General features: G+C 50.6%; 52 protein-coding genes (1 of these 52 running past the window's edge). 20 read left to right on the top strand and 32 right to left on the bottom strand.

Features of this window, described 5'->3' with window-relative positions:
• The 4 genes from pstA to MJ770_RS14070 form a co-directional block, all read right to left on the bottom strand.
• Positions 1 to 557, bottom strand: partial view of a phosphate ABC transporter permease PstA gene (gene pstA, locus MJ770_RS14085; RefSeq protein ID WP_239255687.1) — the 5' portion only. It extends 289 nt beyond the left edge of the window; 557 of the gene's 846 nt are visible here — the first part of the coding sequence; it begins with the start codon at positions 555 to 557; its stop codon lies beyond the left edge, outside the window.
• Positions 558 to 559: 2 nt separating this feature from the next.
• Positions 560 to 1495, bottom strand: coding sequence for a phosphate ABC transporter permease subunit PstC (gene pstC, locus MJ770_RS14080; protein WP_239255685.1), 936 nt, complete (start codon positions 1493 to 1495; stop codon positions 560 to 562).
• A 136-nt stretch (positions 1496 to 1631) separates the two neighbouring features.
• Entirely contained in the window at positions 1632 to 2681 is a 1050-nt protein-coding gene (gene pstS / locus MJ770_RS14075) for a phosphate ABC transporter substrate-binding protein PstS (RefSeq protein WP_239255683.1), read from the bottom strand.
• A gap of 359 nt (positions 2682 to 3040) precedes the next feature.
• Positions 3041 to 3643, bottom strand: coding sequence for a lytic transglycosylase domain-containing protein (locus MJ770_RS14070; protein ID WP_445083166.1), 603 nt, complete (start codon positions 3641 to 3643; stop codon positions 3041 to 3043).
• Between the two features lie 353 nt (positions 3644 to 3996).
• Between MJ770_RS14070 and arsC the strand changes: the two genes are divergently transcribed.
• From arsC to MJ770_RS14040, 6 genes are all read left to right on the top strand, one after another.
• Positions 3997 to 4386 carry an arsenate reductase (glutaredoxin) gene (arsC, locus tag MJ770_RS14065; RefSeq protein WP_239255681.1) on the top strand — a complete coding sequence of 130 codons (390 nt, stop codon included), beginning with the start codon at positions 3997 to 3999 and terminating at the stop codon, positions 4384 to 4386.
• 8 nt (positions 4387 to 4394) lie between these two features.
• Positions 4395 to 4736, top strand: coding sequence for a zinc ribbon domain-containing protein YjdM (locus MJ770_RS14060; RefSeq protein ID WP_239255679.1), 342 nt, complete (start codon positions 4395 to 4397; stop codon positions 4734 to 4736).
• Positions 4737 to 5011: 275 nt separating this feature from the next.
• A complete protein-coding gene (locus tag MJ770_RS14055) occupies positions 5012 to 5686 on the top strand; it encodes a MarR family winged helix-turn-helix transcriptional regulator (protein WP_239255652.1) in 675 nt (224 codons plus the stop codon).
• Positions 5687 to 5818: 132 nt separating this feature from the next.
• A complete protein-coding gene (locus MJ770_RS14050; RefSeq protein WP_239255650.1) occupies positions 5819 to 6499 on the top strand; it encodes a protoglobin domain-containing protein in 681 nt (226 codons plus the stop codon).
• Between the two features lie 96 nt (positions 6500 to 6595).
• The gene (locus MJ770_RS14045) at positions 6596 to 7141 is read left to right on the top strand and encodes a carboxymuconolactone decarboxylase family protein (RefSeq protein WP_239255639.1); all 546 of its coding nucleotides are present in this window, start codon (positions 6596 to 6598) and stop codon (positions 7139 to 7141) included.
• Between the two features lie 63 nt (positions 7142 to 7204).
• The gene (locus tag MJ770_RS14040; protein WP_239255637.1) at positions 7205 to 7762 is read left to right on the top strand and encodes a peroxiredoxin family protein; all 558 of its coding nucleotides are present in this window, start codon (positions 7205 to 7207) and stop codon (positions 7760 to 7762) included.
• Between the two features lie 213 nt (positions 7763 to 7975).
• Here the strand turns inward: MJ770_RS14040 and MJ770_RS14035 are convergent, their stop codons facing one another.
• Positions 7976 to 8413, bottom strand: coding sequence for an EF-hand domain-containing protein (locus tag MJ770_RS14035; RefSeq protein ID WP_239255633.1), 438 nt, complete (start codon positions 8411 to 8413; stop codon positions 7976 to 7978).
• A gap of 297 nt (positions 8414 to 8710) precedes the next feature.
• Positions 8711 to 10309 (bottom strand): ABC-F family ATPase, encoded by a 1599-nt coding sequence (locus MJ770_RS14030; protein WP_239255631.1) that lies wholly within the window; start codon positions 10307 to 10309, stop codon positions 8711 to 8713.
• Positions 10310 to 10430: 121 nt separating this feature from the next.
• Between MJ770_RS14030 and gshA the strand changes: the two genes are divergently transcribed.
• The 5 genes from gshA (at position 10431) to MJ770_RS14005 (ending at position 16126) form a co-directional block, all read left to right on the top strand.
• The gene (gene gshA, locus MJ770_RS14025) at positions 10431 to 11702 is read left to right on the top strand and encodes a glutamate--cysteine ligase (RefSeq protein ID WP_239255629.1); all 1272 of its coding nucleotides are present in this window, start codon (positions 10431 to 10433) and stop codon (positions 11700 to 11702) included.
• 789 nt (positions 11703 to 12491) lie between these two features.
• Positions 12492 to 12917 (top strand): PTS sugar transporter subunit IIA, encoded by a 426-nt coding sequence (locus MJ770_RS14020; protein WP_239255620.1) that lies wholly within the window; start codon positions 12492 to 12494, stop codon positions 12915 to 12917.
• Positions 12889 to 13158 carry an HPr family phosphocarrier protein gene (locus MJ770_RS14015; protein WP_239255618.1) on the top strand — a complete coding sequence of 90 codons (270 nt, stop codon included), beginning with the start codon at positions 12889 to 12891 and terminating at the stop codon, positions 13156 to 13158. The genes MJ770_RS14020 and MJ770_RS14015 overlap by 29 nt, the downstream gene beginning before the upstream one ends.
• A complete protein-coding gene (gene ptsP / locus MJ770_RS14010) occupies positions 13155 to 14882 on the top strand; it encodes a phosphoenolpyruvate--protein phosphotransferase (RefSeq protein ID WP_239255616.1) in 1728 nt (575 codons plus the stop codon). The genes MJ770_RS14015 and ptsP overlap by 4 nt, the downstream gene beginning before the upstream one ends.
• A gap of 404 nt (positions 14883 to 15286) precedes the next feature.
• Positions 15287 to 16126 (top strand): class II glutamine amidotransferase, encoded by an 840-nt coding sequence (locus MJ770_RS14005; RefSeq protein WP_239255614.1) that lies wholly within the window; start codon positions 15287 to 15289, stop codon positions 16124 to 16126.
• Here MJ770_RS14005 and ald read toward each other — a convergent pair.
• The 26 genes from ald to MJ770_RS13875 all read right to left on the bottom strand — a co-directional run bounded on the left by ald (position 16123) and on the right by MJ770_RS13875 (position 48186).
• Positions 16123 to 17238 (bottom strand): alanine dehydrogenase, encoded by a 1116-nt coding sequence (ald, locus tag MJ770_RS14000; protein WP_239255612.1) that lies wholly within the window; start codon positions 17236 to 17238, stop codon positions 16123 to 16125. The two genes, MJ770_RS14005 and ald, sit on opposite strands and share 4 nt — an antisense overlap.
• A 176-nt stretch (positions 17239 to 17414) precedes the next feature.
• On the bottom strand, positions 17415 to 17768 hold the full coding sequence (locus tag MJ770_RS13995; protein ID WP_239255604.1) for a hypothetical protein: 354 nt from the start codon (positions 17766 to 17768) through the stop codon (positions 17415 to 17417).
• Positions 17769 to 17779: 11 nt separating this feature from the next.
• A complete protein-coding gene (locus MJ770_RS13990; RefSeq protein WP_239255603.1) occupies positions 17780 to 21223 on the bottom strand; it encodes a DUF6519 domain-containing protein in 3444 nt (1147 codons plus the stop codon).
• A 33-nt stretch (positions 21224 to 21256) separates the two neighbouring features.
• On the bottom strand, positions 21257 to 23311 hold the full coding sequence (locus tag MJ770_RS13985) for a hypothetical protein (RefSeq protein WP_239255602.1): 2055 nt from the start codon (positions 23309 to 23311) through the stop codon (positions 21257 to 21259).
• On the bottom strand, positions 23308 to 26961 hold the full coding sequence (locus MJ770_RS13980) for a putative baseplate assembly protein (RefSeq protein ID WP_239255601.1): 3654 nt from the start codon (positions 26959 to 26961) through the stop codon (positions 23308 to 23310). Before MJ770_RS13980 ends, MJ770_RS13985 begins: the two co-directional genes overlap by 4 nt.
• Entirely contained in the window at positions 26958 to 29708 is a 2751-nt protein-coding gene (locus MJ770_RS13975; protein WP_239255599.1) for a putative baseplate assembly protein, read from the bottom strand. The genes MJ770_RS13980 and MJ770_RS13975 overlap by 4 nt, the downstream gene beginning before the upstream one ends.
• A complete protein-coding gene (locus MJ770_RS13970; protein WP_239255596.1) occupies positions 29705 to 30073 on the bottom strand; it encodes a GPW/gp25 family protein in 369 nt (122 codons plus the stop codon). Before MJ770_RS13970 ends, MJ770_RS13975 begins: the two co-directional genes overlap by 4 nt.
• 181 nt (positions 30074 to 30254) lie before the next feature.
• On the bottom strand, positions 30255 to 30572 hold the full coding sequence (locus MJ770_RS13965) for a hypothetical protein (protein WP_239255590.1): 318 nt from the start codon (positions 30570 to 30572) through the stop codon (positions 30255 to 30257).
• Positions 30573 to 30585: 13 nt separating this feature from the next.
• Entirely contained in the window at positions 30586 to 31101 is a 516-nt protein-coding gene (locus tag MJ770_RS13960; RefSeq protein WP_239255588.1) for a phage baseplate assembly protein V, read from the bottom strand.
• The gene (locus tag MJ770_RS13955; protein ID WP_239255586.1) at positions 31098 to 32240 is read right to left on the bottom strand and encodes a hypothetical protein; all 1143 of its coding nucleotides are present in this window, start codon (positions 32238 to 32240) and stop codon (positions 31098 to 31100) included. Before MJ770_RS13955 ends, MJ770_RS13960 begins: the two co-directional genes overlap by 4 nt.
• A complete protein-coding gene (locus MJ770_RS13950) occupies positions 32230 to 32595 on the bottom strand; it encodes a LysM domain-containing protein (RefSeq protein ID WP_239255584.1) in 366 nt (121 codons plus the stop codon). The genes MJ770_RS13955 and MJ770_RS13950 overlap by 11 nt, the downstream gene beginning before the upstream one ends.
• The gene (locus tag MJ770_RS13945) at positions 32595 to 33251 is read right to left on the bottom strand and encodes a hypothetical protein (RefSeq protein ID WP_239255582.1); all 657 of its coding nucleotides are present in this window, start codon (positions 33249 to 33251) and stop codon (positions 32595 to 32597) included. The genes MJ770_RS13950 and MJ770_RS13945 overlap by 1 nt, the downstream gene beginning before the upstream one ends.
• 233 nt (positions 33252 to 33484) lie before the next feature.
• Positions 33485 to 34045: an REP-associated tyrosine transposase gene (locus tag MJ770_RS13940; protein ID WP_320412237.1), complete on the bottom strand. Its 561-nt coding sequence runs from the start codon at positions 34043 to 34045 to the stop codon at positions 33485 to 33487.
• A 285-nt stretch (positions 34046 to 34330) separates the two neighbouring features.
• A complete protein-coding gene (locus MJ770_RS13935) occupies positions 34331 to 34750 on the bottom strand; it encodes a hypothetical protein (RefSeq protein WP_239255576.1) in 420 nt (139 codons plus the stop codon).
• 2 nt (positions 34751 to 34752) lie between these two features.
• On the bottom strand, positions 34753 to 36555 hold the full coding sequence (locus MJ770_RS13930; protein WP_239255573.1) for an eCIS core domain-containing protein: 1803 nt from the start codon (positions 36553 to 36555) through the stop codon (positions 34753 to 34755).
• A gap of 186 nt (positions 36556 to 36741) precedes the next feature.
• Positions 36742 to 37269, bottom strand: coding sequence for a DUF6714 family protein (locus MJ770_RS13925; RefSeq protein ID WP_239255570.1), 528 nt, complete (start codon positions 37267 to 37269; stop codon positions 36742 to 36744).
• Complete coding sequence (locus MJ770_RS13920; protein WP_239255567.1) at positions 37266 to 39017, bottom strand: eCIS core domain-containing protein; 1752 nt, start codon at positions 39015 to 39017, stop codon at positions 37266 to 37268. The genes MJ770_RS13925 and MJ770_RS13920 overlap by 4 nt, the downstream gene beginning before the upstream one ends.
• On the bottom strand, positions 39014 to 39268 hold the full coding sequence (locus MJ770_RS13915; RefSeq protein ID WP_239255564.1) for a hypothetical protein: 255 nt from the start codon (positions 39266 to 39268) through the stop codon (positions 39014 to 39016). The genes MJ770_RS13920 and MJ770_RS13915 overlap by 4 nt, the downstream gene beginning before the upstream one ends.
• Complete coding sequence (locus MJ770_RS13910) at positions 39265 to 41190, bottom strand: ATP-binding protein (RefSeq protein WP_239255561.1); 1926 nt, start codon at positions 41188 to 41190, stop codon at positions 39265 to 39267. Before MJ770_RS13910 ends, MJ770_RS13915 begins: the two co-directional genes overlap by 4 nt.
• Complete coding sequence (locus MJ770_RS13905) at positions 41187 to 42527, bottom strand: DUF4255 domain-containing protein (RefSeq protein WP_239255558.1); 1341 nt, start codon at positions 42525 to 42527, stop codon at positions 41187 to 41189. Before MJ770_RS13905 ends, MJ770_RS13910 begins: the two co-directional genes overlap by 4 nt.
• Positions 42524 to 43279 carry a hypothetical protein gene (locus MJ770_RS13900; RefSeq protein WP_239255555.1) on the bottom strand — a complete coding sequence of 252 codons (756 nt, stop codon included), beginning with the start codon at positions 43277 to 43279 and terminating at the stop codon, positions 42524 to 42526. The genes MJ770_RS13905 and MJ770_RS13900 overlap by 4 nt, the downstream gene beginning before the upstream one ends.
• Positions 43276 to 44007 carry a T4 family baseplate hub assembly chaperone gene (locus tag MJ770_RS13895; RefSeq protein WP_239255552.1) on the bottom strand — a complete coding sequence of 244 codons (732 nt, stop codon included), beginning with the start codon at positions 44005 to 44007 and terminating at the stop codon, positions 43276 to 43278. Before MJ770_RS13895 ends, MJ770_RS13900 begins: the two co-directional genes overlap by 4 nt.
• Before the next feature lie 5 nt (positions 44008 to 44012).
• Entirely contained in the window at positions 44013 to 44537 is a 525-nt protein-coding gene (locus tag MJ770_RS13890) for a phage tail protein (protein ID WP_239255549.1), read from the bottom strand.
• Between the two features lie 22 nt (positions 44538 to 44559).
• Positions 44560 to 46143 carry a phage tail sheath family protein gene (locus tag MJ770_RS13885; protein WP_239255546.1) on the bottom strand — a complete coding sequence of 528 codons (1584 nt, stop codon included), beginning with the start codon at positions 46141 to 46143 and terminating at the stop codon, positions 44560 to 44562.
• A gap of 43 nt (positions 46144 to 46186) precedes the next feature.
• Positions 46187 to 46552: a hypothetical protein gene (locus MJ770_RS13880; RefSeq protein ID WP_239255520.1), complete on the bottom strand. Its 366-nt coding sequence runs from the start codon at positions 46550 to 46552 to the stop codon at positions 46187 to 46189.
• A 743-nt stretch (positions 46553 to 47295) separates the two neighbouring features.
• The gene (locus MJ770_RS13875) at positions 47296 to 48186 is read right to left on the bottom strand and encodes a GGDEF domain-containing protein (protein ID WP_239255517.1); all 891 of its coding nucleotides are present in this window, start codon (positions 48184 to 48186) and stop codon (positions 47296 to 47298) included.
• Between the two features lie 788 nt (positions 48187 to 48974).
• Here MJ770_RS13875 and MJ770_RS13870 point away from each other — a divergent pair.
• From MJ770_RS13870 to MJ770_RS13830, 9 genes are all read left to right on the top strand, one after another.
• A complete protein-coding gene (locus tag MJ770_RS13870; RefSeq protein WP_239255515.1) occupies positions 48975 to 49166 on the top strand; it encodes a hypothetical protein in 192 nt (63 codons plus the stop codon).
• A gap of 156 nt (positions 49167 to 49322) precedes the next feature.
• Entirely contained in the window at positions 49323 to 49919 is a 597-nt protein-coding gene (locus MJ770_RS13865; RefSeq protein WP_239255513.1) for a sensor histidine kinase, read from the top strand.
• Between the two features lie 33 nt (positions 49920 to 49952).
• Positions 49953 to 50585 carry a response regulator gene (locus MJ770_RS13860; protein WP_239255511.1) on the top strand — a complete coding sequence of 211 codons (633 nt, stop codon included), beginning with the start codon at positions 49953 to 49955 and terminating at the stop codon, positions 50583 to 50585.
• Positions 50586 to 51084: 499 nt separating this feature from the next.
• Entirely contained in the window at positions 51085 to 52980 is a 1896-nt protein-coding gene (locus MJ770_RS13855) for a PAS domain-containing sensor histidine kinase (RefSeq protein ID WP_239255509.1), read from the top strand.
• Between the two features lie 13 nt (positions 52981 to 52993).
• Positions 52994 to 53437, top strand: coding sequence for a response regulator (locus MJ770_RS13850; RefSeq protein ID WP_239255507.1), 444 nt, complete (start codon positions 52994 to 52996; stop codon positions 53435 to 53437).
• A 4-nt stretch (positions 53438 to 53441) separates the two neighbouring features.
• Complete coding sequence (locus tag MJ770_RS13845) at positions 53442 to 55553, top strand: putative bifunctional diguanylate cyclase/phosphodiesterase (RefSeq protein ID WP_239255505.1); 2112 nt, start codon at positions 53442 to 53444, stop codon at positions 55551 to 55553.
• Between the two features lie 999 nt (positions 55554 to 56552).
• Positions 56553 to 56657, top strand: a complete 105-nt coding sequence (locus MJ770_RS13840; protein ID WP_239255490.1) for a DUF3309 family protein — start codon at positions 56553 to 56555, stop codon at positions 56655 to 56657.
• 192 nt (positions 56658 to 56849) lie between these two features.
• A complete protein-coding gene (locus tag MJ770_RS13835; protein ID WP_239255488.1) occupies positions 56850 to 57161 on the top strand; it encodes a BON domain-containing protein in 312 nt (103 codons plus the stop codon).
• Positions 57161 to 57613 carry a PepSY-like domain-containing protein gene (locus tag MJ770_RS13830; protein ID WP_239255473.1) on the top strand — a complete coding sequence of 151 codons (453 nt, stop codon included), beginning with the start codon at positions 57161 to 57163 and terminating at the stop codon, positions 57611 to 57613. The genes MJ770_RS13835 and MJ770_RS13830 overlap by 1 nt, the downstream gene beginning before the upstream one ends.
• The last annotated feature ends 58 nt before the right edge of the window (positions 57614 to 57671 follow it).

Here is a 57671-nt window from a genome sequence, read left to right as displayed (position 1 = left end):
GTAACCATGTTGATCACTTTCCATTGTGGTGCGCCCAGCGCTGCCGCCGCTTCGCGCAAGGTGTTCGGCACCAGACGCAACATATTTTCGGTGGTGCGGATGACGATAGGGATGACTAAAATGGATAAAGCCAGCGCTCCGGCCCAGCCGGAAAAGTGCCCAATTTTGACGACATACATTTCATATATAAACAGACCGATCACGATAGATGGTGCTGAAAGTAGTACATCGTTAATGAAGCGTGTGGTCGGTGCTAACCAGCCGCGCTGCCCGAATTCTGCCAAATAAGTGCCCGCTAATATGCCGATAGGCGTGCCAATCAGTGCGGCGAGAAAGGTCATAGTCAGGCTGCCGGCAATGGCATTGAGCAAGCCGCCACTACTGTTGGGTGGAGGCGTCATTTGGGTAAATACTGCTGTGGTCAGGTGAGGCAGGCCGTTTGCCAGTAGCGTCCATAAAATCCAGCCTAACCAGAATAGGCCGAACAGCATGGCCAAGGCCGAAATTCCTAAACCCATGGCATTAATCAGACGGCGGCGTGTGTAGAGTGTCAGCATAATCAGGCAGTGGATCCTTCACGTTTCGCCAGAATGTACAACATGTAGCGTGCCAGCGATAACACGATGAAAGTTATTAAGAATAGAATTAGTCCGAGTTCGATCAGCGCTGAGGTATATAACTCACCCACTGCCTCATTAAATTCGTTGGCCAGCGCGGAGGAGATGCTATTACCTGGCATCATCAGCGAGGCACTCAATTCATGTGCATTGCCGATGACAAAAGTGACTGCCATGGTTTCACCTAACGCACGCCCCAAGCCTAGCATAATGCCGCCAGCCACACCGATTTTGGTATAGGGCAACACCACATTCCACATCACTTCCCAAGTTGTCGCGCCCAAGCCATATGCCGATTCTTTGAGCAGGGTGGGCACAACCTCGAATACATCGCGCATTACCGAGGCAATAAAGGGAATTACCATGATGGCCAGAATGATGCCAGCAGTGAGCACGCCTATACCCATAGGGATACCCTGAAACAAAGGCCCAAATATCGGAAGCGGACCAAGTTCTTCAATGAGCCAAGGCTGAACATGGTCAGCAAACAGTGGAGCAAATACGAACAAACCCCACATGCCATAAATAATGCTGGGGATGCCGGCCAACAGTTCGATGGCAATGCCCAGTGGACGACGTAACCAGCGCGGCGATAGCTCAGTGAGAAACAGTGCGATGCCGAAACTGACTGGGATGGCGATTAGCAAGGCGATGGCAGATGTTGCCAGCGTACCGACTATCGGTACGAACGCACCATATTCGTCCGTGACCGGATCCCAGTCTGTACTGGTTAAAAAATTGAAACCGAACGCCTTAATGGAGGGTGCGCTGCCGATTATCAGCGAAACGATGATGGCAACAAGCAATAAGAGCACGGCAAATGCAGATAAACGAGTGATATTGCGGAACAGAGTGTCCAGCAAATTATGTCGCTTCATATGTACGTCACGTAAAAACGTCGGCATTATTTTTTTAAAAGATGTTCAAAATTTGAGGGAGCTGAGCTCCCTTAAATTTTATCCAGCAAGAATTATATCTTGCAAATACACGCTGCCAGTGAACTTAAGCAGCATACTATTTCCAGATCGCATTGCCCTTGTTATCCTTGATCTGTTCTTTCCAGGCGGTACGTACTAATTGCTGAACTTTTTCAGGCATGGGTACATAATCTAGAGCCTCAGCCATTTTGTCGCCATTGTTGTAAGCCCAGTCGAAGAACTTTAGTACTTCTTTAGCTGACTCAGGCTCTTTTTGCGTCTTGTGCATCAGAATGAAAGTGGCACCGGTGATGGGCCAACTTTCTTTACCGGGTTCGTTGGTCAGCAGCTCATAAAAGCCTGACGTTTTTTTCCAGTCAGCGTTGGCAGCTGCTGACTTGAACGAGGTGTCATTTGGTTTAACAAACTGACCGTCATGATTCTTGAGTTGTACGTAAGCCATTTTGTTCTGTAGTGCATATGCATATTCCACATAACCGATAGAATTTTTTATGCGCTGCACATAAGATGCCACGCCTTCATTGCCTTTGCCGCCAGTGCCCGTTTTCCAGGAGACGGCAGTGCCTTCACCGATCGCAGATTTCCATCCCGGACTAACTTTGGATAGGTAGTTGGTGAAGATGAAGGTGGTGCCTGAACCATCGGAGCGATGCACTACGATGATGGTTTTATTGGGCAGCTTGGCACCCGGATTCAATGCTTTTATCGTTGGGTGATTCCACTTGGTAATCTTGCCTTGGAAAATATCGGCCAGCGCTTTGCCGTTCAGTTTGAGCTGTCCGGCTGCAATTCCAGGTATGTTTATGACAGGCACTACACCACCCATCACTGCCGGGAATTGCATCAGGCCATTCTTTTTCAGATATTCGGGTTTCAACGGCATATCTGAAGCACCAAAATCTACTGTTTTAGCGATAATTTGTTTGATGCCACCGCCAGAACCGATTGATTGATAGTTCACGCTGATATCAGTTTGAGATTTATAAGTGTCTGCCCATTTGGCGTAAATTGGATAGGGGAAGGTGGCGCCTGCGCCAGTGATGCTGACATCAGCGAATGCGTTACCTGCGGCAAACAGCGAGGCAAACAGGCTGATGCAGCAGAAGAGGAGGGTTGATTTGTTCATGGTCTCTCCAAAAATTGAATAGGTGTCGCTGAAAACCTGTCGGACTTTGCTTGTAAGCAATCAGTTGTATTAATGCGTCAGTTACTTGTGAATATTAATGTGTTATGTAGTATGAGTACCCAAAACAGACAGGCTGTTTGTCAGCGCGAATCATTATGCCTGCGCATTGTTACATAATTATTACACAAGGTAGGGGGGTGGTGGTTTCGGATAACTCAGACAATTCATGAACAGAATTTACGCAGGCGAAATTTTTGGAGCGGATGGTTTCTACCCTGGCAGGGTGCATTATTCCGTATTTTTTCGTTTTACATCAAAAAATACATCACGATAATTTCATACTGTTTCTGAGTGTAAACTCAGCGTTTGTGCCATGCGGCATTGACTAAATTGGGGTATTTCGATTTGCCTAGACTGCCGTTATAGCGTCCCAAAGCGCGGTACAGGTCTCCCTTTTCTATGTCGAGGTAGTGGCGCAAGATGGTGCAACCATATCGCAGGTTGGTTCGCAGGTGGAACAAGTTGCCTTTACTTTGGCCGAGGAGGTTCAACCAAAACGGCATTATTTGCATATATCCTCTCGCGCCTGCGCTGGAAACGGCATATTTCTTAAAACCACTTTCTACTTGAATTAGTCCTAATACCAATTGTGGATCTAACCCGGCGCGCGTAGCTTCGTAATAAACGGTCTTGAGGAAGTCCGCACGATAGTCCGCGTTTGGAATGTGTTTCTCCAAGCGGCGCGATGTGTCTTTCAACCAAGTGTCGTACTCCGGTTTAGATGCAAATGTCAGTTTGGGTGACGCTTGGTCCGAAACGGATTGGTTTAGAGATATTTGTACACTGGCGGATAGCGGTTTATAGATTTGTGCGCCACCATGTGTTGCATGGGAGAATAACAATCCCGCTGCCAGCAAGGGCAGCAAAATATAATTTGAATAACCTTCTTGAATTGGTCGCATAGTTTTAAGGGTGATTATAAAAATCCACCTTCCACATCTTTCGTTCACTAAGATAGATTTTTTACGGCAAATTACAGACATACTTTAAGACGATGTTTGCGTTGCAGCGACTATCCTGAATGTACGAAATTTCCTGCCAGTGCAATTTCTTCTCGGTCAGATTGCTGATTGCGAATGAGAGTAGTGGTATCGACAAGCGGAATAATGAGTGATGGGGTAAGGTGCCTTAATAATTTTAATAAAGTAATTTGACCCGTTATTTGGATATGCTATTTCGACATTTGGTGATTGGTGTCGTCAACAACTCCATGTCTTGGTATGATCGGGTCTGAACTTTTAAGTAAGGCAGACTCATGTCCAACATCACCATCTATCACAACACTGGCTGTGGCACTTCGCGCAACACGCTGGAGATAATCCGCAATAGTGGCATTGAGCCGCAAATAATCGAATACCTGAAAACACCGCCCAGCCGCGCCGAACTGGTTACCTTGATTGCAGCTATTGGTAAGCCAGTGCGCGATGTGCTGCGCCGTAAAGAATCGTTGTATGAAAAGCTTGATCTGGATAATCCTAAATGGAGCGATGACGAATTGATCGACTTTATGATCGCGAACCCGATTCTGATCAATCGACCGATTGTCGTAACGCCCTTGGGAACACGTCTGTGCCGACCATCTGAATCTGTACAAGACATCCTGCCGCAGTCTAAGCAGGGTGTATCTAAGTCTTCCAAAATCTAAAGAAATTTATGTCCACTATCCCAGCTTGCACTCAATGCAGTATGGAGAACACTTACCCAGACGGCGATAACTATATCTGTGCCGATTGCGGCCATGAGTGGCCGATGGAGAAGGCCGCACACGCAGATGTCAACGCAGAGCCGGAGATTAAAGATGCCATTGGCAACGTATTGAAAAATGGCGACTCGGTGGTGCTGATCAAAGATCTGAAAGTCAAAGGATCGTCTACCACACTTAAAATGGGCACCAAGGTGAAGAGTATTCGACTGGTTGCAGGAAATCACGAGGTGGATTGTAAAATGGACTCCGGCAGTTTTATGCTCAAGGCATGCTATCTGAGAAAAGTTTAAACCCAGATAATCCATTAGGCCTGATTCGTGCGATGACTTCGCATTCCCCCCTTTAAAAAAGGGGGGCTAGGGGGGATTTGAGCGTTGCAGGGACATAAAAATCCCCCTCAATCCCCCTTTTTCAAAGGGGGGGAGGCTGGTTAAATTGCCTAATGGATTATCCGGGTTAAATCTGGTGGGATGGCGTCAATCTCAATTAGAAATGTCCGCTCACAAATACATGTCTGCAAGACCTCATTAATTAATTAGGACTCCTTGACAATAATGTTGATTTCATGAATACTGCGAGTATGGAAACGAACCCTCCCTCTCCTTGGCAAGATACACCTGCGAAAAGCGAACGTATTGTCTGCGCGATTACGCGGATTGCTTCGGTGTTGCGTAGTGGTGCATGGCAGTTTGCGACAACTGAAGGGCTCAACCCGACGCAAGTGGATATCTTAGAAGCACTTCGGTCAAGGAAAGACGGTGTGCGTCTATCTTGGATAGCCCAATATTTGGGTGTAACGGCCGCCAGCGCGAGTGACTCTATCACTTCGCTCACTGCTAAAGGGCTAATTGAGAAGGGACGTGACTCTGCTGATGGTCGCGCTGTGGCATTGAGGCTGACGGGATCAGGGCATGATCTGGCTGCAAGGATTTCCAACTCGGTCAGTTTTGCGCACGATGCTGTTTCTGAACTTCCTCCGTCCACTCAAGAAGCTTTGTTCGAGTCTCTGCTGGCATTGATAGGCAAGCTACAGCAGTCCGAGCGATTCCCTGAGATTCGCGCTTGCGTTACATGCAAGTACTTTGCTATTAACAGGCATCCTGGTACTGAAGCGCCGCACCACTGCACATTGGTTAACGCGCCGCTTTCTGTCAGTTTATTACGGCTTGATTGTCCTGAACATGATCCGGCCCAAACTGCTGTTGCAGTTCAAAACTGGCAGGAGCTTGAAAGTGTCTGATTGCTGCACTGCTTTTTTTTAACTATCATATTTAGGAGTCCTATATGAAATAGCCGTCTTGAACTAACAAACACGATCACATAACCCATCTTTAACAAATGTTGTTGTTAACCATATTTAAAGGATTTATTCATGAAAAAGCGTTTATTTTCTCTAGCTGCATCTGTTTGCCTGAGTGCAGTCGTTCCTGTTGCATCTGCACACAGCGGATCAGCACATAGCCCGCAGAGTCAAATCCCCGGATACACCTATGGCCAGAAATCAGTTGCGACTGCACCCTATACGCTTAAAGATTTAGAGTCTTTAAAGAAGGCTCTCCTCTTTACCGATGACGATGTGCGCAATTTACGTGAGAGCAAAGAAATTTTGGCGGATCAAACAGATGCAATTCTGGATGTTTGGTATGGGTTCGTCGCATCTACGCCGGAACTTGTCGAGTATTTCAAAAATATTAAGACAGGCAAGCCAGATGGCGACTACCTGAATGCGGTTCGTAAACGATTCAAGCAGTGGATCTTAGATACGGCTGATGCGAACTATGATCAAGGATGGCTAGACTATCAATACGAAATTGGACTTCGCCACACCAAAATCAAAAAAAATAAAACGGATCACGTTAAAAGCGTGCCTCAAGTGAATTTCCGCTACCTGCCAGCACTCACGATTCCTGTGACGACAACACTAAAGCCTTTCCTTGAGAAAAAGGGGGCGAGCACGGCTGATGTCGAGAAGATGCACGCCGCTTGGGTTAAATCTGTTTTATTGCAAACCATTCTATGGAGTTATCCGTACGTCCGTGAAGGTCAGTTCTAGCCGTTTAATTGCATTGTTAAAGCGGCATGTGCTCCATCTATTGGAGCCGCGCTGCAAATTTATCTAAAACGATTAATAAATTAAGGAAAGCTCATCATGTCTCGTGTTCAACTCATCAACGCCAACGAAGCCACAGAAGATCGCAAGGCTATTCTGGATCAAATCAACGGAGCCTTTGGCGTTGTGCCAAACATGTTCCGCGCAGTGGCAAATTCAACCGCAGCGCTCAAGAGTATGTGGGGCTCATTTGGCGCACTTGGTTCCGGCGTTTTGGGCGCCAAGCTGGGGGAAAAAATTGCAGTCGCAATTGCTGACAAAAACCGCTGCGAGTACTGCCTTGCAGCTCATACTGTCTTGGGACAAAATGCCGGAGTATCAGAATTAGAGATGGCAGCTGCTCAAGCAGGCCAATCAGATGATGCACAAACCGCCGCCGCTTTGCGTTTCGCTCTTAAGCTTGTTGCCAACCGTGCGCAAATCGCCGATGCCGATATCGCTGAATTGAGGATGGTGGGCTTCAACGACGAACAGATCGTTGAAATCATGGCTCACGTCGCATTGAACATTTTTACCAATTATGTCAACGTAGCTTTTAATGTACCGATTGATTTCCCTAAAGTAAATCTACGCGCAGCTGCCTAGCAGCCCTGCTGGGAGCAGCCCGGGCTCTCCCAGCAATACTTAACCAAACTCAGGAATAATCGTATGACTAACATCAACACAGTAGCCCCTGAACTAGACGTAACCCAATGGATCAATACACTACGCAATATTACGCTTGCGGAATTGCGCGGACGCGTGGTTGTACTGCACGCATTTCAAATGCTATGCCCAGGTTGTGTATCGCATGGTCTGCCTCAGGCTGCGGCTATCCATGAGGCTTTTCCGGCAGCAGATGTTGCTGTGATCGGCATCCACACTGTCTTTGAGCATCACAATGCAATGACCCCCGTCGCGTTAGAAGCGTTCATTCATGAGTACCGTATTCGTTTTCCAGTTGCGATAGATCGCCCATCCACAACAGGCAGTATTCCGCACACGATGGAGGCATTTGGTATGCGAGGCACACCCACGCTGATTCTTCTAGACCGGCAAGGACGCATCCGACTCAATCATTTTGGTCGTATGGATGATTTGCGCGTTGGAGCAACGATTGGCCAACTGATGAGTGAGACTGCAATCGATCCCAATAGCAATCAAAATCAAGAGCAGCACATTACAGGGAAAGGAGATTGTGACGACGAAAAGTGTGCCACTTCTTAAAATAGCGTTATAAAGTTTTAAAGTAAGACTGAGCAATCCTGAGTCATGTTTAATGTTTGGATTGCTACTATAAAACATGAGCGTTACCTTTTTAAGTTTGAAGATGTAGTCGACACCCATATCAAACACGGTAACGCTCATTTTGACAAACGTATTGTCAGATCAGATTGGGACTATTTCAAATTAATGAAATTTTCCAATGGATTAAATTGTTTAATCGTCCCTGTCATTGTCAGTATCATAATAATCAAAATCATCATCGTCGTCATGCTGTGAATTGGATTTGCCCTTTTGAGAATGCGACTTTCCATGGGCATCCATATCATGGCCATCCATTTTTTTGTGTTTCCAACCCTTCATTTTTTGATGGGCTGCTTTCATTTCTTCGGAGCTGATTTTGCCATCACCGTTAGCATCCATTTTTTTAAATTTCTTTTCGCCGAAAGTATTAAATTCATCCCTCGTGACCATACCATCAGAATTAGCGTCCATATAATTGAACATTTTTCCGTGCTTATTTTCGTGGGATGAATCCATATTACCGTGGGGTGAGTTCATTTGGACATGAGGTGAATTAGGGTTGGCGTGAGCTAAAGTGGTGCCCAATACAAAGCAAGACGTGATAGCGAGGTAATTTAAAGTTTTTTTCATTTGTAACTCCATTTAAAGTAAAGTTTTTGGAACGTTTCTTAAGCGACTTAGCGTTAGTGTTATGTCGGCTTAAAGAGTTGCATCCACAAAGTTATTGGTCAACTCTTGAAGCAAGGTTAACAAATGAATATCAGGATGGTCTGTGCACTATCGCACATAAGCTGCTTACCTACTTAAGGGTACCTCTAAAAATTGTATTTTTAGAGGTACCCTTAAGTAATTGGTAGGGTACATCACGAAATTCGCTGTGGCTTTAGATGGAGTTAGAAAATGCTAGGGCAGCTATAGTGTAAATATTTATGTTGTCACGCCTTGATCTCTCAAGTATTCCTCATACGTACCATGGTAATCAGATACACCTTGTGGGGTGATTTCGATAATGCGCGTGGCCAGTGAAGTCACAAATTCGCGGTCATGACTGACAAATATCAGCGTACCTTTGTACTCCGTTAGCGCGGTGTTAAGTGACTCGATAGATTCCATGTCAAGGTGGTTGGTTGGCTCATCCATCAATAATACGTTGGGTCTTTGCAGCATTAGTTTGCCGAACATCATTCGTCCTTTTTCGCCACCGGACAGAACTTTTACGCTTTTTATGACATCGTCGCCGGAGAACAGTAAACGACCGAGAACGCTGCGTACCTTTTGGTCGTCATCTCCTTCACGTCTCCAATAGGTCATCCAATCAGTAAGAATGATATCGTTGGCAAAGTCATGCGCGTGATCTTGTGCGAAGTAGCCAGTGTTCGCTTTGTCTGTCCATTTAATGGTGCCGTGATCAATTTCAAGATCTCGCGCCAGACAGCGGAGAAGCGTAGTTTTTCCAATGCCGTTAGGGCCGATGATGGCGACGCGCTCACCAGCCTCAACACGGAAATTTAGATTGGAAAATAGCGGGCGATCAAAACCCTTGCTCATGTTTTCTACTTCTACTGCAAGGCGATGCAGTTTCTCGCGTTCATCATAGTCAAAGCGGATGAAGGGATACTGGCGGGTAGATGGCTTAATGTCTTCAATTTTTATTTTGTCGATCTGTTTCGCTCTGGATTGCGCCTGGGTTGATTTTGATGCATTTGCCGAAAAGCGAGCCACGAAGGCTTTAAGTTCAGCAACCTTTTCCTTGGCGCGGGCGTTGTCGGTGGCAAGTTGCGTGCGCACCGTCAGAGAGGCAAGCATGTAATTGTCATAATTACCAGGGAAAGTCGTGATTTTGCCGTAGTCCAGATCAGACATATGGGTACATACGCTGTTCAGAAAATGGCGATCATGCGAGATGATTATCATGGTGCTTTTACGGGCATTCAGCAAATTTTCCAGCCAGCGTATGGTGTTGATGTCGAGGTTGTTGGTCGGTTCGTCCAGCAACAAAATGTCAGGATCGGCAAACAGCGCTTGAGCCAATAGCACGCGTAATTTAAAACCCGGTGCTATCGCACGCATTTTTCCACTGTGCAGCTCTTGCGGTATACCCACTCCGTTTAATAATTCACCTGCTCGAGCTTCGGAGGTGTAGCCATCGAATTCAGCGAATTTTGCCTCAAGGTTGGCGGCGTGCATGTAATCTTCTTCGCTGGCATCCGGGTTGGCATAGATTGCATCACGCTCCACCATTACTTCCCACATTTCTGCGTGACCCATCATTACAACTTCTGATACGGTATTGTCCTCGAAAGCGAATTGATCTTGTCGCAGCTTACCAAGGCGTTCGCCCTTGTCCAGCATTACATTGCCGGAAGTTGGCGCCAGATCTCCGCCCAAAATTTTCATAAAAGTGGATTTACCGCAGCCATTTGCACCGATCAGGCCATAGCGATTTCCATCGCCAAATTTTACAGAAACATTTTCGAACAACGGCTTGGCGCCGAATTGCATAGTGATATTAGCAGTGGATAACATGGTGTACTCTAAAAATTAAGGCGCACATTCTATCATGTGTGCGGCTCACACCGGTCAAGGCGGCTAGGCTACAATGCCCGCTTTGCATTTTCTCTTACTATAGGTCACATATAAGGACACTATGATTCCACATCTGACAACTGCATTGAACGGTCCATTGCTTGATTTGGAGCGGCGCATGCTCGACGCACAACCCACTATTGAACATTGGTTTCGTTCGCAATGGGCTGAGCGCACTATTCCGTTTTACACCTCGGTAGATTTGCGCAATAGTGGTTTCAAGCTGGCTCCGGTGGATACCAATCTATTTCCGGGTGGCTTTAACAATTTAAATCCAGATTTTTTGCCGCTTTGTGTTCAATCTGCACAAAGTGCAATTGAAAAAATTTGTCCGGAAGCGCGCGGTGTACTGATGATTCCCGAGAACCACACACGCAACATGTTTTACATGCAAAATGTTGCACAGCTTGCCATGATTCTCAAACGGGCGGGAATGCATCTGCGTATTGGCAGCTTGTCGCCAGAAATCACTCAGCCTACCAAGCTGGCATTGCCCAATGGCATCTCGCTCACGCTGGAACCTTTGCAGCGAAAAGGCAACCGCTTGGTGCTGGACGATTTTGATCCTTGCGTGGTACTGCTCAATAATGATCTTTCCGCTGGGGTGCCAGATATACTAAAAGGTCTGGAGCAATCCACACTACCCCCGCTGGGGGCGGGTTGGACAACGCGGCGAAAGTCGCACCATTTCAGCGCGTACGATCGCGTTGCAGCTGAATTTTCCCAGTTACTCGACATTGATCCCTGGCTGATTAATCCCTACTTTTCTAGCTGCGGTCAGGTTGATTTTAAGCAGAGTTCCAGTGAAGAGTGTTTGTCCACGACCGTGGACAAAATTCTGCAAAAAATCCGTGTGAAGTACGCTGAATACGGCGTCAAGGAAGACCCGTTCGTTATCGTCAAGGCCGATGCCGGCACTTACGGCATGGGTATCATGACTGTGAAGGATGCCAGTGAAGTACGGAGCCTCAACCGCAAGCAACGCAATAAGATGGCAGTGGTGAAGGAAGGAATGCAAGTTTCTGATGTGCTGGTGCAGGAAGGTGTCTACACCTTTGAGAGTATTAATGATGCAGTAGCCGAGCCAGTGGTGTATATGGTCGATCATTTCGTGGTGGGCGGTTTTTATCGCGTGCATACTGGGCGTGCTGTGGACGAAAATCTCAATGCACCGGGCATGCACTTTGTTCCGCTGGCGTTTGACACTAGCTGTATTTTGCCTAATCCTGATTGTGCACCAGACGACATGCCGAATCGCTTTTACGCATATGCTGTCGTAGCCAGAATTGCACTGTTGGCAGCAGCGTTAGAGTTGGAAGAAATGGAAACGTGATTTATAACAGTGTTAACACAAAAGTGCAGAGGCAGAGAGAGAAAATAGGGCAGAATTCACAGGCTTTTCATCGGCTCATTGGCGACAAAAATTCTGCCAAGATGTTAAGGCCGCTAACGGCACGCTTGGTAACCTAGTGAGTTAATTGAATTGAACACTGCCTTTTCTAATAAGGGAGAGAGCAGTGCAGCTGTATCTGCTTGCCGCTATGTTGACGGATGTTGCCCAGCTTTCTGCGCAGTTCCACGGGCTGTTTGTTCCCGAAATTGGTAACATAGTGAACTTATGAAATTTTCACGCCAACGAATTCAAGCCCACACTGCTGGACTGAAAATCAGGTTGCTGCATTGGTTACAGCTCATCCGAAAGATGAGCGTTATTTCATGGCGGGCAATAATCGCTACTGTCACCTGATCGACCCGCTCAACAGAAGGTTTGTGCAAGGAAGCCGGTGTTTGTTGTACTGACGTATGGTGCACGTGCTGGAATGTTATCTGATGTTACTTCGAATCCATTATTATTTCTGGAAGCCAGGTTTGGTGTAGCGCAGTAAAAATGAATTTAACAGAAGCGCTGTTGATTGACGAAAGTGGCACGGTGTAGCTATTCCGCCGAATCACAGAAACGGCTAGAGGTCACAGCCAAACCATGCTCACGAAGGTTGAGCCATGATTACGACAAACTGCAGCCGCACCTTGATATCAGCTATTGTGCAATTTATTCATGAACCATTTCGGCTGATTGGTTTATTTATTTTGATTTAAGTTTATCGATTAGGAGTTATGTGAAGTGATTGGAATTTTATTGATAACCCACAATGGACTTGGTGACAGCATGGTGGATTGCGTTCGGCATGTCATTGGGGATGCGCCGCCCAACCTGAAGGTATTGTCAATTCTGGCTGATGACGACCCACACCGTAAAGAAGAGGAAGGGCGGGCGCTTATGGCGCAATTGGACACGGGGAAGGGGGTGTTGGTGTTATCAGACCTGATTGGCGCAACCCCGAGTAATATCGGGCGACGGCTGTTTCAGTCTGGCCAAGCAGTAGGTGTGGCTGGAGTAAACCTGCCGATGCTGCTGCGCGCAGTTTGCAATAGCCACAAGCCGCTAGCCGAAGTTGCTCAAAAGGCGCTGGAAGTCGGGCGCGAATGTATAGTTTTAATGGATACTGACGAGGGATGTGATGTTGAATCAAGATGTGCTAATCATTAACAAGCTTGGGCTACATGCACGCGCCTCGTCCAAGCTGACTAAGCTTGCATCACAATTTGCCTGCGAGATATGGATGTCACGTGCAGGTAAGCGTGTGAATGCAAAAAGCATTATGGGTGTAATGATGCTGGCCGCTTCTAAAGGTAGCACCATTAACATCGAAACCAGCGGTGAAAATGAAAGAGAGGCGATGGATGCAATCGTTGCCCTGATTAATGATTGTTTTGGAGAAGGCGAATGAGTTTTACCCTCCATGGGATTCCAGTCTCCAGTGGTATCGCCATCGGTTATGTTCATCTTATTTCGCACACGGTGCTGGAAGTTGTGCACTATGTGATGCCCAGGAATTTGGTGCATGAGGAAATTGCGCGCTTCGACGCTGCAATGGAAAGCACACGCCAGGAACTGGCCGAATTACGCAACTACCGTCCGCTGCATGCAGCTGCCGAGTTTGATGCTTTTCTTGATTTGCATTTGATGATTTTGGCTGATGAGCACATCGATCTGGCATCGCGCAAAATGATCGAGCATGAACAATGCAATGCAGAATGGGCGCTAAAAATACAGATGGACGCGCTGGTGGCTCAGTTCGAGGAATTCGACGATGCTTACCTGCGCGAACGCAAAACTGACGTAGTGCAGGTGGTGGAGCGCGTGCTTAATAAGCTTACCGGCCAGCCGGGCCATCAGCCGTCTGCCGTAGTGCCTGACATGAAAATGATTTTGGTAGCGCACGATATTAGTCCGGCTGACTTGATTCAACTCAAATCGCACCATTTTGCCGCTATTCTTACCGATTTAGGCGGTGCCACCTCGCACACTGCCATCATGGCGCGTGGCCTGAGTACGCCATGTGTGGTCGGTTTACATCGTGCGCGCCAGTTGATGCGTGAGAACGATCTGCTTATCGTGGATGGTGGCCAAGGTGTTGTCATTGTTAATCCGGATGAGCAAGTTCTTGTCGAATACAAGCTGCTTCAGAACCAATGGGAAGAAGCGCGAAACAAACTTAAGTGCCTTAAATCTACGCCTGCCGTCACACTAGACGGCACCACCATAGAGCTGCACGCAAATATTGAGCTTCCCAACGATTTGGCGGAGGTTTATGAAAATGGTGCCACTGGGATAGGTCTATTTCGCAGCGAATTTCTGTTCCTTAATCGTGACGTCTTGCCAGATGAGGAGGAGCAATTTGCTGCTTACCGCGCGGTGGCAGAAGGAATGGAAGGGCTGCCAGTGACTATTCGTACCTTCGATCTTGGCGCGGACAAACAGCTGAATGGTGCCCAGCGCGTTGCCAGCAACCCTGCACTGGGGCTGCGCGCCATCCGGTTGTGTTTGGCTGAACCGCAAATGTTTCTCACACAATTACGTGCATTGCTACGCGCTTCGAGCTACGGCAACGTGAAAATACTGATACCTATGCTTACCAGCGTGTCGGAGATTAATCAAACCCTGCAATTCATCGTCGATGCCAAGCAAAGCCTGGATAATGAAGGTATTCCCTATAATCGTGAAATACAAATTGGCGGCATGATAGAAATTCCTGCAGCTGCTTTGGTGCTCGATGTGTTTATCAAGAAACTGGATTTCCTCTCCATCGGGACCAATGATTTGATCCAGTATACGCTGGCAATCGACCGTACAGATGATGAGGTAGCACACCTGTATGATCCGTTACATCCCGCTATTTTGTACTTGCTGTCACACGTCATTAGTAGCGCCAATAAGGCTGGCATTCCGGTTTCAGTGTGCGGAGAAATGGCTGGAAAAGTCATCTTCACTCGTCTGCTGTTAGGCCTAGGTTTGCGTCAATTTTCTATGAATTCAGCGCAACTACTGCGCGTTAAGCAGTGTGTTCTTACCACAAGCCTGCCAGATATTGTAACGTTGAAGCAAAGGATATTGCGCGCTAAAGATCCGTTAAAAATACGTGAGTTGGTGGAAAAATTGAACATTGCTTAGTGAGCTGATAATAAATTATCAATTTTTTCAGCTCACAAGGGCGTGAGTACAAAACATGATGAATCGGTATGCTAAGTCGCGCAGATTGTGTCCGACTCTCAAAGCGTTACTCAGTGGTGTTTATGTCAAGCAAGTGTGAGCTGTTTCAGTATGCTTGGGTAAGAACATTATGCAAAGATACTAGAGCAACTTCTAAGCTTCAAGTTTCCAGGCAAGACGAGGTATAACCAAATAAATTGAGCGCGGCATACTAAGTTGATATGTAATCGGTTATTTTAGTTTGGTAACGCAGAATTGTGATGAAACAGGGAAAGCATGCAAGTTGAAAAGCGGCTGCTCGCAAAATTGGATATTTAGAAGTGTCCGCAATGTAACTACAATCTGATTTGGTCAGGAGTTTAGATATGTGCGAACTGCTCGGCATGAACTGCAATGTCCCCACTGATATTTGTTTTTCCTTCACCGGCTTCCGAAAACGGGGGGGAGAAACGAGTGAACATGCTGATGGTTGGGGCATTGCCTTTTTCGAGGGCAAGGGAGTGCGGATTTTTTTGGATCCAAAACCTTCAGCACAATCACCTGTCGCTGAACTGGTACGTAAGTATCCTATTCAATCCCTCAACGTCATCGCCCATATTCGTAAGGCAACGCAAGGCTTGGTGTCGTTGGAAAACACCCATCCTTTTGTGCGTGAGCTGTGGGGTCAGTACTGGGTTTTTGCGCACAACGGCAATCTACCGCAATTTCTGCCTGAGTTATATGGTGGTTTTGTTCCTGTGGGTAATACTGATAGTGAACGTATTTTTTGCTGGTTGCTGCAAAGTCTGAGAATTCGTTTTAATGACAAACCGCCATCGCGTGACTCTCTGTTTGCCGTATTGCATGAACTAACAGATCAGATTGCTGGTATGGGCATCTGTAATTATCTATTGTCTAACGGAGAATATCTGTTCGCGCACAGTTCAACCGAATTAAACTACCTTATCCGCCACAGTCCATTCAATGTGGCGCATTTAAAGGATGAGGATATGACAGTCGATTTCAGTCACGTGACTACGCCAAATGATCGTGTAGCCATTATCGCCACCGTACCGCTGACCGATAATGAGTCTTGGCAAGCTATGATACCGGGTACATTGTGGATGTTCCATAAGGGTGAAGTTGTCACACAACTTGCCACGACCCCCAGCCCGATAAAATCACTGGCTGAAGACTGGCGATCCAAGAATTTATCGAGCGATTAATCGAGAAAATTTTCCGGATCGTGGGCAAACATTCCGAATGCTTTTGCGACAGCGTGATGAGTAATTTTCCCATCCACGATATTGAGTCCTTTGCGCAACGCAGCGTCATCCTTAAGTGCCTGCTTCCAACCATTATTTGCTAATTGCAGTACATAAGGCAAAGTTGCATTGGTTAGAGCCAAGGTTGAGGTGCGAGGTACGGCGCCGGGCATGTTCGCAACGGCATAGTGAATGACACCCTCGACCACATAAATCGGGTTCTCGTGCGTAGTTGGATGGGTTGTTTCAATGCAGCCGCCTTGATCCACTGCAACATCCACTATCACCGAGCCTTGGTGCATGGTCTTGAGATCATCATAGCGTATTAGTTTGGGCGCAATGGCTCCGGGGATTAACACCCCACCGATAACAAGATCGGCGGTGGCAATCTGTTCCAGCAGATTGTGTCGATTAGAAAAAACCAACTGTACGTTAGCGGGCATGATATCGCTAAGATAGCGTAGCCGCTCCAATGAAAGGTCAAGGATGGTGACACTTGCGCCCAGGCCTGCTGCCATTTTGGCGGCATTCATGCCCACTACGCCGCCGCCGAGAATGACAACATGTGCGGGCGGCACACCAGGTACTCCACCTAGCAGAACGCCCCTTCCACCATATATCTTTTCGAGATATTTGGCCCCTTCGTTTACGGCCATGCGTCCGGCGACTTCAGACATTGGTGTAAGCAGTGGTAATTCGCGTGATGGCAATTCAATTGTTTCGTAAGCGATGCAAGTTGCACCAGATTCCAGGTGTGCTTGGGTTAGTTTTTTATCAGCTGCAAAATGGAAATAGGTGAACAGTGTTTGGCCAGGCTTGATGCGTCGCCATTCTGCTTCAATCGGCTCTTTAACTTTAACAATCAGATCAGCATTCGCCCATATTGTGTCGGCATCGGGGACGATACATGCGCCTACAGCAAGATACTGTTCGTCACTGAAATCACTACCTGAGCCTGCGCCTGTCTCGATCAGCACAGAATGCCCCGCCGCAGTCAGGGATTCTGCGCCGGAGGGAGCCAGTGCGACACGGCTTTCGTTCGCTTTTATTTCTTTAGGAATGCCGATCTTCATATGATTCGTTGTGGGTAACCCTTGGATAAGCAAAAGACGAAAAAAAATAAAAAAGCCAGCAACAATCCGTTCGTCCAGGGCTTGTCGAAATGTGAACAGGCTTCCGTTTTTGTGGAAGGGTGAAAGTTAATTCTCCACTTATTTTTTCATATAAAAAAATATATGTTCCCAAGTGCTTACTGAGATTTTTTGTTGAGAGGCTCTTTTTTTGAATTTACCGGTTTTTTCACTTTGGATGAGATGTTTCGTTCTGGAGGTCGTTTATTGATGTTGTTCAACTCTTCTTTTAGTTTGGCGACGTATTCTTTGCGTTGCATGATGCGCTCATCCCAGCGGCGTACAGCTACATCACGCTCTTTGATGGCGATTTCGACCTCCGCTTGGGCTTGGGCAATCAATTTCTCCTTTTCTTTTAGCGTCACTTCAATGCTTGGCATCTTGCCTGTGCGCTGCGATGCCATACTTTTTGTAAGCTGGCTGGTGAAGTTGCTTTGCAGTTTGAGCGCTTGTTCCAGTGTTTTGATGTCCACGTTGTACACTCCTAAATTTTGACGTTGAAATTGGTGATGGGCAGGGGAGTGACGGTGCCGATGTTGATGTATTCCCCAGTGGTTATGTTGCCCATGAGTACGGTTTTAGAACTGTTGGCCAACGATATGGAATTGACTTTGCCATCGGCCTTGATCTGATTGCCCATAGCGATCAAGTGTCCTCCCCATAGGCGCACACTTGCACCTTGGTCATTGGCTTCGGCACTAAGATGGTCGCAAATATTGTTGCTGAAGGTTACTTTCTCGAAACGGAAGTCGATCGTGTCGTTTAATGCAATAGTCATAAATTCCACCAGCTGAGTTCGGCCCGGTCCACTGAAGTGATTGTCACTCACTTGCGCGCTGCCAAACATGTAGGTGATCGTGTTTCGGCCAGTTCTGTAGTGCATGGCAAGCGGGCCGATCAGCAACAGTGCGCGGTGTTCGTTGAGTACATCTAGCTTGGTGGGCTGGGTGTAACCGACGCGGTTACCGCTGATCTGGCAGGCGGGCATCCAGCCGCCAATGCCGATGGCATTGTCAGTGGTGATTTGGCTGCTGTCGGCGGAGATGCCAGTGTCGATCACCTCGCAGCCTTCAATGCGTAGATATGCACCGGAAGGCGTCAACACCTCATCAGAAAACACGCCTATACCTAACGAAAATTTGGTGGCATAGCCGCAGTTGAGGACCCTGTTTTCGAGCAGTGCAGCCGCGCCACGCACGAACATCGCCATGCCTAAAAGAAAGCAAGATTGCAGAAAATTGCCACTGACTTTTAGGTCGGTTTCCTGTATGGCGGTGATGCCGGTGCCCACCTGATTGATGCGATTGCCCACTATACTGTTGCGTTCGCCCTTACTGAGATGCACGGCAAAGAACACTTCGTGCAGGTCGTTATTGTCGATCCGGCTATCAATACAATCATCCACCAGTACGCCGAACCATCCAGTATCACCGCCATCCGTGTGATTGCCGACTATGACTGGGCTGTTAATGCGTGAGACGACTATGCCTGATTGTGGCCCTAGCAACTGATTGTCGCGTACTACGGCGTGGTCGGCACTCAAGCCGGTTTCCGCATCAGCGTGGCAATAGATACCCGCAGGTACCATCAGTTGGCGCTCCTGGATGGACGCCTCCAGAAGGTTGGCGGCGATGGTTGCATGCACTCCGTTAATTCGGATGCCGCCCCATGCGGTAGAGAGCAAGTCGATCTGGTTGCCGCGCACTTCGCATTGAGCTGCCTCTATCTCAATGGCGTAGAGACGAGTGTCCAGATAATTGCGAATTTGTGCGGCACCGGATGGAAAGTTATCTTGCGTGACACCGGCGCTACGGCTGATGCGATTGCCAGATATGAGCGAACCTGCGGCGTTATGGAGAAGAGAGATACCGACCCAGAAGTTACGGATGCGGTTATTCTCGATGCGGCAGGCCTGGGTGTGATTGGTGTCTATCCGTATGCCGTATTGGCCATTGGAACCATCGGCCTTTTGATCGAGGAATACGCCAGTGGCTCCTGCAATGGCATTGTCGGCGATGTGCAGACCACCCTGATAATCCTGGCTTAAAATGCCGACGGTAAAGTTGTCCAGACGATTGGCAATCAGGTCAATATCGGTACCGCTGCTCAAATTGATACCGACGTAGGGTGGAGTTGTTTTATTATCAGGAGAGGCAGCGACGGCAAGCGTACAGTGCTGCACTCGTACCCGCGTGCAGTGGTCCAGATAAAGCAACGCGCCGATATCGTCAGCAGCGGCGGTCGCCTCGAAGTGTATGCCTTCTACGATAATATTGCTGACCGGAGAGCTGGCGTCGCCGATTTGCAAAGTTTTGGTCAGCCCTGCCGCACGCACGATGGAGCCAGGACTCTCTCCGCGCAGGATGATGTGTGACGAAAATAGCTTAATAGTGGCACTAATGTTGTGCACGCCCGTTTTCAGACACACGCAACCACCTTCGTCCGGCAGCGAGTCGATCGCAGTCTGGATATTTTCGCCAGGACTGACATTTACTGTGCAACAGCCACCACCGCATTCGGGTGGCCATTTCACGCGGCAATCTGTTTCGTTGTTAGGGAATGTGACGATGGCCAGCCGCGCATAATGGCGATGGATGCCACGTGGCGGTGCTTGGGTGTAGGTTTCTACCGAGGTGTCATTGGTGCGTGCAGCGGATACCCAATAGTCCCCACAGTGGAATCCGCCGCCTGAAGGGTCGAGACTGAATTGAATTTGAATTCCGTTTTCCAACACCACCCAGACGCCCGCAGCAGGAACCGGAATCAAACCGGTGCTGCTCGCTGCGTTGAGATTGACGATGATATTGTTGCTGGCATCGCGTACTGTGCCCTTTTGGTCCCAGCGCCGCACACGAGTGTGACGGGAGTTCAAGGTGTCGAGGCCGCCGCCGGGAATGAGGTTTGCCGGCAACGCGGGTGAAAAGCTGATCGTTTGCTTGGCGTCGTCGACACTGATCTTGCGCATAACGCCGCGGCGCAGCGCGGGATCGCCGTTTTCACCACTGAGTTCGCGCCGGTCGTCGAGTATTTCTACCCAATCACCGGTATTGAAGCGCAACACAGCATCGCGGCCCAGGCTGGCCAATTTAAGTTCAGTGCTGGTCGCGGTCTGAGAGATAATTTCTACCACATTGCTCGCTACACTAGCATTGTCTCGCGACCATTTGAATGTTGCTGCGCCCACGGCGCCACCGTCGTGAATTTCGACGCGGTAGAGTTGATTCTCCAGACCTCGATAACCGCCGCTGGGTGGCAATTCGCATGGGTCGAGCTCGGGTGGCACACCCTCCGCCTTGATGGACATGCGTCCGCCGGAGGGACGGGTGAGTGCTTGCCAGCCCGCTACCGCGGCATCGGGTGTGGAGCAGTCGGCACCGATGACATTGGCCAGCATACGAACTTGCCAAACAGTTTGCAGATGTGTGGTGGTATCCACGCCCACGGCGCTTTCCACTAACTCAGGGTGCTGCAGATAAGTGATCTCGCGCTGCCAAGATTCAAGATAGGCAAGGTGTGGTCCACCGCCAGGCAGGGCTGGTGGCGCGGGGAAATAGGGCTGCAAGTTGTACGCCAGTGCCGTTTTCCCCCTCAGTTCGGCGAGCACCGGATCAAATTCCGTGGCCCCGCCGCCGTGATTTTCTGCCAGCAGTCCATCCACATACATGCGGCCGCGGCCAATGGTGATATTTCCACCAGCGGCCTCGATCTTGAAGGCATTCGGCGTCTGCGGCGAGACTACCGCCACGCCCGTGATGCCCGGTGTTACTTGCACGCCGAATGTATCTACGCTCTCGGCGCGCACGCGCCTGTCTAACACCGCTACCCATTCATTCCAATCCGAGTCCAGTTGCACGCGTCCTTGCTGCATCAACACACCGGACAAATCGATGCGGGGATCGAATCGAACTCGGCTGTAATCTCCACTCATGACTTTCTCCTTATTATGGCGGCAAGGCCGCCTTTAGCTTCCGTAGATCAATCCCGCTTCCAGGCCAAAGCGCAAATACTCTTCCAACCGCACGTGCAAATTAGTTTCGCGTTGCGGCTGATATAAACCATGCAGCACGCCCATCTCGCTCTCGTCATGCGCTCCACGGCGTATCTTGTCTGAAGTGCTCTGTAGCAATTGGCAATAGCCGGGATCACCGTAACGCAGCGAGGTGAATTGCGGCCATATTTGCGGCTCTTCACCTTCTGGTTGGCAGTGGTAGCGTGCTGGTGTATGCGAGCCGGGCGGTATATAGGAAAAACGCACGCAGCCTTGCTGGCGGCGTTCGGCCCACAGTGGAGCCTTCCACGGGTCACTACCGTTGGTTAGTGCGGCGACAAAGAGACAGTCGCTCGCCAGTGTTAATTGGCGGGTATGAACTTTACCGATTACGGTGCAGCTTTCCAGCGTAAGTTCAGCACCTTCTGCTAGCGAATTGGCACCGGGGCCACGGAAGGCGACCAAGCTTTGCGCGGTTGCGTCAACGATACATTCGCGTAATGAGACTTTGGCATCGGCGGCGATATGCACTGGTGCGGTAATGCAGCGTTCTAGCTCTACCTTGGCGAAGGCATGATTTACCACCAATCCTGGATCGTCTGCTTGCGGCGGTGAGCCATCGCCTTTGTTGCGCGGACCGGGTACCAAAGTGCAATCGCGCAGTATGAGATAGCGCGGTTTAGTGTCGGGAAAGGCCGCCATCATGAGTGTGCCGCCGTTAATCACCCAGCCGTCCAGGATTAAGGTGGCTTCGGCACCGAGCGTGAGCGTGATGTCGCTGCTTGCTGCCAAAAGTGGGCGAACGCCATTGATCGCGCGGAGTACAACTGTTTTTCCGGCATTCACGGTGATGGACGGTGTCTCCACATAACGGCGGCTGTCGAGCACTTTCACCGTGCCGCCGTTCTGTACCGCGTTGAGTGCTGGTTGCAGTGCCGTGCCACCCTGGACGGATTGTAATGGCGTGACAGGAACGGCAGGATCGCCGCGCTCGTATTCGCCACCACCGATGGCGATGGTGTATCCATAATGAAAATTCACAAGTGGTGTAGCAGCTGGCGCGTCGGCGAAGGCTATGCGACCCAATATCGGGTCGATGGCCGCCAGTCCGGAGCCGGCAATCGGCTGGTGCGCCCAGGCGATGACATTACCGCCGCCGTCCTTGATGTCGCTGAGATCGCAGATGCGGATATTGTTGCGTGTAATCAATTGCGGTGGATTGCCGTCCAACTCCAGCCACAGGCTTTTGCCGGGACCGTAGTAGTCATCGAGATGGGCTTTGAGCCAACGGCGTGCGAGCGGCATAGGCACGTTACGCGGTTCGGCCAGATGACTAATTTCCTCTTCCGTTTCCGGCGTGTTGTAAAGCGCCATGTCAACGCCCAGCGGATTAAAGCGGAAGCGCAGTCCACCACCAATATCTGAATCGACTACGGCCTGCGATCGGGTTAGCGGAAATGCACGTACCCGCCACAGATAAAGGCCAATGTTGGGAATGTTGTGACGTGCGGCACCAGTGCTGATGCGCCGCACGTCCACGGTGTGAGCGATTGTGTCGAAGGCGGTGTCGCGCCAGTGAAGTCTTTCCCGGTTTCGCAGATCCGGCGCGTAGTGTGCATGAGTACGCAGATGATTCATATTCTGCGTCCAGCCTAGCAGCTGAAAAAACTCCACTGCCCGCGTCGGCCAGCCGGTGACATCGTGCGCCAGTTGCTCGAGCATGGATGCCGTGCCCTTGCGGCGACGATAACGGATGGTGTTGGCTACGTCAGCACGCGGTGACGCTACATTGGGTGCTACACCGTGCAGGGTGCGATAGCCGATAAGATCACCGATATAAGGCGCCACCCACGGCGCGCAGGTTTCGATGAATTGATCATCATAGAGTTGTTCGAGATTTTCCTCCATGGCAGCCACCTGCTCTGCGATGACGGCGAGCAGCTCGCGCAAGGGGTAGCCCTGCTCCGCATCGCGAATGCGGTGGATGGCAGGCAGCAGTTCATAGAGACGGTCGGCGGTCGTGGTCACGGCATCTCCTCCAGATAATCTAATGGGCCGGTGTCGAGCAACAATACCTCGGCGGCGATGCCATTACCCTGTGCATCGATCATCGCTGCAGCCGGCGTCAGTCTCGATTTTAGTGCGATGGCGGTGCCGCGATAGAAACGATCCAGGTCTACGCCTAGCACGCCGGTAACCTGCTGCGCCACCGCGATAACCTCGGAGCGAGAGACTGCCTGGCCGAAGTCGCGTGCATCAAAAGAAAAGGCGGCGCGCAGTGCGGTATCTACGTCGGCCAATACCTTTTCTCTCTCGTGATCTGGGTCGTATTTGATGCGCAGGGCAAGACGGAAGGTCACCTCGTTGTACGCCTTCGTTTCGCAGTGCACTAGCGGATCACCGTTTTGTTTGAGAGTGTTGAGCAATTTTACAAGTGTCGAATCAGGTGGTTGAATGCCGTCATCGCCGGCGACGGTGATGAATATTGTGCGTCCCGCACGAGTGTTGAGCACGGAGGCTTTGGCCTTGGCGATGCCAGTAAATGCAAGCGCGTAATCTTCATAATCCTGTACCGATACCACACGACCGAGTGTGCGCACGCCTAGCGGCATGTTGCGCCGGGCGTGGGTTGCACTGTCCGCATTCGCACCGCCCGCGGCAGGCAGCGGGTTGCTCACTGCTTTCAAGCCCAATGGACGCGAGAGCAGTTGCGAAAGCTGGCCAGCTTGCAGGTTACCCGATGTACCGATGCCCTTGCGATAAACAGCACGCAGGTTATCCTGACCAGTGGGCAGGCGTGCGCCGTGGTGGCCATCGCCGAACTGAATGGTTCCCGCACCGTCTTCTTCCACATGCAGCACGTAGGAGCGGTCATCGGCCTTGGCGTTATAGAGGGTGGACGTCTCATGCCAGCGAATATCGTTGACCCGTACCTCCAATGCTGATTCGGCGCCGCTCTCGTTCTCGGCGCCAACGAAGGTGAGCGGTGTGTGTTTGAGGGTGTAGCGTTGATGGGAAAGTCGCGCCGCACCACTGCCAATTATTTGATGCACGCTCTCGCCATGGGTGGCCAAAGCCACGTTGCCATAAACCACCACTGTGTCGCGTTTTAGTGACCACGGCAGGGGAGGCGTAATCACCAGCGTGCCGCCGTCGATAGCTTGTGCTGCCGGTGTGGCCGATACCAGTATGGCGAGGTGTACGGCATCTCCTGCACCGTCTGTGCGGTTGCCGAAAACAAGCACGTGGCGACCGGCCTGCAAGTCATCAACAGATGCGGCAACCGTGATTTCGTTACCTGAAACTGACGTGGTTAATGGCGCACGCGCGCGTTGTAATTCCTCGCTGGCAGCTAGAACAGTCGTTTCGCGCACTGCATTGGCAAACAAGGTCAGATTTTGTCCTTGCAGCGTAAGGTAGGTCGATTTTCCGGAGATCGCGAATTCTGTTCGTGATGAGTGTGTTACGCGACTGACGTGGAAAAGCTGTATAGAGTCGGGCTTGGATAGCAGGGCGTAACTGCCGGACACGATGCCGCTGAATTCGCGTTCCAGACTGATGGTGTCGATGGAATGTCCGCCGAGTACCCGCGCCGACCGACCCTCGCGCAGCGCCAGAGTTTGCGGTGTCAATGTCTGAGTCAGCCGTTGCACCCCTCGTGTGGCGGCAAGATGCAGTCTCTGTATGCCCTTGACGATAGGCCCCGGATGGTCGTCGATGAACTTGGTCAATAGTTGGATGGATGCCAGCGCTTTGCCTGCTACGATAGGATCGTGGCTCGTGTCAGCGCCCGCAGGAAGTGTTTCCTTAAGTTGCAGGGCCAGCTGCTCGGCCAGCTGTTTCGAATCGCCTAGCAAGTCTTCAGGTGATTGCACGTCTTCAGTGTCCGCCAGCAGGAGCAACAGCAGCCCCGCTGCACGCGGATCGGACAGGGCCATCGCGGTAATAAAATCAGGCAGGAAATCCTGAGCTTCATTGATGGCGCTATCGACGGCATCGCACACACTGTGCACCGTGGCGTAGGGCAGCTGGGGCCGCAGGCTTAACTCTATCATTAGTCGTGCCAAGGCTGCTGCTGCGGCACTGTCAGCAATGGCCGTTTCCAGTAAATGTCGTTGCGAGTACCACAGCTGTTTGGTGGCGTCTGATACCGCCTTGATTTCGCCGTCGAGTGTTGCACTGAAACCCGTCGTTTTACTTTTTGCAAGCGTTAGTGCGTCGTTCAATGAGCTCACGCCAGTGGTGTAAATTGCATCATAATTGACGGATTGCAAACTGGGCCCGGCGGGCAAATGGAGCTCGCTTAAACGTGTTGAGTCGAATAAATCAAGACCTGGTTCGCTGACCAGCCCAATGATTCCTGCCATACTGGTTTGCGTCTCTTGTGCCCATGATTCTATGTTGCCGGTAAACGTGCCGACCAGTTCCCGCAGCGGTTTCATAGCGCCTTCAAAAATCTGGCCTACCGCCTCCGGCAATTTGTTGGTCATATCCAACAAAGCGCTGCCCAGATGGACAGGCAAGGTGGTAATGCGCTGCACCAGTGCACCGGCAGAGCCGACAATCGCACCGGCTGCAGTGGCGCTCTCTCGTGCCATGGACTGAGCAGAAGCCTGCATTGTTTCGCTCAACACCTTGGCTGCTTCCAAGGCGGTAATATATGCCGTGGCATTCAGTCCCGCGCTGTTGTCTGGCGCAAAGATTTCAAATTGTGGCCATTGCACACGCTGCTCCTGCGTGAGCTGGTCAGGACGAGTCAGGCCCAGATAAGTGGCCTTGAATTCGTCGCTCATCGTGGACCAATCGGCGGCGTTGTAGCCGAAGATGGATGCGCGTTCGCGCAGCGCGTAAATGGTCGCCAGATCCGCGGGCTCGATGGAGCTTAATGGCAGATGCCAGGCCACGCGGGTGCGTGCATGCTTGTCGTCAGACTCGACCTCCGTCAGCACGCGTGCGTCCCAACTATTGGAGCTGTTGTTCGCCGCGAATTGCAGCCCCGCAAAGATCAGCACATCGCCCGGCTTTAATCGAGTCGATGTGCCGGAGAGCCATATTTCGCGCATACCATTGCGAGGTGCGTAATCCATGTCGGTCAGTGCCGGCATGGCATTCCAAGCAGGCCGTGCCTCTATGCGCTCGATCGTTTCGAAGATCTGTGGTTTCTCGTCGGGACCAGGAATACTTTGCACTTTGATGCCGATGTCCAGTGTAATTTTTTCCGGTACGCCGCTAGCCTGCTTGGGATCGTTACTCACGATTTGTGGAGGCTGTTCTTGCAGCGTGAAGGCGAGGTAGGTCTCCGCGGCAACGCCGGGTTTGAGGCGATACCCGATCAGCCGTGCCAGTTCGTTCAACGACAGACGCTCGCCTGCTGTGCGCAAATAGGATTCATTGGCGAGACGTTCCTGGTAGAAACTCAATACGTCGGCCATACAGGCATAGGCATCCAGTAGTGCGATGGAAAAATCATCGCTGTCGCGGGTGCGCAGTTTCGCCAGTGCGGGATATTTCTGCGATGACAGTCGTGCCTGCAAGCTGGCCAGCACCTCGCTGTGTGTGCCGATGCGGTAGGCAATGGCCGTAAGCCCCGGGCGATTGTAGAGTCGTGCCGGAGACTGGGCGCTTACACCCGCGCAACAACCGCATGCGTCTTGCGATGTATTTTCTTCGCCGCTCATTTGCCGCCTCCTATTGAGAGCTTCAACACACCCCGTTCGGGGAAGTTGGGATCGTTGTCCAGCCGTGCGATCTCCAAGCGTCCGACTGTCAGCACACCGTCATCCATGGGCTTGGGATCAGGCGGTGCACGTAGACGCTGGAAGGTGTTGATCACCACTGAGTCTACGCCTTGAACTGACTGTGCTGCTTCATACAGCGTGCTGAGATAAACCGCCTGGCCGAAGCTGAAATTGTCGGGATGGAACAGAGCAGGCGTGCCGTCGGTCAGCCAGCCGCGGCTGAATACGCGCATAAGCGCAACGCGTACATCGGCGCGGAAATAATCAGGCTTGACGCATACTTTCATGTCCAGTAACAGGGGAATATAAGTTGGGCCATTCACCTCTAGATCATACCCGGCCATGCGATAGCGCTCGACGTGTTCGCGGATGGTTTGCTCATAGACTGCATCCACCTCGCCGCCGCCCTTGCGATCTACGGTAAGAAACACCGTATACCAACTGCCGGTCCAGCGGAATGTGGCGGCGGCGCGTTGCACGCTGGGGTGGCGTTCGGTAACTTCGGCATAATCTGCTGGGGTGACTGCACGCTCCTGGGTACGAAAAGCTTCCGGCGCATCGCGCCTGATGTCCTCGGCTTTTTCAGGGTCGCTGCCGCCTTGCGCCGGTAGTGGATTTGATGCGCGCAACAACCGAGCATCGTTGCTGACGATGTGTGCGATGGATTCCAGACCGATATTACCGGCCACGCCATTGCCGATGCGATAGCTTGCGTTAAATGTGGTGCTGACGTCGGGGCGCTTGCCATGATAATCGTCGCCAAAACGCAGTAAAGCGCTGCCGTCGTGTTCACTTTCCACCACGAATTTGCTCGCCTCGGCATTGCTGGCGAGCAAATCGGGGAGTGGCAACCAAGTGTCTGGCGTGCCCTGGAAAGTACTGGAGAGAGTGATGGCGGGGCGGGCACGCTGTGGTTCAACGGCGGTGATCAATGTGGCGGCTTCGGCCAGCGGCGATACCTGCACTTGGCCGCTATCCAGCCGCAAGCGATAGGCGCTTATTCCGTCAGATAACGACCACATTCCATCTCCACCTTGCACTTTCACTGTCCCCGCTTGCAGCAAAACGCCCTGCGCCTGCAAGGCATCGTGCAGCGCAGGTGTAAAGCTGCGTGTTTGCAACGCGGTGACGATGGCTGCTGTCGCGGTAAAGCTGAACAGCAGAGCGGCTGTGAGCGGCAATGCATGTGTGAGTGGACGCTCTGCAAGTCGCGGTCGGAAACGAGGTGCCACGGCCTGTAAGGGCGGACGTTTGCAATTCAAGACGTCATTTTTGGATGTAAGGATAAGTTGCGAATCGGACACAGCGCCCAAATCTTCGCCAGTCAGGGTGCGGCCATGGTCAGCTAGCACAATGTTGCCGTAGGCCGCACTCACTTCACCGAGATAAGTTGCGCCGTGATCCAGATCAGAAATGGTAGACAGGCATAATGGAAATGGTAGCGCGTCCTGTTCAACCCAACGAATTTCTGTGACATCCAGCGGATTATTATTGGGTACTGGCAGAAATAAACCCCCACTGAGGTCGCTATCCAAACGCACGTCGGCTAGACGCACCGCCCAGCGATGTGCGCGGTCTGCATCTGCAGCATGTCCAGTTCGAGGTCCAAGCTCTTCTGCGAATACCAGCACGTCACCCGCCTTAAGATTGGGATAGTGTCCGTTGAGTGTCGCGCGTGTCGAGCCCTTAGGCAGACAGCATTCGCGCTCGCCCCAGGAATAGAAACTGATGCGTTCGTGATTCAGATAGAGCGGGGTATCTTCCACCGTTTCGAATACCAGCGCACCGTTTGTCAAAGCATCGCGCAGTTGGTCGCCGGATGGGGGAATGCGTTCGGGCGTATTGGGTACGCGCGTGAGCAACGGTGTGCCGCGTGGAATATTAACACCATCTTCATTGGCGAATAGTTGCACCCATACGCGGGCATTGCAGCCCTCGTGCACCCTATAATCCACCAGCCGCGCATGGCGGCGTAGTGAAATGCGCTTGCGCGCAGTAGCGAGATAAGCTTCGGTGGCCACGGCGTCTTGTTGATAGGAAAGTTGATCGCCCACATAGGCCAGAATTTCCACCAAGGTCACGCCGATATCGGCGGCGTTGCGGCTGTTCCAGTCCGGCATGAGCACGCTCATGCGATCCAGCATCAGCCGGCGGAAGCTGGCGTAATCCTTGGCGAGGTAATCGAGGCGCGGGTTCGTCACCGGTGGAGTGGGGCATGTGGTAACGCTGGCGCAATCAAAATCCGATTCGCACTGCACCTTGAATGAAAACGGGATTTCGCTCAGGCGAGGATCGAAACCAGCCGGCGGCGTATCGCTACCGATACCGCTCAGAAGGCGTAGCGTATACAACGAAAAATCACCGTAAATCTTGGTGCGGATCACCATGAATTTGTCGAGAGGCATGAGTCCGTCTACTAAGCTGGGCGGCTCGCTGGCCGGCAGTGCATTGGCGATCGCAACCCACGCGATGTCCACGCTTTTGATGCGTTCGCCACCGTCGATGTAAAAATTGTTTTTGTCTAGAGAGGCCGGCACTTCACGCAGAAACTTCAGGAACAGTGTGAGCTGGCGTGTAGGGTCGCCGGGTATACCGCTATCATGCACCTCCAGATATTCCAAGCCGTTGAGGGTGCCGTTTAACTTCACTACTTCGCGGCGGCGCTGGTCGCAGCAGTAGTATTTCATGATCCGCCTCCCGGCACGTTGATTTGCGCCATGCCGCGAGTTTGCGTGCGGCGCTCTACATATTGCACGGTGATGAGCAATGCTCCGTCCTGCGCCTGAACGTCGACGGTGTCAACGGTAATGACATCGCTCAGCCATTGCTGCAAAGCGCCTTGAATCAGAAACTGTGTGGTCGCCGCCACTTCAGGGCTGGCGGCGGCGAACACCAATTGCATCACGCCGCAACCAAAGGAGGGGCGCATTACGCGTTCGCCCGGCGCAGTGAGTAACACCTGTTCGATGAGATCGCGAATGGCGCCGGTCTCGTCCGATTGCGCGGTGTGGCCACGGCCGTCGAATTGGAATGGATAGTCGATCTGGCGCATAAATACCTCTAAAAAATTCAGAGTTCGCCCAAATACAAGGCGCAGAAATTTTTTTCAGCGACGCATATTGAGTGATATGTAAGTAAGAAATTTTTTTCGTGCATTCGCTTCGCGACTTGCCTGTATACCCCGTTACTACAATGCAGTAATTGGGATGCAGCATGAATTTTTAGAGGTACGTTCATGTCGCGAGTACCCTGGATTGAACGACTAGCGGCAACAGGCCGGTACCAGTAGGTACGCACACCGCCTGCCCCGTTTGTATCAACACTGGCGCCCCGCCAGCCAGCACCCGTACTGCGCCTACCATCCACTGCGCAGTGACGCATGGCGGGTTGGGCGTGCCGGTGAGAGCACATCCGGTAATCGCATAGGGCGTAGCCAGTGTGGTCACCGGCTGGCCGCTTAGCAGCACGCGCGGAAATGGTGTGAGCGGTGTCGCTGGCCCTGCGTGCATGCAGGTTACCGTGGCGCCAAGATGAAGGACGGGTGTGGGCATGGTGTCGTTTTCCTTATATCACCGTGAGTGCGCCGAGATTGATGTCCACCGTTGGCCCGGTGAGATTGATTACTGCTCCCTTGCCGTTGGAGATCATGATGCCGACGTCGGTTACCGAAATCATGGCACCGGTGGTGGTCTGCAATTGTATGCCACCGGTTGGACCGGGTACGTCGCTGATAATCAGACCATTCTTGAGTGGGGTCTGCAGTGTGATGCCAGGCACTGCGGGCGGCACCGTGTGTGACAGCACCGGCAGCTCTGCAGCGCTGCCCCAAAAGCAGCCGACCCATATCGGATAATCCGGATTGCCTTGCTCGAATTCTACCCACACGCCGCTGCCGATCATAGGCAACGCAAACATGCCCATATTGATCCCGGCCAGTGGCACACAGGGCATTGCCCAAGTTGCGGGAACCAGACCCGCAACATCGGGAACTTGTACCTGCAGCCGACCCAGCTGCATAGGGTCTACATTATTGAGTACCATGCCGCGGTACTTGCCATAAAAATTGCCGCTGTCGCTCATACTGGAACCCTCGGTGTGATTGAAACCAGACCGTTGCGCGTCAGGTTGAAACTTTGTTTGAACTCGCCGCGCTTGAGAGTGCTGGTGACACTGTTTACAAAATAAAGGCCGTCGTAGGCGTTACCTGCGCCGCGCACGCCGACCAGTTGCCTGGCTTTCAGTGGTCGACCATAGCGCAGCACATTAATGCTGCCATTGGCACTGACTGAATCCTGAGACTTCTTTGCTTCATTGAGCCCTTTTGAAATCGCCTGCATCGGGTTCATCTTTGCGGTGTCTTTCAGTATCTTGAGATTGCTGATCGGTGTGGAAAGCAATCCCAGAGGGGGTTGAAGTGGGTTAATGTCAGGGATGGGAATGGGAATAGGAGCGCGCGTGAGTTGGTTCTGGATGAACACGACCGGCAGCACGCCTTTCGTTGGATCGAACGAGAAACTCATGTTTTCGACGTTGGTTAACGCATCCATGTCCACATTGAGTGCTGGTTGCGGTACGCCCACTTTGATCTCAGGTCCGAAATAGGCGATGTTGGTACCCGCTACCGGTCCAGGCTCGATATAAAAAATGTAGCCGACCTCTTCAGCGAGCTGCTGGATGTATTGAAGGTCGGTGCCCCTTTGGGCGGGAATCTTGTCCACCGGGATGGGAATATCGGGAAACAATACCGGAATAACCAGCGGAATCAGACCAAAGGCTGCATATTTGGCGCAAATCAGCGCCACGCGCGCCTCAATTGGCATTGCAGGATAAGGTAGGCCGCTGAAATCGAGCATGTTCATGACCTTGGTAAGATCCTCCCCAGTGACGGTCACTGTGCCCGGAGAGCCATTGCTTCCCGCCTGTACTTCTACATTCGTCATCACCCCGTCAAATAGCGGCTGAGGAGTACCATTGAGGGTAATGGTCAGCATGACGCGCAGCGGCGGTGTGGCAGGGCCGCTGTTCATTGCACCGGCGATAATAAAAAACGTGTTCAGCTCCGACTTGCTGCTGAACTGTAAGCTCATCTGAAAGCCGCTCGCCGAACCTGCCGCAGTTGTGACCTGCACGCTGTCGAGCGCATTCATTACCATTTGTGGTACCGGCACCGGCACGATGGGGCCGATCATCAGCGTGAGATGTATCCCCTTAGCCAGCATCGCTTACTCCCTGAACGCCTTCTGGCAAGGTGATGCGTAGGCGCTTGCCCGCCGTCTCCGTCAATTCGTTCGGACGTATGGCGCCATTGGCATCGCAGATGCGCCAGTACTGCGATGGATCGCCAATATAATTCGCGGCAAGATTGTCCAGCCGGTCGCCCGCAGTGACCATGTGCTCCTGCAATTGTGAGAAATTCTCGGGTGGCGGCAAGAAACGGCGTTTCAAATAGGCGACGACTGTGCCGTCAGGTTGAGTGGATTGCACCGCCGCGATGCCGTGATAGCGGCTTTCCGGCGGAAACAGGGGGGTGACGAGCGAGTTCGCCTGCATGAAAGCCTGGATCGGATCTATCATCAAATACCTCCTATTCCTAGCGTAGAGAAAGTTCCTGCCTGGACTTTAGTCGCAAGCCGTTCTTTGTTTTGCAAATAGCTCATGAACAAACTGCCGCCCTTGTGAGCGAAGCCGAGATCGTCTACGTTCAGCACCCTGAGACCAATATTTACCTTGGCGACAATTGGATTCAAGAACGGGTCGAAGGCTTCCTCAGTAACACTGAAATCCGTAATTCGTACCGGCACAATTCGATTTTTCCCCCACACAAAAAGGGCCAGTGGCGCCTCCATCGGCGCGATTTCAAGCATACCGGACTGTGACATTGCATTGAGATCGAGAAGCTGACCGCTGGTCGGGTTGACCAGCGATTCCAGCACAGATACTTGTGGTTGGATGCCGTTTTCCACCACGGAACGATGCTGATCTGGAAACTCCAGTTGATCCGCCGCGTCGATATCCGCCTCAAGCTTGAAAGTCTCAACCGCTGGGCCTTTGAAGCGCATGGCTTCTGAGCGGTTTCCACCCTCGCCGCCGGCACCCTGCACTTGCAAAGTGCGCGTCAATTTTTCCGGGTTGTACTGCAGCGAAATAATGCGCAGCACCCGACCCGATTCGGCATCGATTAGCACAATGCCGCCTTTGAGAACTTTTGGGGAATTTGAATAGCCGCTCATTGTATTGGGTACCTGTTGGTTAATTCAGCATGTGGTTGGTTGATTGTTTTTTAGCCATCGTCATTACAAGCTTTCCCTGATTTCAATTACAGTATTTGTCAATCAAGTCAGATCTTATTGATTTCCCAAAGCGACCAACCCAATCAATGCAAACAGAACATCGACTATATATTTAGTTTCGTAACTGACAAAGCTCTCAATTTTCTTTAGTAGGGTGCGTTCCACGCACCATTTTATTTCTCTCCTGGTTCACCGAAATTGCCAAATTCTTGTACATTTGTTACACCCGCCCAACCCATTTCATAAACACCCTGCCGAACATACCGATGAAACGTCGAATGCGGCCAAGCCACTACTTTTTCTACCATCCCATGTTTCACTGGGTTGTAGTGCAGGTAATTCATATGTCTTTCGTAATCCATTTCGTCACGAATTTGATGCTCCCAAAAGCGCCGCTGCCATAGGGTTGATTCTTTTCTATTGTGTTTTGATGGGCTCATCCACCCATCATGTTTCAATTCCGGGCCACATTGTTTGGTGACATATCGTTTTATCATCGCCCAACGGATGCCAAAATCAGCATCATCTAGTGGCAGTGTCCACAAACAATGAAGATGATCAGGGAGCAACACCCATGCATCTATAGTGAATGGGTGTGTGGATTGCGTAGCCATAATCCCTGCACGTATTGCATTACGAACCTTTTCATCACATAAAAACCTTTGCCGTCTGTAAGTCACCACGGTAAAAAAATAAGTGCCGCCTTTGGTATTTGCTCTCCGATAATTTGACATTAGATAAAAGTATTGTGTGTTTTACGTATCAACACCAAGCCAGTTGTTTTTATTAATGTTCGTAACAATTCCATCATTTATCATAATTACCGTTGTTTGGTGCATGGAATGCACCCTACCTGGCTGCGTGGCTACCTGGCTAGCTGTTGATGTTCTTATTTGGTTACTTTTTTCAGCGTGGTTAACATAAGCTTTTCCTCATCTATCGCTCCCTGCGCTATTGCGTATTGTTCGTTATCATGGGTGGATTATATTTCGCTAAACCGTCCTATGCAGGCTTTCCATTCATCCTGCCAGTGCTGACATAGGATCACAGGCATCGCCAATCAACTCGACCAGTTCATCAACTGTAAGAATCCCGCTGCGCTTCATACATACCTCGCCATCACGGAGCAACACCCATAGCGGACTTTGCTCATCGTCCTCTATATCGGGACACCAAGCGCTGAATTCCTCCGAATCATCGAAGGGGCGTAGTCCAAGATTGAGTTTTCCACCAAAGCGTTTGGCCACATCAAGAGCAGTTTGGATGGCTAAGTTATCTGGCGTGCTCCAGACGGCGAAGGCCATAACCAGCCAGTTACCCTTGTTGAGCTCGGGTTCCCGCGCAGAAGGAGCCACACCCAACGCATGAGAATAGGGTGGCTCGTCCGTTAAAGTAATACTCGGATATCCATCTTGATCACGGGTGACTTTAAAAGTCATGATTACGGTCCTGGAACGACAATCGTCGTTTGTACGGTTTCTACTCCATTGGTGGTATGTACTTTTTTGACGGTGCCTCCCGTCGCTTTGGCGACTTTGTCGTGGTAACTCTCTTCACTTATCGGATTGATAAGCACGATGGTGCCACCAGGGGCGATGATGCGGGCAATCTCTTCGGCGAGCCCCTGTATTCGAATGGGACCATTTTCGGAAGTGACCAAATCCGCAGCATGGTCGGCGATCGGCAGCCTGGCGTCCTTGGAGGAAAATCTGCGGTAAATCAAATTGGGCACGCGCGAGTTGTGGATGCCGGTGGTGCTGGTGCGTTCGGCCATGCCGATGTTGATCGCCCCTTTGAAGTAACCCTCGCCGAAGAGGTCTACGTGATACTTGGCCGTAGTGGGAACGTTTTTGGCATGGATACTATCACCCTGATCTTTACCACTGCCTACCGCCCACTCTGTATAGGTGCCTTTAGCTGCATCAGGATACTTGTGTTGCGCGAGTAATTTATCGCTTGCTATCCATAGTTGTTCAGCAGACGCATAAAACCGCCGGTAATCATCCAGATTGCGCCGTGTCAGCTTGGCACCCTGTGGGGCCAGCGTTTTGCCTATGCTCGTCAGCCAATTCTTTACTTCGCTACGCGATGCCCAGACCAGTTTCAGATTCGGTTGAGTCGGTTTTACTTTGGCTTGCCGGTACAAAGCCCAGGATTTGTTGATGCTCGAGCTGGGGTCCAGCCAATGTTCGCCCGACTCCAGCGAGGACAGTGCTTCGTCAACAAATGCTCCGAGAACAAATGTCCGCTCCTTAGGCCCAAAGCCGGCAAAGCCCGTGTTCTCGATCTGTAGCCAGAGGCCGTCAAGTTTTTTCTCAACGACGTTAACCTCTTTACCCGGTTCCAGGACACTTGGACAGTTTGTTATATCTAATTTTTTACCGAACGTCCGGCAGACTTTGGCTTCGGTCTGTCCTGATTGTTTACGAAGCTTTTCGCGCTTGGAGTCAGACTTGATCTCATCTTGCGAGAGTATTTTCCATTTCTTGGGTGGTGCCGGCTGTCGCTGCACGATACTGCCATCGGCGCGAGGTTGAGCCTTGTTCAAAGAGAGTACATGCGAGTCACTGGCATCCCCTCGCTGTTGCACGACATGAGAATTAGTGGAAAGACCACTATTTTCATTGCTTTGACCAACACGAATCCTGTCTAAACCTGATTGCTGAACCACATGTGTCAACTCATGGGCAAGTAGCCGCTTCCCCTCGTGCGATCCCGGCACAAACCGATCTGCTCCGAACACAATATTGTTTCCCACAGTGTAAGCATGGGCGTTTACGTCCCGCGCTGATTGTTCAGCGGCCAGGCCGGTATGCACGCGCACCTGCGAAAAATCGTGGCCGAAGCGTTGCCCCATGTCCTGCTGTAATGCCGGATCAAGCGGGCTGCCAGAAGCAGAAAGCACGTGATCCACGATGGGTGGTGCGATATCTAAATTCCCCGCCGCGTGACCCGTAAAGCGCTGTATGCTCGGCATTGCGCTGCTGACTGTGGAATGTGCGGGTGCTGCCAATACCTGATCCGCGACCCGGTCCGCTTCCTGCTCCAGCGGATCATTGCTTGCGCCTATGCGGAGTTTTTTTTGCAAACGGTTTTTATTGCATTCCCCGCATTCACTACTAAATGACGATGTCGCCGGCTTGCCGCACGAGCACTTGCGCTGCAATAGCAATCCCGCGTGAGACGAATTGCTCACTAGCGGAGATTTGGCAGCAGTGTTCTTTAGTGGTGCAGCGGTGCTCATTCCTTCATCTCTTTGTTGGTGATGATTTAACTGATCGTTTTTTCTACATGGCAAACATAAATGCCCACTGTGGAAAAATTACTTGTTTCCTTTTCTTGTTTCCTGTGCCGTTCGCATGCGTCGACGAGGCCAGCTTTAATTATCTTGAGAATTCCGGTATACAAATCCATATGACTGACTTATGCCTTATGCCCTACCGGGGAATTGCGCCCAGAAGTCCATGGCGCGTCCGATGCGCTCTCGTGGCGGAACCTTGCCTGCGCTCGCCCAGTCGGCGAGCTCGTATTCATTCATAAGGGTGAGGAACGACCGGGTGGCGTCTACTTGCGGTCCTGAAAAACCCTTGACTCTTGCCTGAAAAAAATCCCATTGCCACCCGCTTCGGGACACCGGTGGCGTCAGATTGAAGAGCACCGAATCCAGGGCAACATCGACATCGTAGTAAGCTTCTACACAAGCAACCATGTACGCCGGCAGATAGAAACTAAAAGCCGCAGGCGTGAAAAGTGGCAACGCTTCTTTGAACTGTAGAACCATCTTAACCGAAACGTCCTGCCATTTCATGCCGGTAAACGCATTGACGATCTCAGTGCATTCGGGGTCGAAAACGCTTTGATCGACAACGATGTTTCCATCACCCGGATAGGGTATGTCCGCAAATGCCGCGAAGAGCGCTACTTTCACGATGGCCCCATTTTCTGCAACGGATTTCATGAGCATTTCTCCGCGACGACTGCCAAGCAATTTCGTAGCGCGGCAGAGGCCTGGGCAATCTGTTGCATATGAGATTCGTACTGCGGATCGCCGGGCGAGAAGCATTTCTGCTGGAGCACGACGCGACCGTCGATGCAGCCATAGCCTGCAGCCACCTTGGCCGTCGCGGTTTCACAGGTGTCGGCCTGCATGGAACAGCGTCGCGGCTTGTCGCAGAACACATGCAGCGCCTTGTTCATCAACGTAATCTCTGCCTCAGAGCATTTCGGGCCCTTCTTTTTTTTGTCCTTCTCTTTGGGTTTCTCCTTTTTTTTCGTGTTTCCGTCAGGCTTGGTAGGTTTTTTCTTGGGGCTTGGCGTCCCTTTTTTTATCGCCTCTGCGGCCGCCTCTTTCTCAATTTTTTCTGCGGCTTCTTTGCTGATCTGTTGCGCCAGCTCCGTCTCCACTTTCGTGGCCTTACTCGCGGCCTTGACCTCCTTCAGGCCCTTTGCAATTCCATCCGGGCCGAGCTTGATAGCCGCCTTGGCTGTCACACGGATCGTGCTCTTGCCCGCCATCGTAGCGAGTTTGACACCATCTCCCCACATCGGAACCATCGCCACCGCAGACAAACCGGCGTTGGCCCAGTCGCCTTCGACAACGTAGATACCGGCATTTATGCCATCCGGAATTGCACCCAACGCCGGGATGAAACCGGCCAGATCCAGCGCACCATGCACAATATCCATCGTGCTAAGGTCCTTGGCTCGATGGCATCCTGCCGAATCATTAGCCGCAGCTTCGTCGAAGACCATGATGTCGCCTTCGAGGCAACAATTGGGATTGTCGAAGGTGCGCCAGATCGTGAGGTAGTAGGTGCCAACAGGCAGGTTGCCGAATGTGAACACCCGTGTACCGCCGGTCGAGGCTTCGCAGGTGCCGATTTCCTTGTCGATCCACCAGTCTTCGGAGCGGCTCAGCGAGACACCAAAGTTGAAGTCGTCGCAGTTTGGCACGCCCTTGTAAGGGCTGTTGGCGGCCAGTATGACGCGCAGGCCACCATTTTCCACCTTGAACTGACGGGTTTTTAGTACACGGTGGCAAATCTCGACCGTGCTCTCGAAACCCTTTCGCATAATCGTGGCGTTGCCGCCGCCTATGCCCGGACTGGTGGTGTGTGCGGATTGCTGTAGTACATGCGTTAGCTCGTGGGCCAGCAGGTGCCGCCCGGCGGGTGTGGAGGGAGAGAACTGGCTCGCTCCGAATACGATGTGCGATCCGGCGGTGTAGGCGTGTGCGCGCACGTCACGAGCCGATTGCGCGGCGGCTGCGTCGGCATGCACGCGAACCTGTGAAAAGTCGTGGCCGAATCGCTGCTCCATGTCCTGCCGAAGTGGTGGTTCGAGCGGCCTGCCAGAGTTAGACAAAACGCGTTCCACACTGGCGGGCGCTGCGCCCGCATCACCTGTTGATTGCCCAGTGGAGCGCTGAATGCGCGGTGGCACGGTGCTCAACATACTCTTGTGCGATGCTGCTAATACTTGGTCGGCTATCCGGTCCGCTTCCATTTCCAAAGGGTCGTTGCTCGAACCTATGGCGAGCTTGGTTTGCAAACGTTTCGTGCCTTTGCATTCCTCACATTCGCCACTCAATGAAGATTTCGGTAATCCACAAGCGCACTTGCGTTGCAACAGCAATCCCGAGTGAGACGATTTGCTCACGAGCGGTGACTTTTCAGCAATGTTGTGCAATGGCGCAGCGGTGCTCATGGTTTCATCCCCCTGCCTATTCCCTGCGCCACTTGCAAGCCGATTTTCTGTGGTTTTGCACCTTGGTCAATTTGAATGCTTCCAACTCGTAGCCGCGACACATCGCCATTCACCGCTAACTGCTGGGCGACCTGTGAATCGGTAATCAGACGGGTCAATTCCTGCTGCAAGCCTTCGGCGATGCCGTGCCGGTCTTCGTTCCGGAAACCTTTCAATACCAATCTATCGATGTGCAGGACGACGCGTTTCATACCCACCCCCGGGTTTCTGCATCGGTCAAAGGACGTTCACGCTTCGAGCCCTCACCGTGGGCGGCGTGCAGCAGATGCACCATGTTGACAACCTCGCCTGCATCAGCGGCCAGAAATGCGGCATTTAGCGCGATGTTACGGATATTTCCACCTGCCACTTGGAGCTGCGCCAGCTTGCGATAGTCCAGGTCCCGGGTTGGCGTGGTGTCAGGGAATACACTGCGCCAGATGGCTTCGCGCTGTTCTGTATCGGGAAAAGTGAATTGCACAACGAAGCGTAATCGCCGCTGAAACGCTGTATCCAGTGACGTCTTCAGGTTGGTGGTCAAGATGGCTAGGCCGGTGTAAGCCTCCATGCGTTGCAGCAAATAACTCACTTCGATATTGGCATAGCGGTCATGGCTGTCTTTCACTTCGCTGCGCTTGCCGAACAAAGAATCGGCCTCGTCGAATAGCAGAATTACGCCGCTTTCTTCGGCGGCATCGAAAACCTTGCGCAAGTTTTTTTCTGTCTCGCCGATGTATTTGCTGACCACTGAGGATAGGTCTATGCGGTAAAGATCGAGGTGCAGTTCGTTGGCCAATACTTCGGCAGCCATGGTTTTACCGGTGCCGCTTTCTCCGGCGAATAATGTGCTGAGACCCAAGCCGCGGGCGCTTTTGCGAGCAAAACCCCATTCTTTGCAGACCTTGAGCCGGTTGCGCACATGGCTCGCGACTTGGCTCAGAACTAACTTTTGATGTTCCGGCAGGATCAAGTCATCCCAGCGGGAAGTCGGTTCAACACGCTGAGCTAAATCATCCAGCTGTCGTCGTCCCAAAGTGCGACAGACTTGCCACAACAGTTCATCTGGTTTATCGCTTGCGTTAATAGCACTGCTGATTTCGGCGCCGGTACTCAGGATTGTTTGTGCGCTCAATCTGTACTGTGATGCGACCCCATCCAGCGAATCATTGAGCTTCGTTGTCGCTGAACCTAATGCCTGTTGCCACAAGTGTTTTTGATCTTTGGCCTCCGGTTTGTTTACGGTGAAGCGCAAGGTGCTGCGTTGCAGTTCCAGCGGATCATTACTAGCGATAAACAACAATCCACTTAAATCTTCGGCGAGCCGGGCAGCGGTTACATTTTCCTGCTCATGGCATTCAATCAGCAAAGCACTGGATAACAGCGTAGATTCGCGTTGCCACAAAACGGCAAAGGCGTTACGTTCGTGAACGCCTGCAGGTATGTCTTCCGCATGCAGGATAAGAAGTTGCATCCCGAGTTTGGCTGCGACACTGGCGGCGATATCCGCCTGACCGTCGCGATCATCTCCTAGAAGCTGGATGACTGGGACGGGTGCATTGCGCTCATGCAAGCCTTCAAATATAGCTTGTGCAGTTTCGAGTTGAGCAATTGCTAGAGTTTTAGCTACGCCCCGAATTTTGAGCAGAGGTTCCAGGCGAGTGTCGAGGTAATTGATTCCGGCCAGAAAGTGCAACACTCGCTCCTCTATGCGCAAGCGCGCATTCGCCAAACTCGCTTCATCTGAAACCTCAATCAGGCGCCACCTGCGCAGGGGGCGTATCGGGCTGAGCGCACTCCAATGCGGCTCTTCCAGCGACGCCAGCGCCAAACTAAAAGTTGCATAGGTTTGCAGAGGCTTGTTTTGAGTAGTGGCGCACAGTAAGGCTAAATTTGCGTCCATCTCTACCCCTGCGCAAAGCAAGAGAACGTCTCGCTCGAAAGTGCTTAGATCAAAGCAATCCACCAAGCGATCTATGGCTGACTGTGACGATAATACAGCGCGGATTTTGTCTGCTGTCGCTATTGCCGTTTCCTGACTTTCACCAACCATACAGGCCTTGATGCGTGCGAGTTCAGCCACCATCAGGCGTTGATTTGCATCGGTCCAGTCGTGGCGTTGGTCGGGGGCGTTCATGGCACGATTAACATCTGTGTGTTGTCAAATTGCGGCGGCGTAGTAAGTCGGACCACCAGTAAACTGTCAGCGCCATCGACACGCAAACGCAACAGGTGGCTCCCTGCGGGCAATTGAGCATACTTAAATTGAAGGCTGGCGGTCGGAACAGTAAATTTCTCTGGCGATGCCTCATATCCTCCTGCATTGAGGCTTATTCGTTGGCCGGGTCGGGCTTGCGGAGCAAAGACAAGAGTGATGGTCACACCGGACGAGTCACGTATGGCACTGCTACCCGCTATGTCGATACGCGGTGCCAGGAACAGCGTAAGTGGATTAGTGCTGCGTGTCACGGTTTCACCAGAGCGTTGTAATATTGCAGTTACCTCCCATATACCCGCAGGCCAGTCGATATCGTCCTGAGCGGTATTAGGCAAAACCATTGAAAAAATCTCTTCGTTTGCATTAGTACCGAGAGAAATTTCAATCGGAGTTGTCAGACCAGGATGCGCGAAACGCACGGCAAGGTTTGTTCCGTTGAGGTTGTAACCTTTCAGCTTGATGGTCTCGCCGAGGCGCGCGGCTATCTGCTTATCGGGTAGTTCTATACCAGTGAGTATCGGATAAGGAGGCGTAAGGCCAGCTACAGCAGTGATGCCACTTTCATACCACGTATCTACATTGAGAGGGTCGGGTTTTACTACAGGCCCTCGCGTCAATACCGGCGGTGCAGATCGAACCGATTGAGTCGATTCTATTAACACCACACTGGCCATATAGGCTGCTGTTGGGCGTAAATGGCTTTGCGTGGAGGTCCAAAGTTTTGATAGTTCTTCGGTGTTGAGATATTCCGGTGTGATCTTGATCAGTTCGATCTGCTTTTCAAGTCCAGAGTCCGCCAATGCTTTTAACGCAGCCGGAAGAGCCGTGCCAGCTATAGGAGGCGATGGGTCGAGCGCTTTTCGAATGGCTTTACGGCTGAGTATGGGCATCTCATGCAGAAGTTGCATGGCATAACCGAGCAGAATTTCGCCATGTAAATCTTCGCTGCCGTGAGCAGAAAGCAAGTAATGCAGATTAAGGGCAAGCGGTGCGTTGGATAACCGCTGGCTGCCAGTGGCATCGAGTGTGGGAAAACTTTCATTACGCCAACCAGTGTTGGGCGTAACGTGGTACATGAACAGATTGAGTTGGGAAGATTCGGTGCCACTGTTTGCTGGTATCACCCGGTCAGGTGGGCCAGCACTTACCGAGACAGTAGCACCAAGAACGCTAGTTGCATCGTGGTTGATCAGTCCGTCATTGAGTAAATCGCGCAATACTGCGGTCACCCCGGCAATGGCGAGCGCGCTGCTCATGTTCCCCTCCCTCGACGGGCAAGATATTCATCGAGCGACAGTGGTTTGGCCTGCGTCGGCGCTTGGCGTTTTTGCGGCTGTGACTCATGCACGGCTGTGACTTCTATGCGACCTATGCTCACATGTACTTCGGTTACGTCCTCGACCTGAACCCGCTGGCCAAAACCGCTTTGCTCGGCACGTTGCGCTGCTACATTTACATTCGATGCCGAAGGACGTGCAGCATTCTTCAACGGCAAAAGTGGCGAAGGATAATTGCTATCAGTGAAAGCTGTGATTTTATCCTCCGGTATATGCATTTCAATTTCCTGTATTTCAATTTCCTCAGCAACAACTGGAGATTCGCCCGCAACCGATTTATTAATACTTGATTGCTGTAATTTTGCTTTCACAGATGAGGTTGGGCCGTTGGTTGGGTTCGGTTTTGCATAAGAGTCAGAGTCACTGCCCAATTGGACATCGAAAACTTCTGGTAATAACGGTGTAACTTCGTTGTTGCGGGTTTGCGTGCTGATTTCTGTCGGGAAATTGGCATGAGGCTGTTCTTGACTGGGTACGGAATCCCGTGCCGTCTCATTTTTTCCCATGTTTCGTCGTTCATTAACAACAGAGTTCAATCCAGGTATTTGATTATCCGGCTCTGCACTATTTGCAAGCGAAAGTGGGGTGGCGTAAGGTGCGCACGCTACGGAACGCAAGTTGTTTGTGTTTCCTATGGCCTGTGCGGCAAGCCGATGCAAAAATCCATTCATATGCCCACCATGTCGAGATAGGCTGCACGCCGTTGCGGTGAGAGCGCGAATATTTCCGGTTCAGTCCAACCATATGCCTGAGCAAGACTATGTACTTCGGCGAGCAAGGCCCGGGCACGCACATCGATTTCATCCCACAATAACGAGCCAATGTTGAAGCTAGCCAGCCAACTGTGATCACAGTCCTCGCAGCTAAGGGAGAGGTTGATGTCAGCTGCAGGATCAAGAATTTCCATGGCAGCTTCGGCCTTGGGAAGCATGCTTGCAAAATCTGTTTTTCTGCTCTCTGGGAGTTCTAAGCAACATTGTTTCAGCAGCTTAACCGCCGCCGCCTTGATATCCCGCTCCCCGCTAATCGCCGCTAGATCGCGACTGCATGGTACGCGGAAGCGAAGATTGGATATCTCGAACTCGGCTGGTCTATTGTCGAACTTGTTGGTCGTATCGTCCTCGTTGATACCAGCGAGTAACTGACTGGTATCAAGAGTGACTTCCATTCGTGTGCTGCAATGTTCGCAATCAATACAGGCAATGATGCGCGGCCCAAAGCAAATTTCGCGCAGGTGTAGTAGCACCCGGTTGATTTTACCCAGCGGCAGATCGGGGAAGCTGGAAGACGGTAAATCCGGCCGTGCCCAAGCACACAGCAATAGTGCTCTGTCAATCGGGTGCCGCGAGAGGCCGCGCTCCCACAGAGCAAGAATCTCTGTATCGCCAGGAGCTTGCATGGGTGTCAGGCTGGTTCCGTGAAGCTGGGTTCGCTGGGTTCGGTTACATCGTAGTCGCGTTCCCAGCCCTCGTTTTCCAGCTTGATCTGCTGGATGGCAACCGCGTTGGCATTGGCGTCAAGATCAGGCAAGGCCTGGTATTCAGATACCCAGCAACGAAATACCTTGTAGGCAAGCGCAAGCTGACCTGCCTCGTTATAGACCTCGATGATGAGGTCTTTGCGGAAATCTTTCAGCGAGACCTCGGCGCCTAAACCGGAGCCATAGTTCCAAACCTTGTTGGCCCATTTTTCAAATTCGGTGTCATGGGTGACGCCGCGCTCCAGCGTGATCGCCTCGAATTTGGTGCGACCGGGCGACTTGCGCGAAGTTGATGGATCGCCTCCCTCGCGGTGTTCAACCAGTTCGGTGCTACGCTTGATTGCGCCAACCTTGGAGATGCCAGCGACATAACGGCCATCCCATTTGACGCGGAATTTAAAATTTTTGTAAGGATCGAAACGCTGTGCATTGACGGTGAATGTTGCCATGGATGCCTCCTGATTATCTGAGTTAGACTTGGATTTGGCCAGCGATCTGTTGCAGCTTGATCACCACGAATTCTGCAGGCTTGAGTGGTGCGAAGCCCACCACGATATTGACGATGCCCAGATCAATGTCATTCTGGGTGGTGGTTTCCCTGTCGCACTTAACAAAATATGCTTCGCGCGGGCTACTGCCCTGGAAGGCACCTTGACGAAACAGGTTCTGCATAAAGGCACCGAGGTTGAGGCGTATCTGTGCCCACAACGGTTCATCGTTCGGTTCGAACACCACCCATTGCGAACCTCGAAACAGGCTTTCCTCAAGGAATAAGGCGAGACGCCGCACTGGAAGGTATTTCCACTCAGAGGCAAGTTGGTCCGCGCCGCGCAGGGTACGAGCACCCCATACAAGACGGCCGGTGACTGGAAAAGCGCGCAGGCAATTAACTGCTAATGGATTGAGTTGGCCATTTTCACCATCGGTAAGTTTTACCGAGAGTTCGACTACGCCGTTAAGAGTAGCATCGTTCCCTGCAGGGGCTTTCCATACACCACGCTGGCCATCGGTGCGCGCAATGATTCCAGCCACAGCACCGCAGGGGGCAAAGTCAGCCAAGCGATTTTCTTGCAAAGGATCGGGCTGGCGAATATAAGGGAAATACAGTGCTGCATTTGCGCTGCGAGCCAGGCCCCAACTGGCGCTATCCAGACCGCTGGCACCGGTTAGATCAGAAGGCTCGTCCCAGGCCATGAGAGGGTCGACAATATACATGGCGCGTCGCGCAAAGCAATAGGCGGCGGCAGCGCTTCGGGTTTGAGAATTTACGTCGCCGCCTGGTTCGCGCGTCAGCGGCGGAATACACAGCAGATTGAACAGGTCTGCCTTTTGCAGTGCCCATATCCCCTGTTTGGCAGCTTCCAGTGAGGCCAGTGATATCTGGTTGTCAGTAATGGCTGCTCCTTCACTGCCAGTCGCCGCGAACACGGTGGAGGAGGCATTGTCCAGCAGTGGATCGGCGCCAGCGGACGGATTGCCGTGAGCTGTAGGGCGCAGCACAGGCACCGTGCCGGGTGGTGTGACGATCCGCACCAAGTTCGATTCCTGTTCGAGTACACGCGTAACGAAGCGCGCGTTATTCGAGTCGGTGGAAAGGTTAAGGAAGCGCTCGGTTGCACCAGTCGCAGTGTCGCGCACCGAGAGGTTGAACAGGCTGTTGGCGGGGTCAGTAGGAAGGTGAGGGCGAGTGTTGTGATCGATGCGTGCCCGCAGCTTCTCGCCCCACTTGCCGGGATTCGCAGCAACTAGATTGAACCCTGCCGCCAAGGTGAGGGTGGCGGCGGCCGCACCATTGTGTACGCGCACGACAAGGGCGTCGGTGCCGCCATTCTGGAAGAAATGCTGTAGCGAGTAACTAAGAGTGCTTTCGCGCCACAGCCCGCCGAAACGCCGCTCAAACTCGCCGAAGCTTTGCACGCGCACCGGATCATTTGTCGGGCCGCGCAGGGCACGCCCGACGAAAGCGGTGATGGAGGTAGCCACACCGGTGATGGTTCGCACGCCACTGGACACTTCTTCAATATAAACGCCAGGGTAGGATAAGGTGACCGGCATGTTGCTTCTCCTTTAAAGTAATGGATATATTTAAGGTACGGATTTACGGCGTAGCGTCTCGCCCGAGCAGTATTTCGATGATCGCGTCTTCGGCTGTGTTATTGGTGAAGGAAAGATTCGTTGCGCCGCCAAGCAGGCTAACTGCACCTGCGCCGATCAACACGTGTGGGCCATCCAGTACTATCGCATTGCCACCGACGTCATAACTTAAGTCAGCGTCAGGTACGGCCGGATTGATGATAAGCAGCGAAACGGCTCCGCTTGGCACCAGATTGACCTGCTGGGTCGCACCAACGGCGATCGTTACCGCGATCTTGTCGTAGGCTTCCACCTCCAGCGTGCCTGCGCCCGAGACAGACGGGCCATTGAGTGCTTGTGTTACAAAGTTCCAGTTTATTTTTTCTGCCATTTGAACCTCCCTGAAAATTTGGAATTATATTGTTTTAAAAACAACATACTTAATTATATTCATGGTGTTGGGGGTTTATTTGAGCGCGTCCAGTAGAAAAGCAATTTGTCATTCTTGCCATGTTCAACGTGAATTAAATATAAGAATATGCTTATCCATATCCTATCGCAAGCTATTTGTGGTAGGCAATATTAATGATGTGATTTCGCGCATATTGTCATCCGTAACAGAATAAAGTGATCTTTTTGTATCAATATCGGAGGCCGCTTGAACTGCCGAATAGATTATCAGGAGAGCGAGGTCCAATGCTGAATTTCAAGGAGGTCGATTCGACTAATTAAACGAATCGCAAAGCAGAAGGAATGCTGTTGTAGAGCATCGAAAATGGCAATCGACCCTCATCATTGCCTCGATCAGTAGTTTAAGGCGGTATGTAGAGTTATTTATCATTGACTGGTTCGCCAAAAAATAAGTCCGGTTGCTGGTATTTAGCTATTTATTTGTATTAATCAACAGTTTTCAGGCGATCGAATCGCGATCGAGAATGACACCTTTGTGGAGAATTAAACTCCTGAATTGGGCACCTTTGCGGCCACACCCTGTGACAGTAAGTCGCGCCGTGCGGAAGATTGAAAAAGACTGGAAGAAGTATAGGGTCGTGAATTGCAGGCTGCTAGCTAAGAAATATGGTAACTTCGCTTGGGCTGATATTGAACTTTGAACAGCGCAAGGACAGTTTAAAGTTATTTTTCAGTATCTGACCTGCTAGTTTCAGGAAAACGTCGTGAGTACACATTGTCTTTACCGCTTTTCTTGACCTCGTACATTATTTCATCGGCTGCTTTAAGCATCTCAGAGAACGAACGATCAGCTCTGCCGAACCATGCTATACCCATGCTTGCTTTAACTGGTGGGAAGTCTTTAAGTGCGGCGTTCACTGTAGCGAAAATTTCTCGGCCCGTCTTGATAGCTGCTTCGTATTCAATTTCTATAAGTAGCATGGCAAATTCGTCTCCACCCAATCGCGCGACTCGATCGCTAGCGCGCGAGATGCTGCGCAAAGCTTCGGCAGTTGCTTGCAGTGCTGCGTCCCCAGCATCATGGCCCTTGGTGTCGTTCAGCTGTTTAAAGTTGTCTAAATCCATAATGATAACGGCTAATGGGTGTGCGTAGCGTTTCGTGCGATCGACTTCTTCGACGCCAGCCTCGAGAAAGGCTCTTCTGTTATGAAGCCCGCTCAGAACATCCCGAGTTGCGCACTCACGCTCTCTTTCAAACTGTAAGCGAACTTGGGTGGCAAGGATGGCTATCAGGCTGTAGGCCATAAAATGAATTATTGCATTTATCCACGGAATCAAAGGAGTACTGTATATTCGTTCCGCTAAAATGTCGCCAATGAGCCACATTGAAGATGCAAGGATGGCCACAAAAACCCCATGTTTTCTTCCACCTATCCAGGTAATTACGAATACAGGCAGCACCGACAAGGATGCAAAATCAAACTCGGCGTCAGTCGCAATCCGAAACGAAACAATAAGTAAAGATAAAAAAATACAGACAGACCACACAACCCAGAGGCGCCAACCGGTCCAGATAGTACCGAGGAGGAGATCAGGGATTTTTACCTTTTTCATGTTTATTGAACCGATAATCACATAGTGAGCGAATCACTCAGATAATATTATTAATTTTTAGTTGGTGTTGGAAACACTCAGACAGGTGGGCGTTAAGCTCAGACAGATGGGCATCAAGCTTTTTATATATCGATTATAGCTGGCATTATTCGATATAATGAATTTTTAACAGCGAACATGAAGATGGACTGCGACACATTGGGTCTCAGCTTATGCCAGGTTACAGTTTTATGTAGTAATTAAACAAGGTGTTTTGGATTTACCCTTGTAGTTTTTAAAGCTACTGACTGGTCTAGACTTTGAAGCCATCAAATAGCTTATTATCCTCAACGGGCTGAGTAAGTCAAAAAACCTAAACCGCTTAAAGGCACCTCTTAAAATCCCAACCGCGTCACATTACTATGTTAGGTGGACGCTCACAAAATTGTATTTTTAGAGGTGCCCTTAACTCGAATCAATATGGCAGGTGGGCTGAGCACGTAACACATGACTGATCGTGAAGAGCCCAAGACAATTATTCCCAACTAGCCTGCGACTATATAAACAACTTTGTTGTATTCTGCTGCGACTGAATAAACCTCTCAAAGGACATTGGTGCTTTCTTCGATTGGTTAACGCCCTCCCAACTTACCAGTACGTCTGGGTATTTAATTGCATCGGGGCTAATTTTGTTGGCGTTGCTTGGCCGGCTGGCAATTGCACCACCAGAATTCGGTATGCCTTTCCTGACTTTTGTCCTGCGGTGATTTTGGCTGCCATATTTGGTGGAGCAGGCAGGTTTATTTGCCATGCGAGTTTGTACTGTCCTTGCTGGCTACCTGTTCATCCCTCCGTTCAATACATTTTTATCGACTTTTAACACCTACATCATTTGGGCGGATTTCGTTTTTTGTGCAGCTGACTTGACCGTGATTTTTGTGGTTGAGGCATTGCGCCGCCAACGCAACAGCTCTATCTCCACACCTTATTTGCTAGAGTAAGTCAAAAAGAGCGAGCAGATACGGCAAGCTTCTGTGGAGGACATGCGCGAAAGTTGGGATGGTGTCGCAATCAGTATTACCGAGGGCAAAACCAATGAAGAGAAACTGATACGGTCGCAAAATATGCTGCGCTAGCTTTCTGCGCATTTTGAAAATGTGCGCGAAGAGGAACGCAAGCGTATCTCACGTGAGATCCACGATGAATTGGGACAAATTCTTACCGCGCTCAGGATGGACGTTTCGTTGGCGCGTCTAAACTATGGCGAACTCATGGAACGCCTGCGATCCATAACTCATCTCGTGGATCGTACAATCAATATCGCACGGAATATCACATCAAGCTTGCGACCGGATGCTCTGGATCTTGGCATAGTCGCTGCACTGGAATGGCTGGCAGAAAATTTTAGCGAGCATACCAATATCCCCTGTGAATTAAAGGTGGATAACGGCAATTTCATATTGAGCGAGTTCGCGGCGACAGCGGTATTCCGCATAATCCAAGAATCACTAACCAATATCGCACGCCATGCCGCGGCGACGACGGTCGGAATCATCGCGACTCAATCTGAGAGCCAGCTTTGTTTTGAAGTGCGTGACAATGGAAAAGGGTTTGACTTGTATTCGGTATCAAGCAAAAAATCTTTTGGGCTGATTGGCATCCGTGAGCGGGTCGCAATTTTGGAAGGCGACCTGGTAATTGACAGCGAGTTGGGTCGGGGTACAAGCGTTCTTGTACATGTTCCTGTGGCATAATCAAATATTCTCGAATGATTGTATTGTATTCCCATGATTAGAATCATTATTGCTGATGACCATTGCATCGTTCGGCATGGGCTCAAACAAATTCTTGCGTTGACGCCTGATATCGTAGTTATGGACGAATCTGGCGACGGTGATGAGCTTCTTGGTGTGTTAAAGGAAGCTTCTTGTGATCTTGTTTTACTCGATATGAGTATGCCGGGCCTGGCTGGTGTGGATCTGATTAAGCGGGTGCGCATAGAGCGCCCGGATCTACCGATACTGGTACTAAGCATGCATATTGAGGGTCAAATAGCCAGCCGAGCGCTTAAAGCTGGTGCTGCTGGCTATCTGACCAAAGGCTGTGATCCGGAAATTCTCATTGGAGCCATCCGAAAGGTTGCTTCTGGAGGACGGTTCGTTGATACATCACTGGTAGAAGTGCTCGTGTTTGATAGTGGCTTAGAAAGCCATGCACTGCATGAAGGGTTGTCAGCACGCGAACTGCAGGTTTTTCTCCTGATTGCCTCAGGTAAAACAGTAACCGAGATCGCGGGTGAGTTACATTTAAGCATAAAGACCATCAGCACACACAAATGCCGTTTTATGCGGAAGTTGAATATCCAAACAAAAACCGATCTGGTTCGCTACGCTATTAGACATCAGCTTATTGACGGCTGAAGCTCAAGCATCTGGCTGATATCTCTATCATTGCCATGTAAAAAACCTCATATATGTAGGTTATATCCTACATTCAATGTAGGTTAATAATTATTAAAAATCAGATTGCGCCTACTTAATTTATGCCGCTTGGAGCCGATATAGGGAAATAGCCGAGTTCCACACTCTATATTTAAGTCGCTAGCGGCAGATTCAAATGCTAATAATTTTATTGGGTAGGGGGTCGATTTGTTCGGAAGTGTTGCTAACCTTAGCTGCAGTCTTGTAGTGGTTGAGTCTTCTCAATCAAGATACTGATTCAATGCGTGTCAAGGGTTAGTTCGAAATATAAATAATAATAAAGAAAAAACGATATGTTATTAATATATTCAGCGTCAGGTTTACGTCTTCAAGGCATTTACGTCGTCACCGACAAGGGCTTGAATTTTCAGATGCTGTTAGAGCTAGTTGGAGAACAATTTACCATATCGATGCCGCAACCGAAGCGAGGCGAGTCGTAATGAGCGCGCGTCTGGCCCTCGCGGTCTTGCTACCCATCGTTGCCTGTGCTGTTCAGTGGTACCTTTGGGACATTTTTAAGCCTTATGCTTGGTTTTTCTTTATTCCTACAGTGTTTCTCAGCGCTTGGATCGGCGGACTTAACGGTGGACTTGCTGCGACTGTCATTGGTGCGTTACTGGCTTGGTATTTCTTTATATCACCTACCCTATCCTTTCACCTGATCAATCCCGTATCTGCCTTTTCTATCATAGTTTTTGTGTTAACTGGTTGTCTTTTTAGTGTCTTTTTTGACCAGCTGCGTCGTTCAAAAAAACAAGCCAACGATGCATTGGCTATTGCCGAGTCGGCTAACGAAAAAATCTCTGATCTTTATCAGAAATTGAAAGAAGCGCAGCGACTGGCCAGTGTTGGCAACTGGTCTTGGGACATTCAGTGCGATAAACACACCTGGTCAGAGGAGGTCTATAACATTTTAGATCGCGACCCAGCCTTGCATGCAATAGCTTACCCAGATGTACAGGAGTATTTCACTCCAGAGAGCTGGTCAGAGCTTTCCGTCGCCGTAGAAAGGTGCTTGTCGGAAGGAGTTTCTTACGAGTGCGATGTAGAGGTAGTACGCCCCTCCAACTGCCCTCGCCGCTGGATTGCTGCCAGTGGCGAAGCGATCCGAGATGCCAACGGTAACATCGTGAACTTGCATGGTACGGTGCAGGATATTTCTGAGCGCAAGCGAGTGGAGCAGTCTCTACGTGAAAGTGAGGAGCAATTGGCGGTTATTATCAACTCGGCGATGGACGGAGTCATTGCCGTGGATGAGCAACAGCGGATACGTCTATTCAACCCGGCTGCTACAGAAATGTTCGGTCTGAGCATGGTTGAGGCTATAGGCCAGCCATTGTCACGGCTACTCCCAGAACGCTTCCACCAAGCGCACGAAAAAGCTATAGTAAATTTTGCTCATACAAGCTTGAAGGCTCGCCGCATGGGGGGGATGGGTGAAAACAGCGGCATTCGTGCAAATGGCCAGGAGTTTCCCATAGAAGCATCAATTTCCCAGAGCGTCATCGCCGGCAAGAAGCTTTTCATTGCGATCGTGCGTGACATTACCGAGCGGAAACAGACTCAAGATGAAATTCTAAGGCTCAACTTTGATCTGGAACGTCGCGTGGTCGAACGCACCGCCGAGCTGACCGCTGCTAATCGAGAGTTGGATAGTTTTGCCTATGCTGTTGCACATGATTTACGCGCACCCCTCCGGGCTATGAGTGGTTTCAGTCACGCCTTACAAGAAGACTATGGCCATCAGCTACAGGGCGAACCACTGATTTACTTGGAGCAGATCAGCCTCGCCAGTCGCAAGATGAGCGACTTGGTTGACGGCTTGCTTTTGCTCTCACGTAGCACTCGCGGGGGATTACAATACGAGTTAGTGGATATCTCGGCTATGTCAAAACGCTTGCTCGCCGAACTAGCGCAAAGTGACCATGGACAGCATGCGATGGTGGAGGTGGAAGCTGGGCTACAGGCCCAATGTGATGCGCGTATGCTTGAAGTGGTAATGCGCAACTTGTTGGGCAATGCCTGGAAATATACATCACACGTGGAGAACCCTACCATCCGTGTTTACGCAGAGAATCGAGATAACGCACACTTCTTCTGCGTTGCCGACAATGGTGCCGGTTTCGACATGGCTCATGCCAATCGGTTATTCAAACCCTTTCAGCGTCTGCACCGCCAAGATGAATTCCCCGGCATCGGAATTGGTTTGGCCACGGTGCGGCGTATCGTGAACCGCCATGCCGGATCCATTGAGGCACGAGGAGAGCCGGGTAAGGGCGCGACATTTTGCTTTACTTTATCAGACATGCCTGTGACATTGGAACAGGATACATAAGGAGAGTTAATTAATGATAAATACCAAAAATATCCTGTTGGTGGAAGACAATCCCCAAGACGAAATGCTTACAATGCGCGCATTACGCCGCGCCAATCTGATCAATCAGATTGACGTAGTACGAGACGGTCAGCAGGCGCTTGATTATCTATTTCGAGAGGGTGACTTTATCGGCCGCGAGGATCCCGATCATCCCGCGATGGTCCTGCTCGACATAGGTTTGCCACGACTATCTGGCCTGGAAGTGCTAGAACGGCTGCGTTCAGACGATCGCACCAAATTTTTGCCGGTTATCATGCTAACTTCTTCCGACGAAGAATATGACCGTCTGAAAAGCTACGAAAACCATGCCAACAGTTTCGTCCGGAAGCCGGTGGATTTTTCCGAATTCGCCGAGACCGTTGGGAGAGTAGGAGTCTACTGGCTGGCAACCAACGAACCGCCACCAGGCAGGTGAAATCGTGATAGAGCGCCAACTGAAAATCCTCATAATTGAGGACAATCCCGCTGACATTCTATTGCTTAAGCGCAATCTGCGCCAAAGTGATATTGCGGCTGAGTGGCGTCCTATCGGTAACGATGTGGATCTGAATGGTGCGCTGCAAACAGAATGGGATGTGGTACTTGCGGATTACAATGTGCCAGGCATGGATTTCCGCACGACCTTGCTGCGTATCCAAGCAAAATATCCTGAACTGCCGGTGATTATGGTGTCTGGCAGCGTAGGCGAGGAAACAGCGGTCGAATTACTGCGCTTGGGCATGGTGGACTTTATCCTTAAGGATCATATGGCCCGCCTACCGAACGCCATCCGCCGGGCACTGGACGAAGCCAAGGAAAAAAAAGCCCGTAAATCCGCCGAAATGGCGCTGCACAAGCTTGCCCAAGCTGTAGAGCAAAGCCCGGCGAGCATTGCCATTATCGACCTCGATGCGAATATTGAATATGTGAACGAGTCTTATTTGCGCATAACTGGCAGCACTCGCGAAGACGTAATCGGCCAGAATCAAAATGTGCTGCATTCAGACAAAACTCCGAAGAGCACTTACGATGCTCTATGGACGAGCATGACAGAGGGCGGAACATGGCAGGGAGAGTTCTACAATAGGCGCAAGAACGGTAGCGAGTTTATCGCCCATGCCATCATTGGCCCCATCCGCGAGCCAAGCGGTCGCATTACACATTACGTGGAGATTAAGGAAGACATCACGGAAAAGAAACGTGCCGAGGTTGAAATTCACCAGCTGGCTTATTACGATACTCTCACTGGCTTGCCTAATCGTGTCTTGCTGTTGGAGAGCATGGCGCAAGCACTGACTTTGCCCCGTCGAAATTGCCAATACAGCGCATTGATATCGTTCAACATTGATCGATTCAAAACAGTAAACGATGCGGGTGGCCAGACATTGGGCGATACGCTGCTCCAGGCGGTGGGCGAACGGCTGGTCTCCATCTTACGGGAGGGCGATCTCGTGGCACGCATCTCAGGAGACGAATTTGGTATCTTGTTGATCGACCTCGCACAACAGCAAAACGATGCCGAACATCTTGCCCGCCTTGTATGCATGAAAATTCATGACCGCCTGAACGAACCTTTCCGCCTCGGTGATGAACTCATCACTCTCAGCGCCTGTCTCGGTATCGCGCTTTTTATGGGGAATAATGAAGACGCGCCATTGGACATCCTGCGTCGAGCTAATACCGCTCTTCACCACTCAAAAACGAGAGGGTACGGGCAGACCGCGTTCTTTGAAGGGAGTCTGGATGAGCTTGCAAAAAAACGCTTCAATATCGAGCGCGAGCTGCATCATGCCATCACGTCTGGCGAGTTGCGTGTGTTTCTGCAAACACAAGTGGATGCAACGGGTGTTGTTGTCGGCGCGGAAGCGCTGGTGCGCTGGCAGCATCCTCAGCGAGGTTTAATACCGCCAAACGAATTTATCCCAATTGCAGAAGAATCGAATCTCATTGTTGAGTTAGGGACATGGGTATTTACCGAAGTATGCCGTTTCCTAGCGTGTGAAAATATAGCCTCCAGCTCGATGCGGGTCGCGATCAACATCAGCCCTCGCCATTTTCGCCAACCAAGTTTTGTTGAACAGATCAAACATTGCCTTGCCATTACTGGGGCTGATCCGACGCACCTCACACTGGAAATTACGGAAGGGGTGGTAATTGACAATATAAATGAAGTGATTGCCAAAATGACCGAGTTGAGCTCAATTGGCATCCACTTCTCAATGGATGACTTTGGTACCGGCTACTCCTCACTATCTTATCTTAAGCAGTTGCCCATACACGAACTTAAGATCGACAAAACTTTCGTGCAAGACATGACGTCAAACGCAAATGATGCATCACTAGTGGAAACTATCCTTTCCGTGGCCAAACATATGCATCTCAGAGTGGTTGCGGAAGGTGTTGAGACCTCCGAGCAGGCCGCATTTCTGAATCTACGTGGGCAGGTCATTCATCAAGGCTATTTTTTTGGCAGGCCAGAGCTGGCTGATACTTGGATAAAAAAAACCCAATCCTTTTTGACTCGTCCGGCAAGTGTGAGCTTATTGGTCTAGCCGACCAGAGCATTATTGGTCTCGTTAGAGCTTCATTATTTTAGTTTGAATAACTCAATATCCCTGAAGCTATAGGCCATTTTATGTAATGACTGTAATTGTATTATTGGTACGTTCTAAGGAGGCGGTTAAAAAGCCGTCGAGGTTGAAACAAGCAAGGATATCTGGACGGTGTGCAGAATTTTTCTGAAAACTTAAAGTGCACATTTACACAAGAATCGGCAGCCTTCTTAACCTATTTAACAAGTGCAATTAAGGCAATTCTTTATCCGATTAAAGCCAAAGGTCGCGTAACGGTTTTTCATGTGACAAACTGCTAGCGCACCACGTGGCACTTGATGCATTCTATTCGTTGAACGGCAAGGTCTATAAATTTAACGTGCCGACAATCGGCACGGCGCAAAACCGACGATTCGACTTGCCTCTGTAAAGCACATCACAACTTCGACAATTCAAACATCCCGGACGTCATTTATATTACTGTATTTAAACGATAACTATGCCTGCAATAAAATGCGTGCTTTAATAAAAACATCAAATTCCGTTTAATTCGTTATACAAGAAACTGGCGGGTGGGAAACCTAATGTAACGGGTGGTGATATTGGGGAGAAGGCTGGAAGGTCGGCTATAAATGTATATTGTGGAGCATACGGTTTGCAATCGTTAAGATGCTGCCCCAAATACATTAGAGAAATATGAAGCAGACCTTGAATAGGGTGGTGGCGTAAATGGCGAGAATTAAAACAAATGTAAAAGGAGAAGAGCCTATTGCAAGCGCTGAAATTAAGGAACTTTAATGATAGGGGTGTTAACGATGAACTAACGTTGCATTAGTTAAATATGCCTTGACTGTTTTTTAATTTTCTGATAGGTTGAATTCGGCGTGGCGCAGAATAAACTTCATTATTTGGGTGATGTTTTGAAGTAAATGTGTTGTGATAACTTACTCAAGCGTTATGCTGCTACGACGTACTTATTAGAAACCTAAATGTCATTAGATGCTAGCCATTGTGGCTCTATTGCTGGTCGGTGTAATCCCGAGTTGGCCCAACAGCAAAGTTTGGGGTCACGGTTCCATCGGTGATATTGGATTTTCATCCTGATCATCTGTTGCTGATGGATGAGATATAGCGCGATATTCTTATTTCATCTTTCGGCGATTTCTCAACGAACAGCAATAACTGAATTTCTGATTTAAAACGCAACAAAGGTCGCAGACACGAGCCTTTTGATTTTGCTCTAGTTCAAGCATTGAGAGGCAATTTTTCATCATCATTCACTTGGAGTACCTTGTCATGACACAATTTAAACGTTTTTCCACTTTTTTTCTGATTGCTCTGTTGGCTTTTTTTGTGGGTTGCGCAGCTACGCCAAAACAGGAAGGAACCGGGGAATATATTGACGATAGCGTCCTGACTGCAAAGGTCAAAGCAGCAATTTTCAACGAGCCCACCTTGAAATCCGCCGAAATTAATGTCGAAACCTTTAAGGGTGTAGTGCAGCTGAGCGGTTTTGTCAACACTCAAACTGAGATTAATAATGCGGCCCAGGTTGCACAGAGCGTCAATGGTGTAAAAGGGGTCGAAAATGATATGCGGGTCAAGTAATGAAAACGATTGCAATTGTCTTAAGTTTATTGTTGGTAACCCTTATATCGTGTGACATGGAGAAGCAAGACGACCCGAACGATGTAACGTTAACACCTACTGAAATACCTGCGGCTATCACTACCTATGTTACGGCCCATTTTTCCCCTAACACCATAAACAAGGCAGTTAAAGAAATCGAGGATGGGGTTGTTAGCTACGAAATTTATTTAAGCGAGAATATTGAATTGGAGTTCAATAGTACATATGAAATAACAAATATCGATAGCCATTCAAAACTTCCCGATTCTGCTATCCCACAAGCCATATTAGATTATGTGACCAAAAATTACCCCAATAATTATATTACCGATTGGGAATTGGAGCTGAATCACCAACAGGTTGAATTAAATAATAATGTTGAATTGGAATTCGCGCTTAACGGCGATTTTATGAGGGTTGATAAAGATTAAAAAAAGATACGCCTTTTAAAAATTAGAAATTTGTTTAACGAGGCCATATTTTAAGCAA

Source organism: Candidatus Nitrotoga sp. M5 (assembly GCF_927904885.1).
GTDB lineage: Bacteria > Pseudomonadota > Gammaproteobacteria > Burkholderiales > Gallionellaceae > Nitrotoga.
Note: the sequence above shows the minus strand (reverse complement) of the source record. Positions and strands in the feature narration are given on the sequence as shown.

Coding starts and splice junctions, on each gene's coding strand:
- MJ770_RS13925 (WP_239255570.1), bottom strand. CDS start 37,269: ATGAAATCCGTTGCAGAAAATGGGGCCATCGTGAAAGTAGCGCTCTTC.
- MJ770_RS13980 (WP_239255601.1), bottom strand. CDS start 26,961: ATGAGCGGCGAAGAAAATACATCGCAAGACGCATGCGGTTGTTGCGCG.
- MJ770_RS13900 (WP_239255555.1), bottom strand. CDS start 43,279: ATGAATGGATTTTTGCATCGGCTTGCCGCACAGGCCATAGGAAACACA.
- ptsP (WP_239255616.1), top strand. CDS start 13,155: ATGAGTTTTACCCTCCATGGGATTCCAGTCTCCAGTGGTATCGCCATC.
- ald (WP_239255612.1), bottom strand. CDS start 17,238: ATGAAGATCGGCATTCCTAAAGAAATAAAAGCGAACGAAAGCCGTGTC.
- MJ770_RS14040 (WP_239255637.1), top strand. CDS start 7,205: ATGACTAACATCAACACAGTAGCCCCTGAACTAGACGTAACCCAATGG.
- MJ770_RS13840 (WP_239255490.1), top strand. CDS start 56,553: ATGCTAGCCATTGTGGCTCTATTGCTGGTCGGTGTAATCCCGAGTTGG.
- MJ770_RS13915 (WP_239255564.1), bottom strand. CDS start 39,268: ATGAAACGCGTCGTCCTGCACATCGATAGATTGGTATTGAAAGGTTTC.
- MJ770_RS13950 (WP_239255584.1), bottom strand. CDS start 32,595: ATGATAGATCCGATCCAGGCTTTCATGCAGGCGAACTCGCTCGTCACC.
- MJ770_RS13875 (WP_239255517.1), bottom strand. CDS start 48,186: ATGAAAAAGGTAAAAATCCCTGATCTCCTCCTCGGTACTATCTGGACC.
- MJ770_RS13955 (WP_239255586.1), bottom strand. CDS start 32,240: ATGCTGGCTAAGGGGATACATCTCACGCTGATGATCGGCCCCATCGTG.
- MJ770_RS13910 (WP_239255561.1), bottom strand. CDS start 41,190: ATGAACGCCCCCGACCAACGCCACGACTGGACCGATGCAAATCAACGC.
- pstS (WP_239255683.1), bottom strand. CDS start 2,681: ATGAACAAATCAACCCTCCTCTTCTGCTGCATCAGCCTGTTTGCCTCG.
- MJ770_RS14050 (WP_239255650.1), top strand. CDS start 5,819: ATGAAAAAGCGTTTATTTTCTCTAGCTGCATCTGTTTGCCTGAGTGCA.
- MJ770_RS13895 (WP_239255552.1), bottom strand. CDS start 44,007: ATGCAAGCTCCTGGCGATACAGAGATTCTTGCTCTGTGGGAGCGCGGC.
- MJ770_RS14045 (WP_239255639.1), top strand. CDS start 6,596: ATGTCTCGTGTTCAACTCATCAACGCCAACGAAGCCACAGAAGATCGC.
- MJ770_RS13905 (WP_239255558.1), bottom strand. CDS start 42,527: ATGAGCAGCGCGCTCGCCATTGCCGGGGTGACCGCAGTATTGCGCGAT.
- MJ770_RS13860 (WP_239255511.1), top strand. CDS start 49,953: ATGATTAGAATCATTATTGCTGATGACCATTGCATCGTTCGGCATGGG.
- MJ770_RS13920 (WP_239255567.1), bottom strand. CDS start 39,017: ATGAGCACCGCTGCGCCATTGCACAACATTGCTGAAAAGTCACCGCTC.
- MJ770_RS13830 (WP_239255473.1), top strand. CDS start 57,161: ATGAAAACGATTGCAATTGTCTTAAGTTTATTGTTGGTAACCCTTATA.
- MJ770_RS13930 (WP_239255573.1), bottom strand. CDS start 36,555: ATGAGCACCGCTGCACCACTAAAGAACACTGCTGCCAAATCTCCGCTA.
- MJ770_RS14070 (WP_445083166.1), bottom strand. CDS start 3,643: ATGCGACCAATTCAAGAAGGTTATTCAAATTATATTTTGCTGCCCTTG.
- MJ770_RS14035 (WP_239255633.1), bottom strand. CDS start 8,413: ATGAAAAAAACTTTAAATTACCTCGCTATCACGTCTTGCTTTGTATTG.
- MJ770_RS13855 (WP_239255509.1), top strand. CDS start 51,085: ATGAGCGCGCGTCTGGCCCTCGCGGTCTTGCTACCCATCGTTGCCTGT.
- MJ770_RS13960 (WP_239255588.1), bottom strand. CDS start 31,101: ATGAGCGACAGCGGCAATTTTTATGGCAAGTACCGCGGCATGGTACTC.
- MJ770_RS13890 (WP_239255549.1), bottom strand. CDS start 44,537: ATGGCAACATTCACCGTCAATGCACAGCGTTTCGATCCTTACAAAAAT.
- MJ770_RS13870 (WP_239255515.1), top strand. CDS start 48,975: ATGCGAGTTTGTACTGTCCTTGCTGGCTACCTGTTCATCCCTCCGTTC.
- MJ770_RS13965 (WP_239255590.1), bottom strand. CDS start 30,572: ATGCCCACACCCGTCCTTCATCTTGGCGCCACGGTAACCTGCATGCAC.
- MJ770_RS14060 (WP_239255679.1), top strand. CDS start 4,395: ATGTCCACTATCCCAGCTTGCACTCAATGCAGTATGGAGAACACTTAC.
- MJ770_RS13850 (WP_239255507.1), top strand. CDS start 52,994: ATGATAAATACCAAAAATATCCTGTTGGTGGAAGACAATCCCCAAGAC.
- MJ770_RS14015 (WP_239255618.1), top strand. CDS start 12,889: ATGTTGAATCAAGATGTGCTAATCATTAACAAGCTTGGGCTACATGCA.
- MJ770_RS14030 (WP_239255631.1), bottom strand. CDS start 10,309: ATGTTATCCACTGCTAATATCACTATGCAATTCGGCGCCAAGCCGTTG.
- arsC (WP_239255681.1), top strand. CDS start 3,997: ATGTCCAACATCACCATCTATCACAACACTGGCTGTGGCACTTCGCGC.
- MJ770_RS14055 (WP_239255652.1), top strand. CDS start 5,012: ATGAATACTGCGAGTATGGAAACGAACCCTCCCTCTCCTTGGCAAGAT.
- MJ770_RS13880 (WP_239255520.1), bottom strand. CDS start 46,552: ATGGCAGAAAAAATAAACTGGAACTTTGTAACACAAGCACTCAATGGC.
- MJ770_RS13940 (WP_320412237.1), bottom strand. CDS start 34,045: ATGTCAAATTATCGGAGAGCAAATACCAAAGGCGGCACTTATTTTTTT.
- MJ770_RS13970 (WP_239255596.1), bottom strand. CDS start 30,073: ATGCGCCAGATCGACTATCCATTCCAATTCGACGGCCGTGGCCACACC.
- pstC (WP_239255685.1), bottom strand. CDS start 1,495: ATGAAGCGACATAATTTGCTGGACACTCTGTTCCGCAATATCACTCGT.
- gshA (WP_239255629.1), top strand. CDS start 10,431: ATGATTCCACATCTGACAACTGCATTGAACGGTCCATTGCTTGATTTG.
- MJ770_RS13945 (WP_239255582.1), bottom strand. CDS start 33,251: ATGAGCGGCTATTCAAATTCCCCAAAAGTTCTCAAAGGCGGCATTGTG.
- MJ770_RS13835 (WP_239255488.1), top strand. CDS start 56,850: ATGACACAATTTAAACGTTTTTCCACTTTTTTTCTGATTGCTCTGTTG.
- MJ770_RS13975 (WP_239255599.1), bottom strand. CDS start 29,708: ATGAAATACTACTGCTGCGACCAGCGCCGCCGCGAAGTAGTGAAGTTA.
- MJ770_RS13990 (WP_239255603.1), bottom strand. CDS start 21,223: ATGAGTGGAGATTACAGCCGAGTTCGATTCGATCCCCGCATCGATTTG.
- MJ770_RS13885 (WP_239255546.1), bottom strand. CDS start 46,143: ATGCCGGTCACCTTATCCTACCCTGGCGTTTATATTGAAGAAGTGTCC.
- MJ770_RS14005 (WP_239255614.1), top strand. CDS start 15,287: ATGTGCGAACTGCTCGGCATGAACTGCAATGTCCCCACTGATATTTGT.
- MJ770_RS13935 (WP_239255576.1), bottom strand. CDS start 34,750: ATGACTTTTAAAGTCACCCGTGATCAAGATGGATATCCGAGTATTACT.